The organism is Aquimarina litoralis, from assembly GCF_019295435.1.
Taxonomy (GTDB): domain Bacteria; phylum Bacteroidota; class Bacteroidia; order Flavobacteriales; family Flavobacteriaceae; genus Aquimarina; species Aquimarina litoralis_A.
The window spans coordinates 115,344-173,014 of the sequence record NZ_WEKL01000001.1 but is presented as its reverse complement, the minus strand read 5'-3'; the positions used below and the strand labels follow the sequence as shown (position 1 = coordinate 173,014).

The 57,671-nt window shown below is 32.9% G+C and carries 56 protein-coding genes (2 of these 56 cut by a window edge); 26 read left to right on the top strand and 30 right to left on the bottom strand.

Annotated features, from left to right (window positions below; all coding sequences use genetic code 11):
- Positions 1-873, bottom strand: the 5' portion of a protein-coding gene (locus GBO31_RS00790; protein WP_219006391.1) for an AAA family ATPase. Its footprint begins 129 nt before the window's first position; only the first 873 of its 1,002 coding nucleotides appear in the window; it begins with the start codon at positions 871-873; the stop codon falls past the left edge of the window.
- 267 nt (positions 874-1,140) lie between these two features.
- Here GBO31_RS00790 and GBO31_RS00785 point away from each other — a divergent pair, with 267 nt between their 5' ends.
- The 7 genes from GBO31_RS00785 (at position 1,141) to GBO31_RS00755 (ending at position 7,318) form a co-directional block, all read left to right on the top strand.
- On the top strand, positions 1,141-1,890 hold the full coding sequence (locus tag GBO31_RS00785; RefSeq protein WP_219006390.1) for an SDR family NAD(P)-dependent oxidoreductase: 750 nt from the start codon (positions 1,141-1,143) through the stop codon (positions 1,888-1,890).
- A gap of 88 nt (positions 1,891-1,978) precedes the next feature.
- Positions 1,979-3,115: an ATP-binding protein gene (locus GBO31_RS00780; RefSeq protein ID WP_219006389.1), complete on the top strand. Its 1,137-nt coding sequence runs from the start codon at positions 1,979-1,981 to the stop codon at positions 3,113-3,115.
- A gap of 153 nt (positions 3,116-3,268) precedes the next feature.
- Entirely contained in the window at positions 3,269-3,997 is a 729-nt protein-coding gene (locus tag GBO31_RS00775; RefSeq protein ID WP_219006388.1) for a metallophosphoesterase family protein, read from the top strand.
- 127 nt (positions 3,998-4,124) lie between these two features.
- The gene (locus tag GBO31_RS00770; RefSeq protein WP_219006387.1) at positions 4,125-4,811 is read left to right on the top strand and encodes a hypothetical protein; all 687 of its coding nucleotides are present in this window, start codon (positions 4,125-4,127) and stop codon (positions 4,809-4,811) included.
- A 152-nt stretch (positions 4,812-4,963) separates the two neighbouring features.
- Entirely contained in the window at positions 4,964-5,812 is an 849-nt protein-coding gene (locus GBO31_RS00765; protein WP_219006386.1) for a hypothetical protein, read from the top strand.
- Between the two features lie 117 nt (positions 5,813-5,929).
- The gene (locus tag GBO31_RS00760) at positions 5,930-6,616 is read left to right on the top strand and encodes a hypothetical protein (RefSeq protein ID WP_219006385.1); all 687 of its coding nucleotides are present in this window, start codon (positions 5,930-5,932) and stop codon (positions 6,614-6,616) included.
- Between the two features lie 12 nt (positions 6,617-6,628).
- Positions 6,629-7,318, top strand: a complete 690-nt coding sequence (locus tag GBO31_RS00755) for a TapB family protein (protein ID WP_219006384.1) — start codon at positions 6,629-6,631, stop codon at positions 7,316-7,318.
- 5 nt (positions 7,319-7,323) lie between these two features.
- Here GBO31_RS00755 and GBO31_RS00750 read toward each other — a convergent pair whose 3' ends face one another.
- The 10 genes from GBO31_RS00750 to hemB form a co-directional block, all read right to left on the bottom strand.
- On the bottom strand, positions 7,324-8,037 hold the full coding sequence (locus tag GBO31_RS00750) for a 3'-5' exonuclease (RefSeq protein ID WP_219006383.1): 714 nt from the start codon (positions 8,035-8,037) through the stop codon (positions 7,324-7,326).
- The gene (locus GBO31_RS00745) at positions 8,027-9,181 is read right to left on the bottom strand and encodes a serine hydrolase domain-containing protein (RefSeq protein WP_219006382.1); all 1,155 of its coding nucleotides are present in this window, start codon (positions 9,179-9,181) and stop codon (positions 8,027-8,029) included. Before GBO31_RS00745 ends, GBO31_RS00750 begins: the two co-directional genes overlap by 11 nt.
- 583 nt (positions 9,182-9,764) lie before the next feature.
- Complete coding sequence (locus GBO31_RS00740; RefSeq protein WP_219006381.1) at positions 9,765-10,523, bottom strand: LytR/AlgR family response regulator transcription factor; 759 nt, start codon at positions 10,521-10,523, stop codon at positions 9,765-9,767.
- A 3-nt stretch (positions 10,524-10,526) separates the two neighbouring features.
- Positions 10,527-12,482, bottom strand: a complete 1,956-nt coding sequence (locus GBO31_RS00735; RefSeq protein WP_219006380.1) for a histidine kinase — start codon at positions 12,480-12,482, stop codon at positions 10,527-10,529.
- Positions 12,482-12,961, bottom strand: a complete 480-nt coding sequence (locus tag GBO31_RS00730) for a methylated-DNA--[protein]-cysteine S-methyltransferase (RefSeq protein WP_246615733.1) — start codon at positions 12,959-12,961, stop codon at positions 12,482-12,484. Before GBO31_RS00730 ends, GBO31_RS00735 begins: the two co-directional genes overlap by 1 nt.
- Positions 12,958-14,076 carry a CNNM domain-containing protein gene (locus GBO31_RS00725; protein ID WP_219006379.1) on the bottom strand — a complete coding sequence of 373 codons (1,119 nt, stop codon included), beginning with the start codon at positions 14,074-14,076 and terminating at the stop codon, positions 12,958-12,960. The genes GBO31_RS00730 and GBO31_RS00725 overlap by 4 nt, the downstream gene beginning before the upstream one ends.
- A 76-nt stretch (positions 14,077-14,152) precedes the next feature.
- Positions 14,153-14,668, bottom strand: coding sequence for a DinB family protein (locus GBO31_RS00720; RefSeq protein ID WP_219006378.1), 516 nt, complete (start codon positions 14,666-14,668; stop codon positions 14,153-14,155).
- Positions 14,668-15,066, bottom strand: a complete 399-nt coding sequence (locus tag GBO31_RS00715; protein WP_219006377.1) for a c-type cytochrome — start codon at positions 15,064-15,066, stop codon at positions 14,668-14,670. Before GBO31_RS00715 ends, GBO31_RS00720 begins: the two co-directional genes overlap by 1 nt.
- Positions 15,067-15,076: 10 nt before the next feature.
- Positions 15,077-15,457, bottom strand: coding sequence for a TerB family tellurite resistance protein (locus GBO31_RS00710; protein WP_219006376.1), 381 nt, complete (start codon positions 15,455-15,457; stop codon positions 15,077-15,079).
- 19 nt (positions 15,458-15,476) lie between these two features.
- The gene (hemB, locus tag GBO31_RS00705) at positions 15,477-16,451 is read right to left on the bottom strand and encodes a porphobilinogen synthase (protein WP_219006375.1); all 975 of its coding nucleotides are present in this window, start codon (positions 16,449-16,451) and stop codon (positions 15,477-15,479) included.
- 149 nt (positions 16,452-16,600) lie between these two features.
- On the opposite strand from hemB, the gene GBO31_RS00700 reads away from it, so the two are divergent.
- The 4 genes from GBO31_RS00700 to GBO31_RS00685 all read left to right on the top strand — a co-directional run bounded on the left by GBO31_RS00700 (position 16,601) and on the right by GBO31_RS00685 (position 21,730).
- The gene (locus tag GBO31_RS00700) at positions 16,601-17,686 is read left to right on the top strand and encodes a serine hydrolase (protein WP_219006374.1); all 1,086 of its coding nucleotides are present in this window, start codon (positions 16,601-16,603) and stop codon (positions 17,684-17,686) included.
- Between the two features lie 275 nt (positions 17,687-17,961).
- The gene (locus GBO31_RS00695) at positions 17,962-19,470 is read left to right on the top strand and encodes a carboxypeptidase-like regulatory domain-containing protein (protein ID WP_219006373.1); all 1,509 of its coding nucleotides are present in this window, start codon (positions 17,962-17,964) and stop codon (positions 19,468-19,470) included.
- 208 nt (positions 19,471-19,678) lie between these two features.
- Positions 19,679-21,181, top strand: a complete 1,503-nt coding sequence (locus GBO31_RS00690; RefSeq protein WP_219006372.1) for a carboxypeptidase-like regulatory domain-containing protein — start codon at positions 19,679-19,681, stop codon at positions 21,179-21,181.
- Between the two features lie 30 nt (positions 21,182-21,211).
- On the top strand, positions 21,212-21,730 hold the full coding sequence (locus GBO31_RS00685) for a GNAT family N-acetyltransferase (protein ID WP_219006371.1): 519 nt from the start codon (positions 21,212-21,214) through the stop codon (positions 21,728-21,730).
- An 8-nt stretch (positions 21,731-21,738) separates the two neighbouring features.
- On the opposite strand, the gene GBO31_RS00680 is transcribed toward GBO31_RS00685, so the two are convergent.
- The 9 genes from GBO31_RS00680 to hemA form a co-directional block, all read right to left on the bottom strand.
- Entirely contained in the window at positions 21,739-22,134 is a 396-nt protein-coding gene (locus GBO31_RS00680; RefSeq protein WP_219006370.1) for a hypothetical protein, read from the bottom strand.
- Positions 22,135-22,269: 135 nt separating this feature from the next.
- Positions 22,270-22,884, bottom strand: coding sequence for a hypothetical protein (locus GBO31_RS00675; RefSeq protein WP_219006369.1), 615 nt, complete (start codon positions 22,882-22,884; stop codon positions 22,270-22,272).
- A gap of 161 nt (positions 22,885-23,045) precedes the next feature.
- On the bottom strand, positions 23,046-23,948 hold the full coding sequence (gene hemF / locus GBO31_RS00670; protein ID WP_219006368.1) for an oxygen-dependent coproporphyrinogen oxidase: 903 nt from the start codon (positions 23,946-23,948) through the stop codon (positions 23,046-23,048).
- A 7-nt stretch (positions 23,949-23,955) separates the two neighbouring features.
- The gene (locus GBO31_RS00665) at positions 23,956-24,747 is read right to left on the bottom strand and encodes an EI24 domain-containing protein (RefSeq protein WP_219006367.1); all 792 of its coding nucleotides are present in this window, start codon (positions 24,745-24,747) and stop codon (positions 23,956-23,958) included.
- 69 nt (positions 24,748-24,816) lie between these two features.
- Positions 24,817-25,317, bottom strand: a complete 501-nt coding sequence (locus tag GBO31_RS00660; protein WP_219006366.1) for a DUF6973 domain-containing protein — start codon at positions 25,315-25,317, stop codon at positions 24,817-24,819.
- A 2-nt stretch (positions 25,318-25,319) separates the two neighbouring features.
- Positions 25,320-26,345, bottom strand: coding sequence for a uroporphyrinogen decarboxylase (gene hemE, locus GBO31_RS00655; protein ID WP_219006365.1), 1,026 nt, complete (start codon positions 26,343-26,345; stop codon positions 25,320-25,322).
- Complete coding sequence (locus GBO31_RS00650) at positions 26,342-27,004, bottom strand: uroporphyrinogen-III synthase (RefSeq protein WP_219006364.1); 663 nt, start codon at positions 27,002-27,004, stop codon at positions 26,342-26,344. Before GBO31_RS00650 ends, hemE begins: the two co-directional genes overlap by 4 nt.
- 1 nt (position 27,005) lies before the next feature.
- Entirely contained in the window at positions 27,006-27,920 is a 915-nt protein-coding gene (gene hemC, locus GBO31_RS00645; protein WP_219006363.1) for a hydroxymethylbilane synthase, read from the bottom strand.
- Positions 27,920-29,170 (bottom strand): glutamyl-tRNA reductase, encoded by a 1,251-nt coding sequence (gene hemA / locus GBO31_RS00640; RefSeq protein WP_219006362.1) that lies wholly within the window; start codon positions 29,168-29,170, stop codon positions 27,920-27,922. Before hemA ends, hemC begins: the two co-directional genes overlap by 1 nt.
- A gap of 199 nt (positions 29,171-29,369) precedes the next feature.
- Here hemA and GBO31_RS00635 point away from each other — a divergent pair, with 199 nt between their 5' ends.
- The gene (locus GBO31_RS00635; RefSeq protein WP_219006361.1) at positions 29,370-30,260 is read left to right on the top strand and encodes a helix-turn-helix domain-containing protein; all 891 of its coding nucleotides are present in this window, start codon (positions 29,370-29,372) and stop codon (positions 30,258-30,260) included.
- Positions 30,261-30,268: 8 nt separating this feature from the next.
- Here the strand turns inward: GBO31_RS00635 and GBO31_RS00630 are convergent, their stop codons facing one another.
- On the bottom strand, positions 30,269-30,442 hold the full coding sequence (locus GBO31_RS00630; protein WP_219006360.1) for a hypothetical protein: 174 nt from the start codon (positions 30,440-30,442) through the stop codon (positions 30,269-30,271).
- A 227-nt stretch (positions 30,443-30,669) separates the two neighbouring features.
- Between GBO31_RS00630 and hemH the strand changes: the two genes are divergently transcribed.
- The 9 genes from hemH to nadD all read left to right on the top strand — a co-directional run bounded on the left by hemH (position 30,670) and on the right by nadD (position 41,071).
- Positions 30,670-31,707, top strand: a complete 1,038-nt coding sequence (gene hemH / locus GBO31_RS00625; protein WP_219006359.1) for a ferrochelatase — start codon at positions 30,670-30,672, stop codon at positions 31,705-31,707.
- Positions 31,707-33,095: an MATE family efflux transporter gene (locus GBO31_RS00620; protein ID WP_219006358.1), complete on the top strand. Its 1,389-nt coding sequence runs from the start codon at positions 31,707-31,709 to the stop codon at positions 33,093-33,095. Before hemH ends, GBO31_RS00620 begins: the two co-directional genes overlap by 1 nt.
- A gap of 161 nt (positions 33,096-33,256) precedes the next feature.
- Positions 33,257-36,364, top strand: coding sequence for a VPS10 domain-containing protein (locus tag GBO31_RS00615; protein ID WP_219006357.1), 3,108 nt, complete (start codon positions 33,257-33,259; stop codon positions 36,362-36,364).
- 3 nt (positions 36,365-36,367) lie between these two features.
- The gene (locus tag GBO31_RS00610) at positions 36,368-36,919 is read left to right on the top strand and encodes a CopD family protein (RefSeq protein WP_219006356.1); all 552 of its coding nucleotides are present in this window, start codon (positions 36,368-36,370) and stop codon (positions 36,917-36,919) included.
- A complete protein-coding gene (locus tag GBO31_RS00605) occupies positions 36,920-37,483 on the top strand; it encodes a GNAT family N-acetyltransferase (protein WP_219006355.1) in 564 nt (187 codons plus the stop codon).
- A 195-nt stretch (positions 37,484-37,678) separates the two neighbouring features.
- Positions 37,679-38,743, top strand: a complete 1,065-nt coding sequence (locus tag GBO31_RS00600) for a hypothetical protein (protein ID WP_219006354.1) — start codon at positions 37,679-37,681, stop codon at positions 38,741-38,743.
- A gap of 220 nt (positions 38,744-38,963) precedes the next feature.
- Positions 38,964-39,824 carry a YicC/YloC family endoribonuclease gene (locus GBO31_RS00595; RefSeq protein ID WP_219006353.1) on the top strand — a complete coding sequence of 287 codons (861 nt, stop codon included), beginning with the start codon at positions 38,964-38,966 and terminating at the stop codon, positions 39,822-39,824.
- Between the two features lie 74 nt (positions 39,825-39,898).
- Positions 39,899-40,471: a guanylate kinase gene (gene gmk / locus GBO31_RS00590; RefSeq protein ID WP_219006352.1), complete on the top strand. Its 573-nt coding sequence runs from the start codon at positions 39,899-39,901 to the stop codon at positions 40,469-40,471.
- A gap of 15 nt (positions 40,472-40,486) precedes the next feature.
- Positions 40,487-41,071, top strand: a complete 585-nt coding sequence (gene nadD / locus GBO31_RS00585; protein WP_219006351.1) for a nicotinate (nicotinamide) nucleotide adenylyltransferase — start codon at positions 40,487-40,489, stop codon at positions 41,069-41,071.
- A 71-nt stretch (positions 41,072-41,142) separates the two neighbouring features.
- On the opposite strand, the gene GBO31_RS00580 is transcribed toward nadD, so the two are convergent.
- The 4 genes from GBO31_RS00580 to GBO31_RS00565 all read right to left on the bottom strand — a co-directional run bounded on the left by GBO31_RS00580 (position 41,143) and on the right by GBO31_RS00565 (position 45,057).
- Complete coding sequence (locus tag GBO31_RS00580; RefSeq protein WP_219006350.1) at positions 41,143-42,345, bottom strand: outer membrane beta-barrel protein; 1,203 nt, start codon at positions 42,343-42,345, stop codon at positions 41,143-41,145.
- A gap of 222 nt (positions 42,346-42,567) precedes the next feature.
- Complete coding sequence (locus tag GBO31_RS00575) at positions 42,568-43,350, bottom strand: enoyl-CoA hydratase/isomerase family protein (protein ID WP_219006511.1); 783 nt, start codon at positions 43,348-43,350, stop codon at positions 42,568-42,570.
- 15 nt (positions 43,351-43,365) lie between these two features.
- On the bottom strand, positions 43,366-43,581 hold the full coding sequence (locus GBO31_RS00570) for a DUF4177 domain-containing protein (protein ID WP_246615731.1): 216 nt from the start codon (positions 43,579-43,581) through the stop codon (positions 43,366-43,368).
- A gap of 3 nt (positions 43,582-43,584) precedes the next feature.
- Positions 43,585-45,057 (bottom strand): sensor histidine kinase, encoded by a 1,473-nt coding sequence (locus tag GBO31_RS00565; protein WP_219006349.1) that lies wholly within the window; start codon positions 45,055-45,057, stop codon positions 43,585-43,587.
- A gap of 116 nt (positions 45,058-45,173) precedes the next feature.
- Between GBO31_RS00565 and GBO31_RS00560 the strand changes: the two genes are divergently transcribed.
- From GBO31_RS00560 to GBO31_RS00540, 5 genes are all read left to right on the top strand, one after another.
- Positions 45,174-46,862 carry an ABC transporter ATP-binding protein gene (locus GBO31_RS00560; RefSeq protein ID WP_219006348.1) on the top strand — a complete coding sequence of 563 codons (1,689 nt, stop codon included), beginning with the start codon at positions 45,174-45,176 and terminating at the stop codon, positions 46,860-46,862.
- Between the two features lie 116 nt (positions 46,863-46,978).
- A complete protein-coding gene (locus GBO31_RS00555) occupies positions 46,979-47,524 on the top strand; it encodes a hypothetical protein (RefSeq protein ID WP_219006347.1) in 546 nt (181 codons plus the stop codon).
- 90 nt (positions 47,525-47,614) lie between these two features.
- On the top strand, positions 47,615-48,247 hold the full coding sequence (locus GBO31_RS00550; RefSeq protein WP_219006346.1) for a collagen-like protein: 633 nt from the start codon (positions 47,615-47,617) through the stop codon (positions 48,245-48,247).
- Positions 48,248-48,389: 142 nt separating this feature from the next.
- Positions 48,390-49,526: an SPFH domain-containing protein gene (locus GBO31_RS00545; protein ID WP_219006345.1), complete on the top strand. Its 1,137-nt coding sequence runs from the start codon at positions 48,390-48,392 to the stop codon at positions 49,524-49,526.
- A gap of 90 nt (positions 49,527-49,616) precedes the next feature.
- Complete coding sequence (locus tag GBO31_RS00540; protein WP_219006344.1) at positions 49,617-50,735, top strand: DNA helicase PriA; 1,119 nt, start codon at positions 49,617-49,619, stop codon at positions 50,733-50,735.
- Positions 50,736-50,737: 2 nt separating this feature from the next.
- On the opposite strand, the gene GBO31_RS00535 is transcribed toward GBO31_RS00540, so the two are convergent.
- The 5 genes from GBO31_RS00535 to GBO31_RS00515 all read right to left on the bottom strand — a co-directional run.
- On the bottom strand, positions 50,738-51,229 hold the full coding sequence (locus GBO31_RS00535; protein ID WP_219006343.1) for a hypothetical protein: 492 nt from the start codon (positions 51,227-51,229) through the stop codon (positions 50,738-50,740).
- A gap of 76 nt (positions 51,230-51,305) precedes the next feature.
- Positions 51,306-54,992 (bottom strand): T9SS type A sorting domain-containing protein, encoded by a 3,687-nt coding sequence (locus GBO31_RS00530; protein ID WP_219006342.1) that lies wholly within the window; start codon positions 54,990-54,992, stop codon positions 51,306-51,308.
- Positions 54,993-55,079: 87 nt separating this feature from the next.
- Positions 55,080-55,454 carry a hypothetical protein gene (locus tag GBO31_RS00525; protein ID WP_219006341.1) on the bottom strand — a complete coding sequence of 125 codons (375 nt, stop codon included), beginning with the start codon at positions 55,452-55,454 and terminating at the stop codon, positions 55,080-55,082.
- A gap of 182 nt (positions 55,455-55,636) precedes the next feature.
- Complete coding sequence (amaB, locus tag GBO31_RS00520) at positions 55,637-57,190, bottom strand: L-piperidine-6-carboxylate dehydrogenase (RefSeq protein WP_219006340.1); 1,554 nt, start codon at positions 57,188-57,190, stop codon at positions 55,637-55,639.
- Positions 57,191-57,352: 162 nt separating this feature from the next.
- On the bottom strand, positions 57,353-57,671 hold the 3' portion of the coding sequence (locus GBO31_RS00515; RefSeq protein ID WP_219006339.1) for a 3-hydroxyanthranilate 3,4-dioxygenase. Its footprint extends 218 nt past the window's final position; only the last 319 of its 537 coding nucleotides appear in the window; its start codon lies off the right edge, out of view; the stop codon is at positions 57,353-57,355.

Sequence of the window (57,671 nt, the reverse complement as noted above, 5' to 3'; positions counted from 1 at the left end):
TGGAATTACATATCCTCTTCTTTTTATAAATGCGAAACATTTTGCTGCAGTTGCCAAATTGATACTTCCCCTTGGAGAAGCTCCAAAATTAATAAGTGGCTTTAAGTCTTCTAAACCATATTTTTCTGGATAACGAGTAGCAAAAATGATATCAAGAATATATTTTTCAATTTTTTCATCCATATATACCTCTCTTACCGCTTTTTGAGCACTAAGAATTTGATCGATGGATACCACTGGATTTACTTTTTCGAAACTACCTTTTAGATTTGCTCGTACTATTAATTGCTCCTCTTCTAACTTAGGATAATCGATTACCGTTTTTAGCATAAAACGGTCTACTTGTGCTTCAGGCAAAGGATACGTACCTTCTTGTTCAACAGGGTTTTGAGTTGCCATTACTAAGAAAGGTTTATCCAAAACAAACGTTTCATCGCCAATCGTAACCTGCTTCTCCTGCATTGCTTCTAATAAAGCACTTTGCACTTTGGCAGGAGCACGGTTAATCTCATCTGCAAGCACAAAATTTGCGAATATTGGACCTTTTTTAATGGAAAAATCATTTTCCTTCATATTATAAATCAGCGTACCCACTACATCTGCAGGAAGTAAATCTGGTGTAAACTGAATACGACTAAAACTTCCTCTTACTGCTTTAGATAATGTATTGATTGCTAAAGTTTTTGCTAATCCAGGTACCCCTTCTAACAATATATGACCTTGTCCAAGTAATCCAATAAGTAATCGTTCTACCATATGTTTTTGACCTACGATTACTTTATTCATTTCTAATGTAAGGAGGTCTACAAAGGCAGATTCTCTTTGTATTTTCTCATTGATTGAAGCAATATCAATAGAACTATTTTCTTCCATCTATTCTTTTTTTTAAAGGCGTGAATTTAACATTCATGTTTCAACATTGCAAATTGTTAAATTATTTTTCTTCTTCTTGTTAATTATAGGTTAAATGTATCCTCTTAAAATACGCTTACGCCCAAATTTTACAGTATCTTTAGATCTTTCACTGAAAAAACGGACGTAACAATTTTCATCGGCTTTCGCGATGATGTTCTCTAATGACGAAAGTATATGATTGATGTTGCAAAAAATCCATTCGAAAGAAATAAAACAATTTAATAGATGAAAACAGCATTAATAACAGGTGCCACCAGCGGGATTGGAAAATCTACTGCTTTTGAACTTGCTAAACATCAAATTAATCTAATAATATGTGGAAGAAGGCAAGAACGGCTGGATCAACTAAAAAAGGAATTGGAAAAAACGATAAAGGTCCATACGCTTTGTTTTGATGTTCGAGAAAAAGAAAATGTTTTTAAAAGTATTGAAGAACTCCCAGAGGAATTTAGTACCATAGATATTTTAATTAATAATGCTGGAAATGCGCACGGTTTGGATCCAGTACAAACAGGCGCTATTGAGGATTGGGATTCTATGATCGATATTAATGTAAAAGGATTGTTATATGTTTCTAAAGCAGTAATTCCAAAAATGATTTCTCAAAAATCAGGTCACATCATAAATATTGGTTCTATAGCAGGTAAAGAAGTGTACCCAAATGGTAATGTATATTGTGCTAGTAAACATGCTGTTGATGCAATCAATAAAGGAATGCTAATTGATCTTAATTCGCACGGAATACGTGTAGGAGCTGTACATCCTGGATTAGTGGAAACAGAATTTAGTAACGTAAGATTCAAAGGAGACGATGCGAGAGCTGATAATGTTTATAAAGGTTTTGACCCTTTAAGACCCGAAGATATTGCCGATATTATTGCTTTTGTAGTTACCAGGCCTTATCACGTGAATATTTCGGATCTTGTCGTTTTACCAACTGCTCAAGCGAACAGTGTGATTGTGAACAAAAATTGATAATTTCTTTATTATCATTGTATTGCAAACCCGATAAAATTAACTAAGTTTAACTTGGGAAATGTGCTGATTGCTATTTGTGAATGGAATGATTAATAAACGCCTTCTTATCAAAAACCTACTTGCTCATAATGACGAAAACAGTTTTTATGACAAAAAGCGCAAACTAAATATTGGGGAAAAAGAAGGAAAGGCCAAGTTTCTAAAGCATATTTGTGCACTGTCGAATTCAAACCCCAAAAACAATTCTTATATCGTTATTGGCGTAGAAGATGAGGATAATGAAATTGAAGGAGTAGATTTTTTTGACGATAGTAAAATTCAGAATCTTGTGAATGCCTATTTACAAAACCCTCCTATCGTATCCTATGAGAATATTCCTTTCCCGCATTTACCATCTGACAAAGTAGTAGGATTAGTAACTATTCGACCACAAGGAGGAAAACTCTGCGCATTGAGAAAAAATATATGGAAATACTATGGTGGCAGTGTTTTTTTTAGAGATGGAAGCATTAGTATGCCCAAAGTTTTTGATATCGAAATCAAAGATGTCAATTCTGAAATTGTAAGTGCCATAGAAAGTCATGCACAAAATAACATAGAGCTTACTCTCGATGGTGTTTTTGATTTTATGAATTCTCGCAAAGACTATAGTCCTTCGTATAAAGTGTTTAAAGAATATTTTGTAGTATGCTGGGCAGCAAAAGAGAAACGTAAAAATGGTAAAACCTATTATTCAAGAGTAGATATAGAGTTGATTAATGAACATGTAAAACTTTTCTATTCAGAATTAGACGAAGTAAATATCACCTTATCTGATGATCAGTTTAAGATTGTAGAATATGTATATATGGGGCTTCAGGATACCTATCAATATTATCCGCTAGAAGAAGTTGTCATTACCTTTAAAGATAATGGTAGTTATGATATTGATAATAAATTGCTTTTCGAGCCTCCTAAATTTGATAAAAAAACACTATATCATCTTTACAATAGTAATAATGCCCTAATTGAAAAATTAAGAAATAAGATTCCTTTAACTAAGAATGACAAATCTGATATAGTTAATCTTCCTGCTACCTATTTGATCTGTTATTTGAACGACTTCTCTGAAGCCAAAGACAAACTAGAAGAAGCAAAACCTTATCTTAAAGCATATAATTCAGAAGTGTATTCTTTGTATAAAGAAAGTATGAGAATTTTGAGAAAAGTGAGGTATAATTAAACTAAAAACACCTTACTGAGGTACTGATTATTGCGTATTTTCCAATTCATAAAGTAGTTTTCATTGATTTTCGTAAAAACATACTTTTAGATACATTCTGGTGATGTTTTGAACATCTTAAAATAGTATATTGAAAGCCAATAAATAAAATACATGAGTAGGACAATTGTTATTGGTGATATTCACGGTGCATTAAAAGCACTTAAACAATTAATTAACAAGGCTAAAATCACCACTGCTGATACTTTAATTTTTCTAGGAGACTACGTAGACGGATGGAGCGACAGTGCTCAGTTAATATCATTTCTCATTGATTTACAAGAAAGCCATAATTGTATTTTTATAAGAGGGAATCATGATGAGCTTTGCTATACCTGGTTAACCAAAAACACGTATAATCCAAAATGGATGGAACATGGAGGTCAAGCGACTATTGATTCTTACAGCAAACTACCCGAAGAAGAGAAAATCGCTCATCTTAGATTTTATGAAAGGTTATTGAATTATCATATTGATGATCATAATCGATTATTTCTACATGCTGGTTTCACAAATTTGCATGGTCCTCATCACGAGTATTTTGACAAACTATTCTATTGGGACAGAACATTATGGGAAACTGCTCTTTCAATAGATCCGAAATTAGAAAAAACAGACCTCTATTATCCAAAAAGACTTTTGTTATTTGATGAGATCTACATTGGACATACTCCTGTTACTAGAATTAATAAAACGACACCTGTAAACGCCACATGTGTTTGGAATATTGATACCGGAGCAGCTTTTAAAGGACCACTAACAGCTATGAACATAGATACAAAAGAATATTGGCAGAGCGATCCGGTTTATCTTTTATATCCGAATGAAATAGGAAGGAATTAAATACTCCAAAGTCCTTTTTACACTTAAAAGAAAAATAAAGCCATTTACTAGTAGAATACTTTCAAATTCTAAATTCATAGATCTTCTTTTGCTATATGTTCTTAATATAGATAGAAAAGAATATTTTATGAAGTTGAATAGTTTTAGTTGTATGTTAATTATTGGTTGTTTTTTCTTTTCTTCTTGTGAAGAAGATGAAATGTTAGCGGTAGATCCGAATGATTCCATTGCAAAGCTATTATCTACCTCTCTTGAAAATTATATAAATGCTTCTAATGATGAGTGGGTTATGATTACAGAACAAGAGTACCAAAATCTTTCCATAGGTATCTCTAATATAAGCATAGTTGGAACCTCCGATCAAAATTATGATACCACATCAGATATTATTACTACAAGTTCATCTCCTTCTACATTGACAAATGAAACGACAACAGCTATAATGCCGAGAAAAAGTTATCTTTTTGCTTTTAAATATCATGCAGTTTCTGCGGTAAATCAACCTGGTTGTAAAATAAAGCTTTCGGATACTAGCAATACTGAAGGTTATTCAGATATTGGTAACAACCTGCCCATACATTCTGCTTATAACAAAGATGTGTTCTTTGTATTAAAGGGAAATAATACACCAACTACAGACCTTGGCTATTTGGCCTTTTTTAAACCTGCTGGTTTAACTATAGGAAGAAAAACAAGTACAAATAATAACACCTATTTTTTCGAGCTTGGCGATACCAATGAAGTTACTGAACAAACTAGTACGCCTTTAAAAGTATTATATCAAGGACTTAGTACCACAAACAAACAGTGGTGATTAAAAAATCATTTTGAAATAGTGGATAATCCCTTCAAAAAATAACAAATTAAATCAATTTTGTGTATTTCATCGAAAAATTAAGCATTTAAACGTATTTTTGATTCTTTTAGTGTATTTTGCTTTTAGTTTTAACACTAACGCCCTAAAATATGATCAAAAACTACTCAACCTTTTTCTTTCTTTCTTTTTTTACATTAATTATATCTTGTTCAGAAGTTGAGCCTCTCGACGAAATATCAGAATTAGAGAATCTCACCAACGAACAAGAAGAAGAAGAAGAAATAGAAAATGATACTACTTCTGAAGAATCTACATCAGAAGATGAAAACACAGATGATACTACAGATACAACTTCAGATGATACGGATGACACCAATGATGATACTACCTCAGATGAAGGAAAAGACCGAATTGAAGCTATTCTAACTACATCAAGAGATAAATATACCAACGCTACCAATGGTCAGTGGATATTAATAACAGAATCTGAATACAATGCGTTGGCTAATGAAATGCTTGATGTGTCCAAAAGTGGAGTTCTAGAATCTGAATATAATGAATCTTCAAATATTATTACAACCACATCATCCCCTACTACACTAACAAACGAAACTGAAACGGCAGTAATGCCTGCTAACAGTTATTTATTTGCTTTTAAATACTACGCTATCCAAGCTTCAGATCAACCAGGATTAAAGGTAAAACAATCTAGTTCTGGCAATTTAGAAGGATATGCAGATGTCGGAGAACCACTTCCAAGACATACAGCAAGTAATCAAGAAGTATTTTTTGTGCTTAAAGGAAATGATCTTCCATCTATTAGCGGACACTTAGCAATTTTCAAACCAGCAGGCCTTACTATTGGGAGAAAAAGTACAACAGATAACAACACCTATTATTTTGAACTTGGAGATACTAGTAGCGTGTCAGATAAAACCTCTACTCCCTTAAAACTATTGTACCAAGGATTAAGTACAACCACCATACAATGGGAATAGAAAAAATCCCTAACCAAAAAATAAAAAAAAATCGCTCAATTGAGCGATTTTTTTTATGCGCAATGTTTACTTAATACCCTAATACAACACCAACTAATACACCAAAACAAAGAAATCATGCAAATAAATTTAAGTAAATCTTTCATCTATATATGCTTGACTTTCATCATACAATCATGTTCATCAGCATATGTTCCGAATGCTGTAAACACACCATTGTTTGGTAAAAAGGGAGAAACTAAAGTTGCAATTCATGCCGGTACCTCTGGGATCGATCCACAAGTCTCTTATGCAATTACTAATCATATTGGCATACAAATGAATGGAAGTTTTTTTAACAAGGCATCCCAAGTTACTGGAAAATTATATGATCATCAATACGCAGAACTTGCACCTGGATACTATACCAAAATAAGTGAAATCTTCAGGTTTGAAACATATGCAGGTTTTGGTTTAGGAAAATTACAACCAGAGCGAGAAAATGAACTATGGGATATCAACTCTAATATAAATATGAGTCGTGTTTTTATACAACCCTCTGTTGGATTAACTAACAATATTGTAGATGCTAGCTTTACCACCAGATTTGCTGCTGTCACCTTGGATCAAGACGATATCAACAGAACAGGAATGTTTATAGAACCTGTAATAACCGGTAAGGTTGGCTATAAATATGTTAAAGCTATTTTTCAACTGGGTTTATCAATTAATTTAAATAATGATGATATCTATTTTATGAATGGTCAACCTTTACTTCTATCAGTGGGATTGCAAATAAACGTTCACAAACTCTTTAATCTTTAGAACTTATTATATATGAAAACTCAATTTTTAATTTTTACTTTTTTTTGCATTAGCATTTCGTACGCTCAAAGTAATTGCAGTCCATATTACCCTTCTAAAATTGGAACTAAAATAAAAATGCATCATTTCAACAATAAAAATAAATTAGTGTCTGAAACTAATTATAAAGTAGTAGATGTGAATTCTTCAGAGAAGGAGTCCAAAATCGTAATAGCAATGGAAGTAGAAGATGCTAAAAAGAAAAAAAATATTACCCAATCTAAATTTACGATCATTTGCAAAGAAGGCATTACTTTTATAGATCCAGAAACTATCATCTCTCCTCAGTTATACAAACAATATCAAAACATGGATTATTCTATCAAAGGAGAAGGTATCGATATTCCAAATTCTTTAGTGGTTGGTCAACAATTAAAAGATGGACAGGTATCTATGTCAATTGATGCTGGAGTTATGAGTATTGAGATGACTGTAGACTTAAAAAACAGAGAAGTACAATCCAGAGAAACCATAACTACTTCTGCAGGATCTTTTGATTGCTTTCTCATTACATATACAAATGAAACTACAATGAGTATGGGAATGAAACAAACATTTTTGGTAAAACAATGGATTTCCAAAAATGTAGGTTTGGTACAACAGGAAACCACGAAACCAAACGGAAAACTATTGAGTAAATCTATTTTGGCTACCTTTCAATAGATTTTCTAAACAGAAACTATTTCACTATCGTCCAAAAGTTCCTCTTGTCTTAAACGAAGTAAAATCTGAGCTACTGCTACGGTATCTTTTTCACAGTAAACAATAATACGATCAATATCATTTTGTTCATAATATACTTCTCTTACTTGACTTCCATCAATATCATCTTTTGGAGAAGGGATTCCTAATATATTGGTAAGTAATTTAAGAGAGGTATAGTGTTTATAATCCCCAAATTTCCATAGTTCCAACGTATCTAAATGGGGAACTTCCCAAGGTTTCTTCCCAAATAAATTAAGTTTAAAAGGCAAACTTATATTATGAATGATCATTCTTCTCGCTATATAAGGAAAATCAAATTCTTTTCCATTATGTGCACAAAGTAAATGATGAGGGGTATTAAAATGCGTTTCTAGAAGATTTTTAAAATCTACCAGTAACTGTTTTTCATCTCCATAAAAAGAAGTAGTCCTAAAAGATCTTGTTTCCCCTTTAGAGGTAAAATAGCCAACAGATATACATATAATTTTACCAAACTCTGCCCATATTCCAGCACGATCGTAAAATTCTTCTGGAGAAAATTCTTCTTTTCGTTGATATTTTGTTTTATCAGCCCACAAGTATTTCATTTCATCTGTGAGACTCTCAAAATCTCTCTGTTCCGGAACAGTTTCTATATCCAAAAATAGAATATGTTCTAAATTAATCTTATGAAGCATTCTCTAACATTTTATATGCTTCTTCAACATAGATAAAAAAATCTTCACTAAAAGAGCCTTCTGGTAGTCCACGATGATGCCCTAATCGTACAATGATAACATCATCCTGAGGAATAGTAATTACATATTGCCCTAATATTCCTCTCATTACAAAAATATCTTTCCCTAAATGATCTGATAACCAAAATCCATAACCATACATTTCATCATTTTCAAAACGCTTTTTAGTGGCTAATTTCACAAAATCTTTAGGCAATATTTGCTTTCCCCCAAATTTCCCATCGTTTTTAAAAAGCACCCCAAAACGTGCAAAATCTCTGGCATTACTGGCAATACAACAATACGATTTTTCCATACCACTTTCTTCACTATCCACTTGCCAAAGTGCATCTTCTTCCATTCCCATTGGTTTCCAAAAACTCTCACTTAAATACTTAGACAATGTTTTGCCTGTCGCTTTCTCAATAACCATCCCTAACAATTGTGTATTTCCACTCAAATACACAAACTCTTTTCCTGGTTCGTCAACAATTTCTAATCCGTTCATTACTTCTCTTAATTCCGGGTCATAATAAGCTCTTGCCGTAATAGAAAAAGGACTTGTATAGTGTTCTGTCCAATTCAATCCAGATGACATCGAGGAAAGATCTCCAACAGTCACTTTAGCTGCCAACCCTTCAGAAAAACTTGGTAAAAAGTCTCCAATCGGTTGATCTAAGCTTTTAATATGTCCTTCCATAATAGCTTTTCCGAGCAAAGCCGTTGTTATACTCTTTGCCATTGAAAAAGAATTGGTTTTAGAAGTTGTTCCGTAGCCTTCGGCATAATTTTCATACCATATCTCATCATTTTTTATGATCATAAAGGCCACAGTTCCCATTTCTTCATGTACTCTATTTAGTGTTTCAGTGGGAGTTGCTTTATTATAGTTTGCATGTAATTTCCAAGGAATTGGTTTGCCCGCTTTTTCAATAGTATGATTGTCAAAATAGGTATAATCATCTATATATGCTGTCGTATGCCCAGTCATATAAACTACACGAACTCCTTTTAAAATATAATCATAATCGAAAATATAAAGTAGTAGTACACATAAAACAATAATTGCAACAAAACCTTTAAGCAATATTTTAATAATTTTCATTGATGAAAGATATAAGGATATTTTAATGCCTAAGGTAAGAAAATAAACTGCAGTCAAAAAAAATGCCTGAATCATATCCAGGCATTTTGTTTCAACGTTAGTTTAATTCGATTAAGCTATATTGCTGTTACACTTAACTTTGTTAGATACCAGCGTTGAGTTTGTGCAATATATGTAAGCAAAAAAGAAACATCAGTTTAATATTTCTCATTTATAACAAATATCAAGTTGTAACCTTACTAAAAACCAGAAATTGGGGTTCTGGTCGACGTAACCATAGTGTGTTTACAATATTATTCTAATCAAAGCTAAATACTGACGTTGCTCTTATTCAAAGTTATATCATAATTCTCGAATAAAAATCATTACTATTTTTTTGGTAGTTTTGAGTGTATAAAGTGTTCATTTGAATGTATAAACTGCATAAAGCAAAAGCAAAATATTATGCATTCATAGTATTTACAGAAAATTATTGTGGGAAAAAAGCTATAATTCTATCAATTAAGTTCATCATACTGATGGAATTATAAGTTGAAAAAAGGCAGGAAATTTTAAAACAATGGAATGTACTAAAACAATCTTATTAAATCACATTGAGTCTTTGATACAGCTCTTTTTTAGAATACCTTGCTATTGGTAAAGATTTCTCATCTGACATAACTACATAACCTCCTTGATCCTTGACCAAAGTATTCACCTGATCTAAATTAATCAAATAAGATCTGTGAATTCTAAAAAATCCGAAAGGTTCAAGCTTAGATTCTATATATTTTAGATTTTTGGAAATAACGATCTCTTTTTCATCCTTTCTTATTAAGGTAGTATAATTTCCATTACTAATACAATACAACACACTTGGGATTTTAATTACGTGAGTTCCTCTAGAATCCGTAATAGAAATTTTTGGAACTTCATGAATTTTGGAATATAAATCTTTGAAATTTGCAATAACTTCTTCTTTGCTTTCTACTTTTTCTTGTAACTGAACTGTTTTATTTATAATTTCTACCAAAAGCCTTGGTTCTATTGGCTTTAACAAATATCCAATAGCATTGTATTTATATCCTTCTACCGCATATTGATTATAAGCAGAAACAAAAATAATTTTAAAATCAATAGTTTCTAGTTCATCCAAAATATCGAATATCGTAATGGACCCTAATTGCACATCAAGAAAAACCAAATCCGGATTTTCGGTTGATAATCCTTTAATAATAGAATTTTTATCCCAAGCTTCTCCTATGATATCCACTTGCGGACAATAGTTCTTAAGAAGTAAGCTTATATTTTCTCTATCCTTCTTCTCATCATCGATTATAAAACATTTCAAAACGTTTTCCATCTGCTAACTTTCTTTAATAATTGGCAACGTAATAATCACTTCTGTCCCTTTCGACAGCCCTTCTGTATCAACCAGATCTTTTATAATTACATTGGCTTTAGCTTCTACTATTTCATTTAGAATTTCCAATCTTTCATTCGTATTTTCTGTTGCAATGGACAGATGAGAAGTCTCATTCTTTTTACTCTTCAACTTTTCTGACGCTTCTCTACCAATACCATTATCTATAACGTAACATACGACTGTATTGTTTTCTTTTTTAAGTTTTATGTGAAGTTTTCCTTTAAAAGGAGAATGCGAAAACCCATGAATAATCGCATTTTCTATATAAGGTTGAATTACCATAGAGGGGATTTTTGGGTTCTCATCTTCAAGAATAGGGTCTACATCAAATATTGCATCAAAACCTTCTTGATATCGACCTCGTTGCAAACTTACATAAGAACGTATTACATCTAATTCTGTATTGAAATCAATATAAACACTATCAGAACTGTTTAAAACATTCCGTATCAACCCAGAAAGTTCCGTCATATATTCATTAGCCTTCAGATTGTCTTTTTTCAAAATATAATTCTGCAAAGTGCTAAACGTATTGAACAAAAAGTGAGGATTCATTGACGCTCTAAGCGAGGTAAGTCTTGTTAATATCAGTTTTTCATTAATCTGATAGTACTTGATTTTACTTCGGTAGGCTCTAAGCATAAAAAATAGAATCGTAAAGAATAATAAGAATCCCAATAAATAACTTAACCATTTAGATTTGCTGACTTCTTTTTCGATTTCTGAATTCTTTTCCTMTAATCCAGATATAACTTCTTCTTTTTCTAACAATAAGTTCTTACTTTCATTTTTAGCGACCTCTTTGCTAACTTTTATTTTTAGTTGTAATGATTCTAAATCTCTGATTTCTCTAAGAGTTTTCAGGCTAGCTTTTATATTACCAGTTTTTTCATATAATTCAGACAAGTCTTCTTTTACTGTAATTAGATCAGAGACATCTTTTTTTCTTTCGAAGTATTTCTGTGATATTAAAAAGTATTCTAAAGCTTTTTCATAATTTCCCAAACCTGTCTGTATCGCTCCCATGGTATGCATTAATCCGGGATACAAATCATCTCCATCTTTGTAAGTTAAATTATCATTCTCCCAAGATATATTTGATCGAATGACCTGTAGTGCCTCTTTCGGCATATTTTTTAGATAGTAGGACCATGCAATATTATTGTACACCATAATACAATGCCTGGAATTTATTTTTTCTTCTTCACAACCTAAAGAAGCCATTCTAGAATAATATAGAATAGAATCAACCTGCTGATGAGGAAATGATGCAGATAAATTTAAGTATGTAGATGGTTTTCTTTTCTTAGTATCTGCAGAATCAATATAAGACAAAGCTTTTTTAAAATCCATCCTTGCTTGATCCTGATCTCCAATATCCAGAAATAATACACCTCTATTTAACGAAAGTTCCCATAAATATCTAGTGTTGTTTTCTTTATGCGACAACTCCAAACCTTCTCCAAAATACTCTAATGCCTTAATATATTCCCCTATACGGTTATGAATAGTTCCTAATCTACTTTTAATATGTATTAGACATTCTACATCATTACTTGCTTTGCAATTTTTTTCTAAAAACTCAAGAACTTGTAATGATCTAATATATTCTCTAGTGTTATTGGTAAAAAAGTATTCAATTCGTTTAATAGATCTTTGTAGGCTATCTATCTCATAACTATTTTGAATTAGAGCAAAGGCTCTATCATATATTTCCTTAGACTCGGCAATACGTTTCGCTTTAAAAAGACTGTCACCTTCTTTTATGAGTCTTTTCACAGATTTCTTTTCTAAATCATATGTTTTTTTCAGTTCTTTATCCAAGCCTTCTTGCCCCAAAATTGGAAGATGTACTAAAAAAAGAAAAAATAATAGAGAATTTCTAAAAAATAACATCAAAAAAGCGTTTGTTGTTTTATGGGACTTTCGTGCTCTAACAACCATTTTTTACGCCATAATCCACCAGCATAGCCAGTAAGTGATCCATCGCTACCCACAACACGGTGACAAGGGACTACAATCCAAAGTGGGTTTTTACCATTAGCTGAAGCGGCAGCTCGTATACATTTTGGGTCTCCAAGTCGTTTAGCAATATCCAGGTAACTAACTGTTTTGCCAAATGGAATTTTGGAAAGCTCATTCCATACTTTTTTCTGGAAATCTGTTCCTGATGGATTAAGTTTAATGTCAAAGTCATTCCTTTTTCCATCAAAATAATCTTGCAATTGTTTTACTGCTTCTTGAAGATTTTCAGGAATTGTTGTAGATTCTTTTTTCTGGGAATCATCTGTAATTGAAATTTCAGAAATACCTTCTTCATTCCCAGTAATAGATGCAATTCCTAACGGGGTTTCTATAAAAGCAGTAGTGATCATTCTTCCTGCTTTTCATTTAATATACCTAAACGTCTTGCTCGAGCTTCCCAATTTTTTCTAGCGAGTTCCTGCATATTCGAATCTTTATCACTTTCGTCCATAATCTCTAATCCCAAAAGTGTTTCGATAACATCTTCCATACTCACTAAACCACTAATAGAACCATATTCATCTACTACTAAGGCCATATGTTCTTTATGCTCTACTAACTTTTCGAATAAATCAGGAACCGGAACATTTCGATCTACCACAAATATTTTTCGCTTAAGACTTCCAAGGTTTTTTTCATGATTATCTTCAGCAACCTCTTTATACACCTCATCTTTTAGCACATATCCGGTTATGTTATCAGGATTATCAGCAAAAACTGGAACCCTGGAAAAACGAAGGTTTTTATTTGCTTCAAAGAACTCAGCTACGTTTTGCTCTTCAGGTGCTATTTTAAGCACACTTCGAGGAGTCATTATATCCTTTGCTAATATTGCTTTAAAATTTAAAAGGTTTCTAATCACTGTGGATTCTGATTCTTCAAAAACACCTTCTTCTTCTGCAATATCAGCCATTGCCGTAAAATCTTCTCTACTTAATACAGAACCATGATGTCCTTTTCCTCCAATTAATTTTGTGGTTAGTTGCAATATCCAAAGGATACCTGTCCACTTTAATGGCCAAATCAAAATGTTTAAAGCTTTCGCTGTAAAATTGGCAAGTTGTTTCCAATAGGTTGCTCCAATAGTTTTAGGGATAATCTCAGAAGCTACCAAAATTAAAACGGTCATAATGGATGATACAACACCAACCATTAGATCTTCGGTCATTTCCATACCTAAAATAGTGCGTGTTGTAGATCCATACATTTCTGCATAGGCTACTTTTGCCTGAACCCCAACCAAAATTGCTCCTACTGTATGAGCAATAGTATTAAGGGTAAGAATAGCTATTAATGGTCTGTCTACGTCCTTCTTTAATTTCTCTAAAGCTGTAGCATATGCTTTCCCTTCTTTTTTCTTAACATTGATAAAAGTTGGAGTAATACTCAATAATACCGCTTCCAGTATTGAACATAAAAAAGAAAAGAAAATAGATACAACTCCGTATACAAGTAGTAGTGCCATAATAATAAAATAGTTGGTTTTGCTAAAGTACGGATTTGGTATTCATTTGTAAAAATAAAAAGCAAGAATACTTACTTTACCAGCCTACATACTTTGGTGGTTTAATTCCGTTTAGATTAAGATACACTATTAGTTGTCCTCTATGATGGGTAACGTGATCTTGTAATAGATTTAAAATTTGAAGTTTTGACTTTGGTCCTGCAAAAAAATCTACTTTATCTGTTAAGGATTCTTCTGATGTACTTTCTACTCGATTGTAAGCCTTATCAAAAGATTCTTTGATAAATTTCACAATCTCATCTTTAGAACTTGGAGCACTTTCAGTAAACTTTTTCCTATCAAATTCTTCAGCAGAAAAATATGTTGTACTTAACCATGTCATATTACCACAAATATGAAGCAACTGATCCTTAAAATCCATTTCATTTTCTGTAGGTCTAAAACTGTATTTATCTTCTGGCATCGCCTCTGCCATTTCTAATAAATACGTTTTAGAGTTTTTCCATTTTTCTAAAAAAGCAGATTTTGGAGTTAATTGCTGCGCCATAGTGGGAAATGCAATAAGGAATAGTAAATAATAGACTGATTTCATTACTTAGAACTTACTTCATTCATATAGAATGCTATTGCCTGCAATTCTTCATCGGTAAATTTTTGTAATCGCGCAAAATTAGTTTTCATTACCGCATAATTCTCTGGATCTACAATTGGATCCTTCTTTTGTCTTAAAAATCCAACAACATCTCCATTTTGTTCTTTATAAATCTTCATAATATCAGCAACACTTGGCCCAACAGATTTTTTGTTCATTCTATGACAAGAGTAACAATTTCCTTTTCCTTTAAACAATTTTTCGCCTAATTCAAATTCAGGAGATACTGTTTTTTTCTTTCCTCCAATTACGATTTTTTCTTTTTCTTCTTTTTTTTCAGATTGGCAGCTTGTAGCCACAAATACAATACTCAGAAGTACAATAAAAATGTGTTTCATTTGTGTGATCTTATGAATTAAATAAATTATCGATATCCTTTTTAAATCTTTCTAAAAGGTCTTTAGAAAAGCTATTAATTAGTTTTTGTTCCTCAGCCTCTATACCATCCTTGGCCTCTGCAATTTTGGTCAAAGCATAGATCATAAAGTCATATTCTTCGTCTGGACCATGATCAGAAAAAACTTCAATTACCTTTTTATAAAGAGTTTCAATATCACCTTCGTTTTCATTTTCATAATCGAATGACCATTTAATTTCTTGTCCTTTAGGATGTGCTTTTAGTATTTCTTCCAATGCTTTTACTTCCTCTTTTTGAATAACGCCATCACTCATTGCAATCACATACAAAAGCTCTCCAAAAGTCTGATACAACCGATCTCTACTAACCATACATTAATCTTTAAAATTATTATCCTAAAAGCCGAACCACATCCTTTGCAAAATAACTTGCAATAATATTTGCCCCTGCTCTTTTGAACGCAAGTAATTGTTCCATCATAATGGCATCATGATCCAACCAACCCTTTTCTGCAGCCGCCTTGAGCATTGCATATTCTCCGCTAACCTGATATACAGCTACTGGAACATCCACTGCATCACTAACATCACGTAATATATCCAAATAAGACAATCCTGGTTTTACCATCACAATATCCGCTCCTTCTTCAATATCCATTAAGGTCTCTTTAATTGCTTCATCACGATTGGCAAAATCCATCTGATATGTTTTTTTATCTCCGAAACCTGGTGCCGAATCTAATGCATCTCTAAACGGTCCATAAAATGCAGAAGCATATTTGGCACTATAACTCATAATGCCTGTGTTTTTATAATTTTCAGATTCTAAAAGTTCTCGAATTGCCAAAATCCTTCCATCCATCATATCACTAGGCGCTACAAAATCTGCTCCAGCCTTTGCATGAGACAATGACATTCTCGCTAGTACTTCACAAGTGGGATCATTAACAATATATCCATCTTCAACAATACCATCGTGTCCATAAGATGAATAAGGATCCAAAGCTACATCGGTCATTACCAACATTTCTGGAGCTACCTCTTTTACGGTTTTAATTGCACGTTGCATCAAACCGTCAGGATTTAGAGCTTCAGTACCTTTATTATCTTTTAGATTGTCCGGTACTTTTACAAAAAGTAACACCGCTTTTAATCCCATTTCCCACAAATCCCTAACTTCTTTCTTTAACAAATCCAGACTGTATCGATAATATCCTGGCATCGAAGCTATTTCCTGTTGTACATTAGTCCCTTCCACTACAAAAAGTGGAACTAAAAAATCATTAGGTGTTATAATATATTCTCGAACAAGAGATCTGATGGCCTCTGAAGTTCGTAATCTTCTATTTCTGCGTAGTTGATGCATTAAAATGAGCTAGTAATTAATAAGAAACGTAAATATACCAACTTATCCCTTAATTTCTCAGTCAAGATTTTCATAAAATTAAACCAAATCAGTAACGATCTCTTCAAATGAACTACTAATTCCATTGAAGTCCATTTTAAAAACATAGAATGATAAAGAAATTCATGATTGTTATTGGTTTAATAATCGGTGTAATTGTTTTGATTGGTGCAGTTGGTATTTACTACACTAAACCAAATGAACAATTGATACTAGATTTTATTAAGAAAAATCCAGATAAAGCTGCGATAAAACTGATAAGAAACGACACGATAATTGCAGAAAAGAATTCTAATCGCATGATGCCTTTGGCAAGTACCGTAAAAATAATTATTGCCATTGAATATGCGATTCAATCTGCAAAAGGAGAAATAAATCCAAACGAAGAAGTTTCTATTGAACAACTAGCGAAATTCTATGTGCACAACACTGATGGTGGTGCTCATCCGAAATGGTTAGAATCTGTTAAAACCAAAATCAATAACAATAGTATATCCATTCGAGAAATTGCCAAAGGAATGATTCGGTATAGCTCTAATGCAAATACAGAATGGTTAAGTCAAAAACTTGGTTTGCAAAAAATTAATAAAAGAATTGAAAGCTTAGGAATAACTGACCATACAGAGATATATTATATCGTTTCTGCCTTATTTGTGGGAAAAGAAAAATTTCCAAATATCAAGGGTGAGGATTTAGAAAATAAACTTAGAGATCTAAGCATCGAAGAATATAAAGATATTACCAATAAGGTCCATTCAAAATTAGCCACAGATACTATTTATAAATCTGACAAGGGAGATCTAGGAATGAATATTCAAAGAATATGGTCCGATAACTTACCCGCTTCAACAGTACATGAATATGCAACCTTAATGCAAAAATTAAATTCAAAATCATACTTTGATTCAAAAACACATGAATATTTAGATGAAGTAATGGAAGGCCTAATGGAAAACCCAGCAAATCAAAAATGGCTTACCCATGCTGGAATGAAAGGAGGATCTACAGCTTTTGTATTAACAAAAGCATTTTATGCAACAGACAAAAAAGGTAATAAAACCGAATTAGCTTATTTTTTTAATGATTTGGGAATTATACAAAATACTAGGCTTCGAAACAGTATGAATCAATTTGAACTAACAATATTAACCAATAAAGAGTTCCGTGAAAAAATTGAAATCACATTAAGAAATTAAACCAAATCTGTAACAATATCTTTAAATGAGCTACTAATTAGTTAATAGATGAGATTGCTAGGTTCTAATTAGAAATATGCATCTTAAAAAGTTAGTTAGTTAAATGCTGAAAATCACGATATGAGACTTCTGTTTCTATCGTGATTTTCTTTTTATATCATCCTATTGTAACAATTAATTCTGCCATTCGTCTTCTTGATATATTATAAACCAAGCAACCATTGTAGCTATTTCTGCGTCTATATATAGAGATCAAAAAACGAAATCATCAAATCATGAATATCAAAAAACTTACAGTATTATCCATTGCCATTTTATCTGGTTTAATTGTATCTGCACAAACGATAACCTCTACTGTTGTTGACAAAAAAACGAATGAACCCATTCCTTATGCGACTATAGAATTAGCAAAAAACAGAGGTGTCATAACAAATGAAGAAGGAAAGTTTAGCATCACACTCGATGAAAAACTGGCGAAAATAGATTCTATTTATATCTCTTCTATGGGATATCAAAAGGTTGGAATTGCCTTAAATTCTATAACCGATAGTATTATCTATATAGAACCCAAGGCAATCGAACTCAGTGGTGTATTTATATCCAATAAAAACTTAAGTATCGATGAAATTATAGATAATGTAAAAGAAAATCTAACCCAAAACTATAGCGCCGATTTATCACATAAAAAACTGTTTTATCGACAATCTGACTTTAGTGATTTGCACAAGATAAATGTGAAATTTAAAAAATCTACTATTAAGGAATTCAACAAGAAATTTATCGATAGCGTGATCTCTATTATCCCAAGAAAATCTGCTTATTATACAGAAGCTTTGTGTGATTTATACGGAGATTATGATAAGCAAAAACTAAATATTATTAAAGGAGCAGAATTATATGATAAAAGTAATGATGGCTCGATGGAAGCTTTATCAGATAAACTCGAAGATATCCTAAAAAAGAATGTGAAACCAAATTCGTACTTAAAAATTAAATCAGGTTGGATTTTAGGTACTAAAGTTCAAATGGACTCTATTTTTGATGCTAATGAAGAAGCTGCAGAAGTGAAGGAAGAAATAGAAAAACCGAATAAAAATGAAAATAATTATTTTCTAAATTATAGAAAGTCGTCGTTAAAAAGTTTATTATCCAGCATGTTCTTTCAAGAGGACTCTAAGCTTAATTTTATTGATAAGTCAGGTAGATATAGGTTTGAATTAATCGACTATACTACCATCGATGATAGCAGTGTGTATATTATTAATTTTGAACCAAAAAGAGGTGCCGATTTCAAAGGGACTATGTATGTAAATACGGAAGATTTTGCTATTATGAGAGTTGATTATGAAAATGTAAAAAACCTGAGAAATTTTGGACTCTTGGGTATTAGTTTTCATGATACAATGTATAAGGGGAAAACAATTTTTGCAAAAGGTGCAGATGGAAAATATGGTGTACGTTATATAGAAAAAACAAGAGGAAATGTATTTGGAATTGATCGACCACTAAAGATCATTGAAAAAAATAAGTTTGTAAAAGGAAGACGTAAACAAAATGAGCTATCACTGGGACTTGATATTGGTGCTGGAGAAATTAGCAAGTATGAAGTGGTTGTTTTTGATTCAAAGCCTATTACCGAAAGTGAATATCAAAATAGCACAGAGAACAAGAGTATTAAACCACAGTATCTTTCTAAATATGACCCGGAATTCTGGAAAGGTTACAATATCATAGAACCTAATACTGCTATTAAACAATTTACGGCTATTGAAGGAGATTCATAATGACAAACAATTCCTTGCTTATCATTGATTAGTCGTTCACTATTACTATCAAAAGTTTTAAGTAATAGCCTTATCAATCAGTAAGTAACTTGTTTTATTTTAAGAATAAATTACCATATTGATATAGTTTTTAGTCGTAACTATGTAATGTATACAACAGAAGTTAGACTTTTATCTTAAAACAGGACGAATCTACTGATCTATGAAAATGAATAAGATAACATTATTGATTCTTGGTATAGGATTAGTTTTTTCTGCTGCACAAGCGCAAACCATACGCTCGAAAGTAGTTGACAAAAAAACAAATCAACCTATTCCTTATGCAACTATACAAATTGGAGAAAATGAAGGTGTAGTTACCAATGAAGAAGGAAGCTTCAATATTACCTTAGATGACATTCAAGCTAAAAAAATAGATTCTATATACATATCCTCTATGGGTTATGCAACCGTAGGTGTATCCGTGCAAAGCATTACCGACAGTATCATTTATATAGAACCTAAAGCCATAGAATTAAAAAGTGTATTTATCTCCAATAAAAATCTTGAAATTGATGATATTATCGATAATATAGATGATAATATGGAAGATAATTACCGATCTGATCTATCCCAAAAGCGACTTTTCTTTAGAGAAACTAATACCAATTTTATTAAAAAAATGGATATTAAGTTTAAGAAATCTACCATTGAAGAAATCGATAAAAAATTAGTGGATAGTATATCTAAAGTAATTCCGAAAAACTCCGTTTTTTATGCTGAAGCTTTGTGTGATTTTTACGGAAATGCAGATAAGCAGAAGCTAAGAGTTATTAAAGGGGCTCGCCTGTATGACAAGAATAATAACGGTTCTATAGAAGGTATTTTTAAGAAAATGGAGAAAATTTTCAAAGACAATGTAAAACCTAATTCTTACATCAAGTTTAGATCCGGCTTGTTTAGCCAAAAAGTACAGGTAGATTCTATTTTACAAAACAATCAAGATGCAAAAGATATTGCGGATGGAATTGAAAACCCAAAGGAAAATTTGTTTTTCAAATCCAGAAAAATGAATCTCAAAAACCTTTTTAATCAAACATTTAATCAATCTGACACAAAACTAAATGTGATCAAAAATTCAGGCAGATATACTTTTGAACGTGTGGATTATACAATATTGGATGATGTAGGAGTTTATGTGATTAAGTTTACACCAAAAAGAAGAGGTGATTTTGAAGGAACGATGTACGTAAATACCGAAGATTTTGCAATCATAAGAATTGATTATCAAAATGTAAAACGTTTAAGAAGCTTCAATTTATTAGGCATCAGTTTTCAAGAAAATGGATATAGGGGAACTACCATTTTTAAGAAAGGTGCTGATGGTAAGTATGGAGTTAAATTCATTGAAAAGGTAACTGATAACAAATTTGGGGTTGATCGACCTTTAAGTATTATAGAAAAGAACAAATTCGTAAAAGGAAGGAATAAACAAAACCAAGTATCTCTAAGCTTAGATGTAATTAGTTATGCAAAAAACAAGTACGAAGTCATCGTATTCGATACTAAAACCATTACTGAAGGTGTATACAAAAACAGCAAAGAGAACAAAAACGTACAATCTACCTATTTGTCAAAATACAATCCCGATTTCTGGAAAGGATACAATATCATTGAACCTAATAGTGCTATCAAGCAGTTTAAAACTATCAATGAAGAAATTGAAGAATAGTATCCACCCTTAACACCATCATATTCCTGTATGAAGTCTGAAATACTCTTCAGAAAAGCTCAAAAACAAGATGCATTACAACTGTCTATTCTTTATAAACAGGTGTACATGAAAACTTATGCTGTAGAAGGGATCACTCATGAATTTGCCAATTTTGCATCCCATAAATTCTCAATAGAAGCTATTAAAAATAAAATCGAAAAAGAAAACTCCATCATCATAGCTACTTATAAAGATAACCCAGTAGGAGTAGCTGAAATTGTATATAACAGTATATGCCCAATAAGAAATATCGTTTCTCCTGAATTAGGCAAGTTATATGTTTTGGATTGGTTTTTTGGAAAAGGAATTGGCTATGGTTTATTAAATCATGTGGAAATAGAGTTAAAAAATAAGAGTCATGAAGAATATTGGCTTTGGGTGTATATAAAGAACAATAGAGCTATTTCATTTTATGAAAAACAACATTTTACATGTATTGGTAATGCTTTCTTTGATATGGAAATGAATAGTTATGAAAATAAAGTAATGCGAAAAGCACTAGTGTGATATCTATTTTACTTAATTAACTTAAGTGTCTTTAATAGAGCTTCAAAATAATAATCTTCTTGTTTAGGAATAATTTTAGCTTTATACGCAGTATTTTTAATTACATAGTATGAAGGTGTCTCTTCCACATTGTTTTGATGTAGATTTACAATATTCTGAATAAAATCATTAATTAATAACACCTCATCATAGGTAATCTCTCTTCTAAAAGTAGGTTGATCACTTTTATAGACTAAGTAGTCATTGCGAAAACTGATCGATTTTTTTGATTCCCCAGATTTATGAAATTCAAATGTAAAATCCTGCGAGGCAAATATTTTATTAATATTTTCTACTGTTGGTTCTACCTGTTTAGCACAACTCATCAAACCAAAACATGTTATCAGCAGGATAAATCTTTTCATATAATATAGGGATAGTGTTTTTTTCAATTCCTCTTATAGTAAGGAATATATAACAAAAAAGGTATTGATTATGTTATCAATACCTTTCTCTTAAGTTTTATTAAAATCCAATTAACCTAATTGTACCTTTTTTTCTTACTTTGAAGCTAATCGCTTAATAGAATTTTCGAAATCTACATTTTCAAGATTACTGATTAGAAGTCCAATTCCTCCTGATCTTGAAGCTACGATATATTCTGCTTGATATTTCTTTTCCATTTTATACCCTTTCAAGTATTTTAACTTCACGATTTTTGAAGTAGGAGTAAAGAAAAATCTTCCATGAATTCTTTTGTAACGAACATCTTGGCTTTGCGCTTCGTCTTTAAGTTGTCTACTTAAAGCTTCCACTACAGTTGCAGCTCTATGCTCATCTAATTGATAATAATCACAAGCGTAGATAAAAACATAATTTTCAACGTTTTTTTCATCTACGAATAATTGAAAATCAACGTTTTTATTTTCGATTTTTTTCAATTCTTCTAAAGCGATTTTCTTGAATTTAGGACTGTCACTTAAAGAATCTAGTCGTGTCTTAAACTGTTCAGGGCTTGTTTTCTCGTACCCCTTTGTCAGCATAATAGTATTCTTACGAAACTTTATAGTGTTTTTTGAAAATTTGGCAAATTTGGGTTTCTGCACACCATCCGAGAAATAATCACATCCCGTCAGAATGACCGCAGTTAATAACAATAGTAGAATTTTTTTCATAGAAATCTGGGTGTTAATTGGTTAAAAATTATACAATAAGCCTCATAGGTTATCGCAAGGTAATAAAAAAAACCTTATAATCAACACTTTATCCTAATTTTTATGCACTTTAACGATTAAAATTTTTGAATTTACCGTTTTTTACATGCTTTTTCGTAAGATTACACCCACTCTATGGGTTGTTTTAACACAGAAAGCAAACGTGCCTCTTCACTTCCAACTACTGGATGATGATCGTACCTCCACTGTACTTGAGGTGGTAAACTCATCAAAATACTTTCAATTCTCCCATTAGTTTTTAAACCAAATAAAGTCCCTTTATCATGCACCAAGTTAAACTCTACATATCGTCCTCTTCGAATTTCTTGCCAGTCCTTTTGTGAATCCGTGTAACTCATGTCCTTTCTTCGTTCTACAATGGGTATATAAGCCTCCAAAAAACTATTCCCTACTTCAGTCACAAAATTATACCAGTCTGACATTTCTTTACGCTCAGTCTTTTTGCAATAGTCAAAAAATAAGCCACCTACTCCTCTACCTTCACCTCGATGTGCATTGTGGAAATATTCGTCGCATTTCTTTTTATAAAGTGGGTAGAAACTTGAGTCATGTTTATCGCAAGCTATTTTACAAACTTGATGAAAGTGTTTTGCATCTTCATCAAATAGGTAATATGGTGTCAGATCTTGTCCTCCACCAAACCAACTATCTACGATAGTTCCTTCGGCATCATACATCTCAAAATATCGCCAATTAGCATGAACAGTAGGGACCATTGGACTTTCAGGATGCAAAACTAATGATAAGCCACAAGCAAAAAAATCTACATCTCCTACATTAAAATAACTTTGCATTGTTTTTGGAAGTTTTCCATGAACTCCAGAGATATTGACTCCTCCTTTGGCAAAAACAGCTCCATTCTCTATAACTCTGGTTCTTCCACCTCCACCTTCTTCACGCTTCCAAAGATCTTCTTTAAACGTTGCCTTTCCATCTATTTTCTCAACTGCAGATGTTATCGTGTCTTGTAAATCTTGTATGTACTGATAGAACTTTTCCTTCATTTTTTTGCTATGCTTCAATTTTTGAAACTTCTTCAGAAGCTTCCTTAAGAATCAAACCTTTTTTRTCTAATATCGTTACGGTTTCTGTTGAGGCTGCAACGACAGAAATTGGTAATGTTATAATAAACCCTATAATAGGAATAAAGAGCATTAACATAAATACAATTCCATTTCCTATAGCAGTTCCTCTATTTTTACGAACAAATTCAATACTATCTTTATATTTAAAATGACGTTCCATGGTATAATCCATGTTACCAAAACCAATGTAATAGGCTTGGATCGCAAATATCAATATAGTAGCCACAATTCCGATTACTGGTATTAAACTAAGGATAAGCAATGGGATGATAAACAATAGTTCTCTAAATAGATTTCTAATGTTAATTCGTATACCACGGATTAATTGTTCTCTAAACGAGGTGTTACGATGGATATGCTTTGTATGTTGATCACCTAAAATATGTGCTTCTACTTTTTCTGAAACAGGACTCATAAAAGGTGCTGATAATGCCATTACAATATGTTTGTATAACACCAAGCCTAAAGCCAATATCAACAAAATACTAAAATACTTACTAATAATTGCGAAGGTTTCTGAACCCCAATCCCAAACCCAGGCTTTTGCAATAAATCCTCCTATAGGATCTGACAAAAACCAAGACAATACAAAGAATAAAATTCCTGTAAGAAAACTGATAAGAATCGGTATGGCAAAATATTTCCATAGCCCTAATTTAGAGATCAACCCAAAGCTCCCAAAATATGCTTTAATACCGTTTATTATATTTTTAATCATGATACTACAAATTGGTTAACTCCTTATAAGTAGGCTTTTGAGCTAATTTGTTTCAAAATTAAGGTAGATTTATGAACTTTTTGTTTCTGAAATATAAACCATATTATCTCCAAATATCTTTGTTTGTTCTTTACTAGTAATCAATTTAGCTTTATTTAATTGCTCTCGTAAAAATGTAATCAGCTCCTCTTCAGAAGCATTTGTCAACTTTTTAAAATAAATTCTTCCTAATTTATTATTATGCAAATCCATCGCTTCCTCTAAAGCCTCATTGGGAGCCAGTTTTTCATGTAAATCGGTCACTTTTTTCGTCCAAAGCGCTGATTTAGTTTCATCGCCTGAAATTTTAAATACTTTTTGACATATTAGTATATTCCATAATGCGTGTCTAAAAGCATTTGCTCTTCCACTTAGATGATGCTCTTTACCATATAACGTATCACAAACGACCATTGTTTTTTTGGTAGCTGAAAGTGTAGGAACTATATAAAGTGGCCTCTGAATACCCAAGCCTGCTATTTTAAACAATTGTCTAAAATTAAAACGCTTAATCAGGCTTCTGATGTTCATTTTTATACTTTATATTCTTTTACAGCATCCACAAACGCCTTTGCGTTTTCTACTGGAATATTTGGCAAAATTCCATGACCAAGATTCACTACGTATTTATCTTTTCCAAATTCATTGATCATTTGTTTCACCATCTTTTTAATATCAGATGGAGGAGATAACAATCTAGATGGATCAAAATTACCTTGTAACGTGATATTTCCACCTGTAAGATATCTTGCATTTCTAGCAGAACACGTCCAATCTACACCTATTGCTGATGCTCCTGAATTTGCCATCTCATTTAACGCAAACCAACAACCTTTTCCAAAAACGATAACTTCAGTTTCTTCTTTTAAAGCATCCACTATTTGCTGGATATACTTCCATGAAAATTCTTGATAATCAACAGGAGAAAGCATTCCTCCCCAACTATCAAATACTTGTACTGCGTTGACACCAGTAGCTACTTTTTTCTTTAAATAAGCAATAGTAGTATCTGTGATTTTCTGTAATAATTGATGTGCAGCTTCTGGTTGGGTAAAACAAAACTCTTTTGCTTTATCAAAGTTCTTAGAACCTTGTCCTTGCACAGCATAACATAATATCGTCCAAGGTGATCCTGCAAAACCGATAAGAGGGACTCTATTATCTAACTTTTCTTTGGTCAAAGTAATCGCGTCCATTACATACCCTAACTCTTCATCAATATCTGGAATAATCACCTGATCAACATCTTTCTGAGTTCGAATAGGATTTGGTAACCAAGGACCAATTCCATCTTTCATCTGCACCTCGATATTCATCGCCTGTGGAATCACCAAAATATCACTAAACAATATAGCAGCATCTGGACCTATGATATCTATCGGTTGCACAGTAATCTCAGAAGCCAATTCTGGAGTTCTACATCTAGTAAAGAAGTCATATTTTTTCTTTAAAGCCATAAATTCTGGTAGATATCTTCCTGCCTGACGCATCATCCAAACTGGTGGACGCTCAACAGTTTCTCCTTTTAAAGCTTTTAGAAATAAATCATTTTTTATCATATCCGTTTATCAAAATATTTAACCGCTTGAACAATGACGTTCTCTACTGTCGGTTTATTAGCAATAATAATATTATTTGTATGTTTTTTTGCTTCAGAAGCAGTTGTATTTCCAATACAAAAAACCATACTTTCCTTTATTGAATTGGTTGATGTATAACTTTCTACTCCAGATGGACTAAAAAACAGTATTCCATCAAAATTTCTATCTATTTTCTTASATGCTCTATAAGTATTATAAACGATGATCTCTTCTAAACTTATATTATTTTGGGAAAGAATAGATGGTAATTCATTTCTTCTCAGATTACCACAAAAAAATTGAAATTGCTCTTTCTGATAGTGCTTTACAATAATTTCAGCAAGGTCTTTTGCATTCTGTGCCGTTTCGTAGACTTCAAATCCCTCTTGTTCTAATAATTTCTTGGTATTATCTCCTACACAAAAACACCTTTTGATACTAACCTCAGAATTTACAATTGCCTTTACCGCATTCTTACTTGTAAATATCGCATTCTGTATAACATCTTTTATATCAAAACTTACAAATTCAATCTCAATCGCATTATACGCTACAAATCCAATTCCAGAATTTAAAAGCAATTCTTTTTGCGAATAAGAGAGTGTTTTAGTGGATAATATGGTAGAATTGGTTTCCAAATTATTTTAACTCTGCTTTGATGTTCTGCATTAATTCTTTACCTCCATTATTTAAAATCTCTTCAGCGCACAATACACCAAAATCCTTCTTATTCTTAATTGAGGTTGTTTTCTCTATTTCAATCTTTTCCTTTCCATCTAAACTAAACAGAGCTCCTACAAAATGAATTTGATCCTCATTGATTTTTGCCAAAGCACCAATAGGTGCAGTACAACCACCTTCTAACTTCCTCAAAAATTCTCGTTCTATGTGTACACAAATTTTGGACTCTAGATGATTTAGTTCTGAAAGTGCTTCTAGGCAATAGGAATCGTTTTCTTTAGCCACTACCAACATAGCTCCTTGAGCTGGAGCTGGAACCATCCAATCAAGATCTAAATATTCCTTTGGTTTTAAGTTAATTCTTTCTAATCCAGCGGCAGCAAAAATCGCTCCATTCCAATCACCATCTTTTAACTTTTGCATCCTGGTATTCACATTACCTCTAAGGTCCTCAACATCATGAGTTGGGTATTTATGTAGCCACTGAGCTTTCCTTCGTAAACTTCCAGTTGCAATTGTTCCTTTTTCTTCTAAAAATTCAAGTCCTTTATGCAAAAGAATGTCCTGAACATTTGCCCTTTCTAAAACTGCAGCTTCTACAATACCTTTTGGCAATGCTGTTGGAACATCCTTCATAGAATGCACAGCAATATCTATATCATCATTGATCATAGCAACATCCAGTGTTTTAGTAAAAATACCAGTGATTCCTAATTCGTACAAAGGCTTATCTAAAATAATATCACCAGTAGATTTAACAGGAACAAGGACGGTTTTATATCCAAGGTTTTCTAATTTTTCCTGTACTGTACGAGCTTGCCACAGTGCCAATTCGCTATCTCTTGTACCAATTCGGATTGTTTTGTTTGTCACTATTTGTCTTGTATTTGGAATACTTTCTGAATCAACTCAATACTTTCGTCAGAAGCTGTATTTTCATCCTTGAGATGACTAGCGAAATGATTGGTTATTTTTTGTATAATTCGATCACTAATAATAGTAGCCTGTTCTTCGTTAAAATCCGCTATCTTTTTGCGTTGCAAATTGATTTCTGCATCTTTAAAAGAAGTCAACTTATTTTTTAGTGCTTTAATCGTTGGAGCAAACTTTCTAGTTTCTAACCAACTATCAAATTCTGATTTTACTTCTTCAATTATAGCTTCTGCCTTTGGTATATGTACTTTTCTTCGCTGTAAAGTATCATCAGTAATTTTAGACAAATCATCCATATGCACCAAAGTAACGTTAGGTAAATCCTTTACATTAGAATCCACATTCTTTGGAACCGATAAATCTAAAATTAATAGTGGTTTATCTGTATTGATACTTTCTTTTGTAATTGTAGGGTTTTGTGCTCCGGTAGATACGATTAACACATCAGATTGATTTACCTCTTCTTTAAGATTTTCAAAGTCTTTCACAATAAGATTGAACTTTCCAGCAACCTTTTCAGCTTTGTCTCTAGTTCTATTGATTAGAACAATGTGATCATTCTTGGTGTGCTTTACCAAATTTTCGCACGTATTTCTACCGATTTTTCCAGTACCAAAAAGTAATATATTTTTATCCGAAACGTATGGTACTCTAGCCAAAATGTATTGGACAGCAGCAAAACTTACAGAAGTTGCTCCACTAGATATTTCAGTTTCATTCTTAATCCTTTTACTAGCTTGAATCACTGCATTCGTTAAGCGTTCCAGAAAAGGATTGATCATTTGTATTTTCTTCGAAACTCTGAATCCTGCCTTTATTTGACCAATAATTTCAAAATCTCCTAAAATCTGACTATCCAAACCAGTACCTACTCTAAAGAGATGATTTACTGCCTTACTATTTTTATGAACGTAGGCAACTTTTTCAAACTCTTCTACTGTTCCAACAGTATGTTTGCACAAAAGTTTTATTAATTGAAATGGATGCTGAGCAAAACCGTATAATTCAGTACGATTGCAAGTGGACATTACTAAAAGACCTTCTATTCCATCTTCTTTAGCTTCTTCTAGAACTAGGCTTTTAGCATCTTCGGTAAGACTAAAATGACCACGCACTTCAGCATCAGCCTTTTTGTAGCTGAGACCAATAGCATAAAAATGTGTTCCTTTCGTACGTAGGTGAGGTTCCATCGGGCTGTCTCAATTTTTCCGTAGCAAAAATATCCTACATCTAGTGTAAAAAATAACGCTTAAAGGTTTTTAAGTATCGAAATGGGTTGTTTATTTCCAGAAATAAGGCAAATCGGGTAAAAACACCTATTTTTGTATAGATCCCAAAGATTACAAAACAAATAATTTAGATTTATTCTAAATAAATATCATATGGAATATGGAAATACAGTTAAAAAATAACGCTCCAGGCATATTGGAAGAAACCATGATAGAGGATGGATTCTTTATTCTAAAGTTTCAAAACGAAACTAATGATATTCAACGAATTATAAGAGATATCAATAGCAGTTACATTCAATTTCATTTTTGTGTAAAAGGAAATACGAAGTTTAATTTTAACAATGGAAGCTATTCGATACCGTTACCGGCTAAAAAATCGCTTTTATTGTATAATCCACAAAGAGATCTTCCTATGAATTTAGAAATGGAAAAAGATTCGTGTCTGATTTCTTTGATTATTTCTATTAAAAAATTTCATTCTCTATTTTCTAAAGAAGCTGATTACATTCCATTTTTAGGAGAGGGTAACCGCGATAAAAAATATTACACGGATGCCGACATTTCTCCTTCTATGACTGTAGTTTTAAATCAAATTTTAAATTACAACTTACATAAGTCAATTAAACTTCTATATTTCAAAGGGAAGTCATACGAATTACTTAGTTTATATTTTAATAAACCTGAAGATGCAGATATAGATCAATGTCCATTTCTTGTAGATGAAGAAAATGTTCTTAAAATAAAACAGGCTAAAGAAATTATCATTTCTAGAATGGCTGAGCCTCCAACTCTTCAGGAGTTATCGAAAGAAATAGGATTACCTCTAGGAAAACTGAAAGATGGATTTAAGCAAATCTATGGAGAACCTGTATTTGCATTTCTTTTTGACTATAAAATGGAAGTAGCACGCCAATTATTAGCCTCTGGAAGTCACAATGTAAATGAAGTTGGCTTAAAGGTAGGATATAGCACCGCCAGCCATTTTATAGCAGCTTTTAAAAAGAAATTTGGCACCACTCCAAAAAAGTATGTGATGAACCTGAGTTAACATTGTCTCTACGATTCTTTTACAGGAATACCTTCTCCCTTTTGTAAAGAAACTATGGAATCATACATTCCTCTATCGTCAACATCTGGATCTGCCAAAACAGAAACAAACTCAAAATGTTCTAACAATTCTAAGATAAATGGTAGTTTATCTTTTTCTACGTCTACAATAATACGTTTCATGTCAATGCTTTTTTGATCTTATAAAAATAAGAAAATATTATCTGAGACTCTTCTGTTTATTACATTTTAACGTGTGCTCAATAATTTCAGTAATGATTGTTAAAATAAGATTTGTACGCCCCAATTAACAATTACAATTAGTAATTCCTAGATCATTAAGTCTTATTATAATTTTATGATCTATCCATAGAATAGTTTGTATTTTTACCTCTCGAAAAAGAAAAACTATGAGTAAAGGTGTACTTCTTGTTAACTTGGGATCTCCTGATAGTACGAATCCAAAGGACGTAAAGAAATATCTTGGTGAGTTTTTAATGGATCCAAGAGTCATAGATGTTCCTTTATGGGCCAGAACATTATTGGTAAAAGGAATAATTCTAAATACCCGTCCAAAAAAATCTGCAGCTGCCTATAAAAAAATATGGTGGGATGAAGGTTCTCCTTTAATTGTTCTTTCTGAAAGATTGCAAAAAAAAGTTGCTGAGCGTACTACAATTCCTGTCGGACTAGCGATGCGATACGGTTCTATGAGCATTCTAAAAGGATTACAAGAATTGCATGAAAAAGGGGTCGATGAAGTGCTGATTGTTCCTTTATATCCTCAATTCGCAATGGCTACTACTGAAACTATTTTAGTACTTGCTGAAGAATTGAGAAAAGAACATTTTCCTCATATGAAAATCTCCGATATTCCTGCATTTTATAACAAAAAGGAATATATCGACGTATTAGCTACTAGCATTTCCGAACACTTAGGAGGTGTTGAATATGATCATCTTTTATTTAGTTACCACGGTGTTCCTGAGAGACATATTAGAAAAAGTGATGTCAGCAATGGAAACTGTAAAATGGATGGAAAATGCTGTTTTAAGAAAGGTTCAGTACAACATGAATTCTGCTATCGTCATCAATGCGAAATGACCACAGTTCAGGTAGCTAAAAAATTAGGACTCAAAAATGGAACTTATTCTACTTCGTTCCAATCCAGATTAGGTTTTGATCCCTGGTTACAACCTTATACAGATAGAACTATAGAAAGAATGGGGAAAGAAGGTCTTCAAAAAATGGCCATCGTTACTCCAGCCTTTGTATCTGACTGCTTAGAAACCTTAGAAGAAATCGCTATGGAAGGTGAAGAAATTTTCCATGAAGTTGGTGGAAAAGAATTTACAACAATTCCTTGTTTGAATGATCGCGATGACTGGGCGGATGTACTTGGAAACTGGGTAAATGAATGGGTTGAAGAAAAAATTCCAGTGCAATAATGGCAAAAGCAAGCTCAGAAGCTTTAGGAACTAAACCCATCGGAAAACTACTTATTCAGCAGGCAGTACCAGCCTCTATTGGAATATTGGTCATGTCTCTAAATATGATTGTAGATACTGCCTTCCTAGGAAACTGGATAGGTGGTCTTGCAATTTCTGCAGTTCAAGTGGTCATTCCTTTTACTTTTTTTATTGGTGCGATTGGATTAGCTATAGGAATTGGAGGAAGTTCGGTATTATCCAGAGCCTTGGGTTCTGGAGATCAGGAAAAAGCATTACGAGTTTTTGGTAATCAAACCACCTTAACTTTTTTAATATCAGGATCTCTGGCTTTAATAGGACTGATTTTTCAAGATTTTTTTATAGGTTTTCTAGGAGCTGAAGAATCTTTTAAAGAGTATGCACTTATTTATTATAGAATAGTACTCTACGGCATTGTTATGCTTTCTATGTCTATGATGGGCAACAATGTAATCCGTGCAGAAGGAAAACCAACATTTGCAATGGTAGCAATGATATTACCTGCAATTGGTAATATTTTTCTAGATTATATCCTGATTAATGTACTAGGCTACGGAATGGAAGGTGCCGCATGGGCTACTTTTATAAGTTATGCGATTTGCTTTGGCTTTATATTGTGGTTTTTTATTGTTAAAAGCGAATTGCCTCTTAACGCTGAATCTATCAAACTAAAAAAGTCTATTGTAAATGAAATTAGCGGACTTAGTTTTGTTACTCTTGCCAGACAAGGCACAATTGCAGTATTAGGGATTTTACTAAATAACGTTCTAGGAAATTATGGTGATGAATTGGATATTGCTTCGTATGGTATTATAAGAACAGTCTTAATGTTCTCTCTTTTTCCTGTGATTGGAGTCAATCAAGGTTTTATGCCTATTGCAGGATATAATTATGGAGCCAAAAAATTTCAAAGAGTTAGAGAATCTATTAATACATCCATTACGTATGGAGGAATATTAGCAATTCTTATATTCCTGATAATAATGGTTTTTCCTCATCAGTTTATTTCTATTTTCGTAAGTACCAAAGAATCTCTTGATCCAGAAACTCTTGCCAACAATAAAGAAATTCTTCAAAGAACACCCTCAGCCCTTAGAATTGTGTTTTTAGCTACTCCAGTAATTATAGTACAGCTTATCGGTTCAGCTTATTTCCAATCCATTGGAAAGGTGATTCCTGCCTTACTTTTAAGCTTAACAAAACAAGGATTCTTTTTGATCCCTCTTATTATAATGCTCCCTCCTTTTCTTGGCGTTCTTGGTGTTTGGATAGCTTTTCCTATTGCTGATGTACTTTCTACAATAGTAACAGGCTATTATTTAAATAGAGAGGTTAGAAAAACATTAGCACTTCCAAAAGTTACTTAATCAAGATATTTCTTGTAACATGATCAAACCTTAACTGCAAGCTAAGGTTAAAATTACGTGAAAATCTTTTTCAATAAGCATTTATTCCAGATTTTAGTAGACCGTCAAATCTACACAAACATTAATCTATCTTATTAGGTATAAACTATAAACTCAACTAAATGTACTCAAGAATCATCAAACTTACGCTTATTGCATTTCTCGTAATAGGCAATTTTTCATCAGTAAATGCACAAACGTATAAGGAAGAACTTTATGACGCCTTAGAATATAGACTAGTAGGACCTTTTAGGGGTGGACGAAGTGCTGCCGTTACAGGTGTTCCAGGAAAACCAAATTTGTTTTATTTCGGTGCTACAGGTGGTGGTGTCTGGAAAACTACGGATGGAGGAAGAACTTGGGAAAACATATCAGATGGTTTTTTTGGGGGTTCCGTTGGTTCCATTTCAGTATCCAAAAGTGATCCTAATGTGATCTATGTTGGTGGTGGTGAAAAGACGCTTAGAGGAAACGTATCCTCCGGTTATGGTGTTTGGAAAAGTGTCGATGCTGGAAAAACATGGACACAATCAGGTTTACCTAAAAGTAGACATATTCCAAGAATAGCTATTCATCCAACCAATCCGGATATTGTATACGCAGGTGTTTTAGGAAACATCTATAAGCCAACTCAAAACAGAGGTGTTTATAAAAGTACTGATGGTGGAAAAACATGGAACAAAGTACTTTTCGCAAATCAAGATGCTGGTGCAGTCGATCTTACTTTAGATCCAAACAATCCTAGAATAATATACGCATCTACCTGGAATGCCAGAAGAACACCATATAGTTTAAGTTCTGGTGGAGATGGTTCCGCTTTATGGAAAAGTACTGATAGCGGAAAAACATGGAAGGAAATTTCAAAAAATAAAGGCTTTGCCAAGGATACGTTGGGGATCATAGGTGTTACCGTTTCACCAGTGAATAGTGAAAGAATTTGGGCTATCGTAGAAAATAAAGAAAAAGGTGGGGTTTATCGTAGTGAAGATGGTGGCGAAACTTGGAATCTTTTAAATAGTGATCGTAGTCTTCGCCAACGCGCTTGGTATTACACGAGAATTTATGCAGATCCTAAGGATAAAGATGTAGTATATGTTGTGAATGTTTCATACCATAAAAGTAAAGATGGTGGAAAAAACTTTAGTAGCTTCAGAGCTCCACATGGAGATCATCACGATCTTTGGATAGCTCCGGAGAACCCAAAAAGAATGGTAATAGGTGATGATGGTGGTGCACAAATTACTTATGATGGCGGTGAAACTTGGAGCACCTATCATAATCAACCAACATCGCAATTCTATAGAGTGACTACGGATAATAGTTTTCCATATAGAATTTATGCTGCTCAACAAGATAATTCTACTATAAGAATTAATCATAGAAGTACTGGATGGTCAATTTCTGAAGACGATTGGGAATCTACTGCAGGAGGAGAATCCGCACATATTGCTGTAGACCCAAAAAATAATGATATTGTATACGGAGGTAGTTATGATGGTTTTCTTACCAGAGTAAACCACAAAACTGAGACCGTTAGATCAATTAGTGTTTGGCCGGACAACCCGATGGGACATGGAGCTGAAGACATGAAGTATCGTTTTCAATGGAATTTCCCAATTATGTTTTCAAAACATAACCCTAATAGATTATATACATTCTCTAATCAAGTTCATGTAACAGAAAATGAAGGACAAAGCTGGGAAGTAATCAGCCCAGATCTTACAAGAAACGATCCTAGTAAACTAAAATCTTCTGGAGGTCCTATCACTCAGGATAATACATCCGTAGAATATTACTGTACCATTTTTGCAGCTGCAGAAAGTCCTCTCAAAGAAGGGCTTTTATGGACGGGTAGTGATGATGGATTAGTTCATGTAAGTAAAGATGGTGGAAAAAATTGGAGTAATGTAACTCCAAAGGGAATGCCAGAATGGATGATGATCAATAGTATAGAACCAAGTCCTTTTAATGAAGGTACTTGCTATATTGCCGGAACTCGATATAAATCTGGTGATTTCGCACCGTATCTATACAAGACTACTAATTATGGACAGTCTTGGACAAAAATAACCACAGGAATTCCAAGTGAACACTTTACCAGAGTACTTCGAGCAGATCCTAAACGAAAAGGGTTATTATACGCAGGCACAGAGACTGGAATGTACATTTCATTTGATGATGGCTCAAATTGGAAACCTTTCCAGTTAAATTTACCCATAGTTCCTATCACTGATTTAGCACTAAAAGACAATAATTTAGTGGTTGCTACGCAAGGAAGAAGCCTTTGGATCATTGATGATCTAACAGTTCTTCATCAATTAAACAATACAATAGCTACTCAAAACTATACTCTTTTTAAACCAAAAGACACATATAGAATGCGTGGTGGTAGTTTCAAAGATTCTAAAACTGCTGGAACAAATCATCCAAGTGGCGTAATTACATATTTTAATCTTAAAAAGTTTGATAAGAAAAAAGATACGGTTGCTCTGACATATTTTAATACCAAAGGAGACACTATTGCTTCTTTTAGCACTAGCGCAAAGGAGAAAAAACATCAATTAAAAGATCTAGAAGAAGGAGCAAATCAATTTAATTGGAATATGCGTGGTGAAGGAGCCGAAAAATTAAAAGGAATGATCTTGTGGTGGGCAAGTCTTGATGGACCAAAAGCGGTTCCAGGAACTTATAAAGTAAGCTTAAACGTTAATGGAAAAGAAGTTTCTCAACCCTTCACCATTTTAGCAGATCCAAGAGCAGAAGCTACGCCTCAGCAAATGCAACAGCAGTTTGATTTTATTACTGATGTAAATAAAACAGTGGATAAAGCACACCAGTCGATTAAAAAGATCAGAAAAATCAATACGCAACTAAAATCGTTCTCCAAACAATATAAAGATGATGAAAAAACAAAGGATTTAGTAACCAAAGCTAAAGATCTACAAAAACAATTTGGAGAAATTGAAAAAGCACTATATCAAACTAAAAATAGAAGCGGTCAAGATCCATTAAATTTCCCAATAAAACTAACCAATAAACTTGGTCATTTAAATTCTTTGGTAGGAATGGGTGATTTCGGTCCAACAGCTCAGGATATTGCCGTGAAGAACGAATTGACTAAGCAAATAGAGACACAATTAAATCTATTTGACAAATTAATTTCAGAAGAAATAAAAAGCTTTAATTCAGAATTCAATACCTTGCAGCTCAATTACCTTTTTGTAGAATAACGCATGCAAGAATATTATGATTACATAAAAGCCCTGCACCTGATCTTTGTGATCACCTGGTTTGCAGGGCTCTTTTATATCCCTAGATTATTTATTTATCAAATAGAAGCTTCCGAAAAACCTTCTCCAGATAAAGAAATATTAGGAAGTCAATTAAAATTAATGGCCAAACGTCTTTGGTTCATTATTACGTGGCCTTCAGCTATTTTAGCAACTATTTTTGCCATCTGGTTACTATTATTACGACCTGGAATTTTACATAATGGTTGGATGCACGTAAAACTAGGATTCGTTGTTTTACTTTGGTTATACCACCTAAAAAGTCATCAGATTTTTAATCAACTACAAAATGGAATCGTAAAATGGACTTCCAATCAAATGAGATTATGGAATGAAGGTGCTACTATTATTCTTTTTGCTGTGATATTTTTGGTTATTGTAAGAGATGCGGTTAATTGGATTTATGGTGTTATCGGAATCTTATTATTGGCTGTTCTTTTAATGCTAGGAATCAAATTTTACAAAAGAGTGAGAGATAAAAACCAGAATGCTTAATTGAGTTTCACTTCAAAGACATACAAGTCAAAAAACAATCAAATTATCACCATTAGACATGCCGTGCCCGATGATGCCCAAGAATTACGAGAACTAAAACTACAATACTTAAAAAATACTCAGACCATACCATTATTCGATTTTGAATATCCTAATGATACTGATCAGGAAAGAGAAATGATCGAACGATATCAATCTGAAAAGAACAGTATTATTCTCGTAGCATCAATCGAAAATATTATGGTTGGTAATATTGATCTTACAGGTAGCTGGAGAAAGAAAATGGAACACACGGCAATGATTGGTATGGGAGTTCATACAAAATGGCAAAATCAAGGTATAGGAACGCTACTACTTCAAAATACTTTGGATTGGGCAAAAGAAAACCCAATTGTACATATAGCCTGGCTAGAAGTATATGCTTCCAACACTTCTGGAATTGCTTTGTATCATAAAATGGGATTTCAACAAGTGGGACGAATTCCAAATTTTTTCCTTGAAAAAGGAAGATACATTGATAAAATTATAATGAATAAGGACGTTTCAAAAAACTCAACATCCTGAACTACATAACCTTTACCTTATATACTTACACAAATGTAAATTCATAACACCTCAACTTCTAACAAAGAAAATCACTATAGAAGTAAAATCACTACACAACAAAACTCATTTAAATTTACGGTTATTTAAATATGAATTTCCCCATTTTCAGGGATGACTACAGAATATTTAATTTCTAGTTTTATCAAAAAAAAGATGAAACTTAGGGTTTTTGTGATTCTGGGAGTGCTAGTTTTCTTTGTAGCACTCATCATTTTCTTACTGCAGTCATTTACTTTTTATAATATCACAACTGCAAAATTGTTTAAAAGTTCTGAATTTGAAGAATATCCATTCATGGAAGAAGGAACATCATCAAAAAATTATATTATGAAACGTATGTCTTTTAGCAATAATCGATTACCAACCATAGTATATAATACTGAAAAAAACTTTTTTCTTGTCTACAATTATCATGATAAAGTACTAAAAATTAATGCTGAGGGAGAAGAAATTTTCTCAACTCCGCTTCTACCTGGTATGGAGTTCCCAGAATATTCTTCTTTTCTATTTACTCAAAACGAAGTATATGATTTTACACAAGATATAGTAGAACCCGAATATTTCAAGGAAGTAATTAATAAAAATCAGGAATTGTCATTAGATAAGTGGCAACAGGTGTACACCAAACTTTATAAGGATTCATCCGAAGTACTTTACGGAGAGTCGCTACCTCATCCTCAATCCGGATTTCTTATATATTGTAAAATAAATGGAAGTTGGATCAAATTGTATTCTCCAAAAAATAAAAAACACTATATCAGAGGTGGTCATGTTCATAAAGATAGAGATATATTACCAGCAAAGTTCACACCTTTGGTGCTTCTAAAAGACATAAAAAACAACAAATATTCTAATGATTGGAGTATCGATGATTTTGATGAAGGCCGAAAAAATCTTAGTTATTACAATCAAAAATATCGAGAAAAAGACAACATTTCTGTTATGTCCTATTGGAAAACTGGACAATTAGAAACCGCGCCATTTGGCTTTGACGCCATTGAATATTATAATCTCACAATTGATGGAGAAACTCTCAAGTTTAAGGAATCTGCTATAAAAGGTATTCTTGGTAATTGGATACGATATATAGATCAATACGCATTACCGATAGATTATGAAAAAAAATCTAATGTATTATTTCTACGATATAGTTATTTAAGTAATATGAACTTCGATCGGAGTAAAGGAGTGTATATTATTAAGAAAAAAAAGAATTAAATTCCTTTCTTCCTTGTAGACTTACAGATTAGCACATAATATCGGGAGAACTGAACAAGAAAAGTATGCAAAAACTTTAATTATAGAATAATAACATCATAAACCTCCTTAAAGAACATGATTTATTGCATTTATCCTGATCTTTTTACATTCTTAATTCCGACTTCGTAATTACTTTGTATCTTCGTGTAATTTTTTAACCGAGTACTGATATACGCATATGATTAAATCCATGACAGGTTTTGGGAAGTCAATCCTTCAACTTCCAACAAAGAAAATCACAATAGAAGTAAAATCTCTGAATAGCAAAAACCTAGATTTAAACGCTAGGATTCCTTCTCAGTACCGAGAAAAAGAGTTAGAAATGCGTAAAACCATTGCCAAAACATTGGTAAGAGGAAAAGTAGATTTTAGCTTATATGTTGAAGTAACTGGTGAAGAAAACTCCACTAAAATCAATAAAGATATTTTAATGGATTACGTTAAGCAGTTAGAATCCATTCATAATCCAGGTGATAGACTAGAAATCATAAAGATGGCTGTTCGTATGCCTGATGCCCTAAAAACTGAACGTGCCGAAATTGATGAAAAAGAATTTGTTGCTATAACAAAAGGATTAAACGATGCTTTAGATGCTATTGAAAGCTATCGAAATGATGAAGGAAAAGCATTAGAAAAAGATTTCAATATTAGAATCGAAAATATTGGAGATCTATTGCAAAAAGTAATAAAAATTGATCCAGAACGGATGGAATCTGTTAGAGAACGATTACATAAAGCTGTGTCTGAATTAAAAGAACAAGTCGATGAAAATCGTTTTGAGCAAGAGCTGGTATATTATTTAGAAAAGTTTGATATTACTGAAGAAAAAGTTCGACTAGCAAATCATCTAGAATATTTTAATACTACTTTAAACACAAAAGACTCTAATGGTAAGAAACTAGGTTTCATTACGCAAGAAATCGGAAGAGAGATTAATACTATCGGTAGTAAATCCAATTATGCTCCAATGCAACAATTGGTGGTACAGATGAAAGATGAATTAGAAAAAATCAAAGAACAATTGCTTAATATCTTATAATAACACATTAGCTATTTCTAAAATGTTAGCGTATTAAAAAACAATCCTTTACCCTATTGGGAAAACTTATATAAATGAAACAAGGAAAACTTATCGTACTATCTGCTCCATCTGGTAGTGGTAAAACTACATTAGTTAAATATTTACTTCATAAAGAAGAATTAAATCTTGATTTTTCTATATCTGCTGCTTCCAGAGAACCACGTGGAGGCGAAATACATGGAAAAGATTATTATTTTCTGTCATTACGAGAATTTAAAGACAAAATTAAGGCTGATGAGTTTTTAGAGTGGGAAGAAGTATATCGAGATAATTTTTATGGTACACTAAAAACAGAAGTTCAACGAATCTGGGATAAAGGGAAACATGTCATTTTTGATATCGATGTTGTTGGAGGATTAGACATCAAAAGAATCTATCCAGATAGAACGCTTGCCATATTTGTAAAACCTCCAAGCATAGAAGAGTTGAAGATTCGGTTAAAAAAACGAAAAACGGAATCTGAAGATAAAATCAATATGCGAGTAGCTAAAGCTTCTACAGAATTAGCAACAGCGCCTCAATTTGACGCTATCGTAACCAATGATGATTTAGAAAAAGCTAAGGAGGAAGTATTACAATTAGTGAAGAAATTTATTTTAGAATAAGTAAATTCCTTTCGAATGAAGAAGCAAATAGGTTTATACTTTGGCACATTTAACCCAATTCATATTGGTCATTTAGCAATTGCTAATCACATGGCCGAATATTCGGATTTAGACGAAATATGGATGGTAGTAACTCCTCACAATCCATTTAAAAAGAAAAACTCTCTTTTGGATAACAATCATCGTCTGGAAATGGTATATCGAGCTACAGAATCTTATCCTAAACTGCGTCCTAGCGACATTGAATTTAAACTACCTCAACCTAACTATACTGTTCATACCTTAGCACATCTTCAAGAAAAATATCCTGATGCCGAATTCCACCTGATTATGGGAGAAGATAATCTTAAAAGTTTTCACAAATGGAAAAACTATGACATCATTTTAGAGAATCATAACCTATATGTATATCCTAGAATATCTAATGGTATAATTGAGCATCAATTTAAGGATCATCCAAGAATCAATAAGGTTGACGCTCCGATAATGGAAATATCCTCTACTTTTATACGTAAAGCAATTCCTGAAGGTAAAAACATAATACCTCTACTTCCTAAAGAAGTATGGGAATATATCGATGAAATGAATTTTTATAAGTAATGTAAAAACTCTAATTTATAGTTCGTAGTTCTGAAAAAGTATAAATCGCCATATACTTTATAACATCCAAATTATAAAATTTTATACCCTAGAATTAACGAAAATGTCTCAAAATCAGAATCAAACAAGGTTAGTTCGTTTAATAAATCTCTTTTTAAGACATATCTTGCTTCAATACTATAGGTGTTTTTAAACTTAAACCCAACCCCAAATGCGAGATTATTACTAGAATTAATTTCGATATCATCACTCAATTCAAAATCTATTGATGAACTAAGATCTGTTGCAAAAACATAAGATACATTTGCAAACAGTTTTGATGAAGGAGATAAAAAGGAATAATACCTTACTCCCAAAGGAAACTCTATAGAATTATACGTAACCTCGGTGGTTTGCGTATTTCCTGGTGAAAATGTAAAGGTTTTAGAAGATGAGTATGATTGATAAGATGGTTCCAAAAGTAAAGACCATTTTTCTTTATTAAATGGAAGAATAAACTCTGCTTCTATTCCTATTCTTGGTCCTATTTTTTGACCAAATTCAAAGTTTCTTTGTTGAGCAGCTAATTCCTCTATTTCAAACGAAGATGAGTTGATACCTACTCGTAAGTTAATATTAAAAATATCCTTTCTTTTTTGCTTGCTTTTAACTTCAGTATTCGTTACGCCATCCTTTGAATTATAATTTTCAAAAAAACGAACTAAATCTCTTCTTTTATAATCTATTGATCTAAAGTAATTGGCTTTATATTTTTCAGAATTAAAACTTTCCCAAAGTTGAGATCTAAATCTCATATTATATTTAATTACACCGCCTTTTCCTCTATATACTTTATAGACCAATTGTGTTATTGGCAGACTGGTAGTTTTATAAAAATATCTAGACAAACCAAATTTCTGATAACTATATAATGTAGCTTCTCCCTCAACTAATACCTTAAGAAATACTTTTTGTTCTTCAAATACTGGTTCTTCAAAGGCATCTAAATTATTCAAATTAGTGCTGGATTTATCAATATTTACAATCGCCCTTACAAACTTGGTAGTACCTACAGCAAATTCCTTAATTTGATTTAATCCACCTTGTTCAATATTAGAATTCTCAGTTAATTTATATTGAAATTCCGATGGATTATTGCCCCAATCAACGTTTTTAATCCAGCAAGTAATCTTTTCATTTGTATTATTGACAATATACCCTTTCTCGAATTTGATTTGTGAATACATTATAGAATTCAATAATAGTGCAATGGAACAAAAAATAAGGTTTCTCATTATTATTTTAAATAAGGTTTCTGTATTAATTTATATGTAAGTGTCATATAAAGTAGAAATGTTACTACATAATTCTTTATTTTAATCTACCTGTGGATGAATTTTTACTTTTAAAGGATAGTATTTATCAAAAGAAACTTATACAATTCTTTTATAAAACAAACAGAGCCGAAATGGCTCTGCTTAAATCTCGTATTAATAATGCCACACGACAAATATTGTTTATTTTCCTGGAAAATCAGCTTTTCTTTTTTCAAGGAAGGCGGTAGTTCCCTCTTTAAAATCTAAAGTTCCGAAGCAATTACCAAACTCCTTAATTTCCGCTTTGAATCCATTTACACCATCTTCATAAGCTGCATTTACTGCATTAATTGCTGATGCTATAGCTACAGAGGAATTTCGCATTATTTTACTCGCTAGTTTTTCGGCAAGTGGCAACAATTCTTCCTGCGACACTACATGATTTACCAAACCATAATTCAAAGCTTGATTCGCATCAATCATTCCTGCAGTCATGATCATTTCCATGGCTCTTCCTTTTCCTACTAATTGCGGTAATCGTTGTGTCCCTCCGTATCCTGGTATTACACCAAGGGATACTTCTGGTAATCCCATTTTAGCATTATCACTTGCAATTCTAAAATGAGCAGCCATTGCTAATTCTAGTCCACCACCTAAAGCGAATCCATTAACCGCTGCAATTACAGGTGTTCCAAGATTTGCTACAAAATCAAAAAGTAATTCTTGTCCTTTAGCAGCTAATTGGCCTCCTTGCTCTACAGAAAAATTTGCAAATTCACTAATATCCGCTCCTGCTACAAATGCCTTTTCTCCACTTCCGGTAACGATAATAACCTTAGTTTTAGCATCTTTATTTGCTGTGTCAAAAGCTTCGTGCAATTCCTGTATAGTTTCCTTATTTAAAGCATTTAGCTTTGATGGTCGATTAATTGTAATCGTTGTAATACCCTCATTATGAGATGTGAGAATGTTAGTATACATTATTATATATATTGTTTGTTAGTATTTGCGATCTCTTTCAAAGTATAAATAGAAATACATTCCTATACCGAAATCTTCTACATCCGTAGACACCAATCTCCAGCCGTCTTTAGAATACTCATCTAATTTCTCCTGAATATCTTTTGAAGATGCTTTTAAAATATGTTCCTTATCCAATGTTAGTTTAGAATAGTAAATCAAAGATTCTAGCTTGTACTCTTTCACAGATTTCATTTTTTATTGATCAGACTTCATTTTTGGAAATTTTACCTTAAAAACAGTTCCCTTTCCTTCCTGTGAGGTAAAGGTAATACTTCCTTTATAGGTTTCCACAATATTTTTCACCATTCCGAGTCCTAGTCCCATACCACTGGTTTTGGTGGTGAATTTTGGTTCAAAGATTTTCTTCTTATTTTCTTCAGAAATACCCACACCATTATCAGCTACAGTGATAACTACATCCTCTTTTTCTGTAAAAACATTCACTATAATCTTTGGGGTTTCATCCTCAGATATTGCTTGGATAGCATTTTTAACAAGATTCGTAACTACTCTAATTAATTGTGTTCTATCAAATTTTGCTATGATCTCTTCTTCCTTCTCTGAAGGAAAAACAATATATCCTTCATTAAATATATCCAATGCAAGTCCTACAATTTTCACAACATTCAATGTCTCACTTTTTTGCGCAGGCATTTGCGCAAAATTAGAGAATGCAGAAGCTATAGAACTCATTGTATCAATCTGTTGTATTAACGTATCACTATACTCCTTTACTTTTTGTTCTATATTAGGATCCTGTGGGTTAAATTTTCGTTCAAAACTCTGTACTGTTAAACGCATCGGAGTTAGCGGGTTTTTAATTTCATGAGCAACTTGCTTAGCCATCTCTCGCCACGCTGCTTCACGTTCACTTTTTGCTAACATTGCAGCACTTTCTTCCAATTCATCAATCATACTATTATAGGCATTTACGAGTGAATAGATCTCATCACTGGAATCGCCAATACGAATTCTTTTATTTCTCTTGTCCAAACGAGTTTGATCAATCGTATCAGAAATGGTCTTGAGTGAACGAGTTATATACTTTGAAAGGAAGTATGCTAAAATTATTGCGATCAAAAGCATCAATAAATATACTTGCCCAAGTCTTTTCAGAGATTCCCATAATTCTCGAGAGAAAAAGTTATCATCTTCTAAATAAGGTAAGTTAAGTATTGCAAGTGGTTTCGCTTTATCATCTTTTATATAGGTGTAAGATGATAGAAAATGTTCTCCATTCTTTTCAGAAACACCTAAATATCTCTTTTCATATCCACTTCCTAATGTATCGATAATATGGTTGTTCAAAATTCTATCGACAGTATCATTTACAAAGGTTTCTTCGGATTTTATCAATAATTTTCCCGATAAACTATAAATGTTTACTGGTAAAGTATGCTCTTGAGAAATCTGATGAATTCTATTTTTTTCTCTAAAGATTAATAATACATTTTCTTCTGTAACCGGATATGTTGTGCTGCGCAAAGCGTTATCTATGGCAATTTTAATTCGTTCTTCTTTTCTTTCTAAACGTTCTCGGTGATATTCTTCGGCCTCTTCTTTATATTGATAAACTGTAATGGCAGCAACCAAAACTGAAGCCAACAGAACTAATACTGTCATAGAAATAAAAATCCTTGTTCTAAGGGATAGTTTGGTAAGCTTCATAGTATTCTTTGAAACGTAAAGATAGCAAATATCACACCAAAATGGACTTTATCCAAGTCAAGAGGTATCACTGTTTTATTTCTAGGAATTAATTAAATTTACTTAGATTTGAATCTATGGATACTTCTCCTCTACTCTCTGTTAAAAATCTTAATGTTTCTTTTTCTTCTCAAAGAAAAGAAACACAAGTATTGTTTGACATTTCGTTCGACATAAATTCTAATGAGATTTTAGGGGTAGTAGGTGAATCTGGAAGTGGAAAATCAGTTACTTCTTTGGCAATTATGGGGTTACTTCCTTCAAAAAATGCAGAAGTTTCAGGCAAAATTTTTTACGATAATCAAGCATTACTTGATCTTGATAAGAAAAAATTACGTTCCATTCGTGGCAATGAGATCGCAATGATTTTTCAGGAACCTATGAGTTCTTTAAATCCTTCTATGAAATGTGGAAAACAGGTAATTGAAATTCTACTACAGCATACCAAAATTTCCAAATTAGATGCAAAAAAAGAGGTATTATCTTTATTCGAAAAGGTAAAACTTCCTGATGTTTCCAGAGCCTATAATTCTTATCCCCATGAACTAAGCGGAGGTCAGAAACAACGTATTATGATAGCGATGGCTATTGCTTGCAAACCCAAGTTATTGATTGCCGATGAACCTACAACAGCATTAGATGTAACAGTTCAAAAAGAAATTATCGCATTATTAAAAGAGTTACAGAAGGAATTTGAAATGAGCATTCTTTTTATTTCTCATGATCTCTCTTTAGTATCCGAAATAGCGGACAATGTATTAGTTGTTTATCAGGGAAAAATGGTCGAATACAATTCTACTCAAGAAATATTTACCAATCCCCAAAAAGAATATACCAAAGCACTGATTTCAGCCAGACCATCATTAGATGTGCGATTAAAGAAGTTACCTACCATATCGGATTTTCTAAATGCCCAAAATGACGAAATACAATTGATCAGTAAAGAAGATCGAAAGGAACATCATAAAGAAATATATAGCAAACCTCCCTTACTTGAAGTAAAAAATGTAGAAAAATCTTTTTTTACAAAAGCTGGATTATTTGGCAAAAAGGAATTCAAGGCAGTTGATAAAGTTAGTTTCCAATTGTTCGAAGGAGAAACTTTAGGACTTGTTGGGGAATCTGGTTGTGGTAAATCTACTTTAGGGAATACTATTTTACAATTAGACAAAGCCAATCAAGGAGAAATTTTATATCGAGGTCAGGATATTACTAAAATCTCATCTTCTCAAATACGAAGTCTCCGAAAAGAAATACAGTTGATATTTCAAGATCCATTTGCTTCGTTAAATCCAAGGTTGCCAATCGGCAAAGCTATTATGGAACCCATGAAAGCTCATAATTTATATGCTGATGATAAAGAACGAAAAGAAAAAGTAATTAGTCTTTTAGAACGTGTAGGGTTGGATCCTTCCTATTTTAACAGATACCCTCATGAATTTAGTGGAGGACAACGTCAGAGAATTGGAATTGCTAGAACTATTGCGCTTCAACCAAAATTAATTATCTGTGATGAATCAGTAAGCGCTTTGGACATTTCTGTACAGGCACAGGTATTAAATTTACTGAATGAGTTAAAAGAAAACTTTGGATTTACTTACATTTTTATTTCGCATGACCTTGCGGTTGTGAAATACATGTCAGATCAACTACTGGTTATGAATAAAGGAAAGATCGAAGAAAAAGGAGACGCTGATCTTATTTATGAAAACCCTCAAAAAGCATATACCAAAAAGCTTATCGATGCCATTCCTAAAGGAATTTAGTTTCTTACTATCATATCTCTTAATATTCTGAATTCATTAAAAATTGATTTTCTATAGGATATGTTTACCTAAATGCTTTCATCTATACTAAGTTTTAAACAACAAAACTTTAGACGATGAAAACAGAAATTTTTAAAAGCATCAGAAAAATAGCTCTAGCATCTGTTGTTATCCTTTTTATATCATGTGAAACTGACATCCCAGAAACAGATACAACGATTCCTAGTTTTTCATTTAATATTTCTGGAGATGGTTTTAATAGAACTTTTACTCAGGATGATGATTTTACAAGCTTACAGTTAAATTTACGTACAGACACCACATATGATTTTATCTTTTCTGGTGCAGACAGTGGCGGTGAAGAAAGAACTCCCCGGCTATATCCACATGATTACATAGAATTCTCTACAGAAATACTAGCACCTTGGGAAACTACATCTGTTACATTTCTTAGTAGTCTAGTTTATTGGGACGGAAACGAAGCGAACCCGACAACCGGAAATATATTAGCAGGGAAACTAGTAACCAATGGTGATTCTGTAAGCATATCATTTACTTTTTTAGTTAGAGATTTTGGAGGATTAGACGGTACATCTAATACTATTACCAAATCAATGAACATTTATATCGATGATCAAAACACAGAAGTAATCCTCCTATAGTTCTTGTTTAAGAATACTTAGATAGTTTTTATCTAAATGTTTACCTCTTTTTAAAAATCACACTAATACACAAACATTAAATCGTAAGAAATGAAAACTACACTAAAATTTTTAAGCTATTTTATGATAGCATTTATAACGATCGCCACTAGCATTTCATGTGATGGTGAAGATGGAATGGATGGAGCTGAAGGTCCACAAGGAGAACAAGGACCAGCTGGGCAAGATGGGGTTGACGGACAAGACGGAGTTGACGGACAAGATGGAGCTGATGGGCAAGATGGTGAGGATGGAGAAGATGGAAACGCAGAGGTTATGTATAGTGATTGGATCCCTTCAAATTTTACCGGAAGTTCTTCTTCAGTTAAATTTATGAATATAGATTTCCCTCCAGAATTACCTTCAGCCTTTAGTATCAAAAACACTCATATCATTTTAGTTTATTTTACTGGTTTTGGAGATGGAAACGTATATCTGTTACCTGTACTAAACTTTAGAGGAGCTCAATTCACAGCTGGATTTGGGAGTGGTAGTATTAATGTTGAAGATATCATTATCAGAGCACAAGCTCTAAGTGGAGATCTTAATGAATTTCAGATAAGTCCTGATCGAGGAAATAGATACAGATACGTAATCATACCTCCAAATGTTCCCGTAGGTAGATCATCCATCGATTATAATGATTACGAATCAGTTAAAAAAGCATATAACATTAAGGATTAATCTGTCTACCCTTATTTGTACTTCAAAACCTTAATATGTGAATCATATTGAGGTTTGTCCTTTTGTAATTAAATTAAAATTAATTTTTACACAACCATCGTATTTTGTAGCTTTAGAACACGAATTTTAAATCAACTTACCGATGGGAATTTTTGACGAAATAAAGAAAAAGCTTAGTAATGAATTTATAGATATCGTAGAATGGTTAGACAATACGCAAGACACTATTGTTCATAGATTCGAACGTTATCAAAACGAAATAAAAAATGGTGCTCAACTTATTGTAAGAGAAGGGCAGACAGCAGTATTTGTGAATGAAGGTCAACTGGCAGATGTATTTGAGCCAGGAACCTACACTTTAAACACCCAAAATCTTCCTATTCTAACTACTTTAAAAGGTTGGAAATATGGATTCAATAGTCCGTTTAAGGCTGAAGTGTATTTTGTAAATACACGACTTTTTACGAATGAAAAATGGGGAACTAAAAACCCTATTACTTTAAACGACGATCGTTTTGGATTGGTAGAAATACGAGCTTTTGGTACCTATGCTTTTAAAATAAATGATCCAGGGAAATTTATTGTTGATATTGTTGGTACCGACGCTAACTTTACCAGTTTTGAAATTAATGAACATCTTAAAAGTTTAATTTCTACACGTTTTACTGATACTGTTGGTGAAGCCAATTTTCCTATAGAATTATATGCGGCAAATACCACAGAATTATCTGAAACGTGTAAGGAAGTAATGCAACTTGAATTTAACTCTGTAGGTATTTCTTTGGAAAAATTCTATATCGAGAATGTTTCCATGCCTGAGGATCTTAAAAAGGAAATTTTTGAGTATAGCAGGATTGATAAACTAGATTTAGATAAACTAGCAAAATTCAAATCTGCTAAAGCTATTGAAGCAGCTGCTGCAAATGAAGGCGGAACAGCAGGTGCTGGAATGGGAATGGGAATGGGATTTGTTCTTGCCCAACAAATGGGAGGTATAATGAATCCAATGACAAATCAACAACAAGCACAACCTCAACAAACATCTCCGGTAGCACCTCCGCCAATGCCTGTTCAAGTACAATATTTCTATGCCATCAATGGACAGCAAGCGGGACCTGTATCTTTTGACCAACTTAAAGCATTATTTGCCAATAGAACGGTGAATAAGGACTCTCTAGTATGGAAGCAGGGAATGGCGAACTGGGCAGCCATAAAAGATGTTGAAGAATTAAAACCATTTTTAGGCGGAAGTACTCCTCCACCATTACCTGGCGCATAAACCAATTATAATATAGATTTTATCCTTCTTCTGTTTCTTTGGCAGAAGAAGGAAATTATTTTGTAAAACCTTTAGTAGTAAAACTTCTCAATGGAAGAAGAAAAAAAAGCATTTTCCGAACAAAAAAAGTCTTGTGTAAACTGTGGTGCAGAACTAACCTATAAACCAGGAACTACATCAATTAAATGTGATTATTGTGGTCATGAAGAAACTATTGTTCCAAATGAAGATGGTTTTAAAGAGTTAGAATTAAAACCATATTTAGAAGAAATGGGCTCGCTTTCCCATTCTGAAGAGATTTTAATGTTACAATGCAAAAATTGTGGTGCTAATCAACATGTAGAAGAGAATTACAAATCATTGCATTGTGTGTATTGCACAACACCACTAATCATTGAAGATGCTTATAAAGAGGACTGGATTCTTCCTGGTGCGGTTCTTCCTTTTCAATTTGATCAAAAAAAATCTCATCAAATATTTTCAAAATGGGTACAAGGATTGTGGTTTGCACCCAATAAACTAAAAAAAGCAGCTTTAGACCCTCAAAACACAAAAGGTCTATATTTACCATACTGGACATTTGATGCACAATTGTATGCTACATATACTGGTCAGAGAGGAGATTATTATTATGTTAGTGTACCTTATACAACAACTGTAAACGGTAAAACTGTTCAGAGAACACGACAAGAAAGAAGAACGCGATGGACGCCAGCTAGTGGAAGTGTAAGTGGTTTTGTTGATGACACTCTTATAAAAGCTTCACATCAACGTAATAATTCGATTCCTAATAAGATTGCCCATTGGAATCTTAAGGCTTTAGAACCTTTCAATACAGGTTATTTAGCCGGTTTTGTTACTGAAAAGTATACAATCCCATTAAAAGACGGTCATTTATCATCTACAAAAGAAGCTGAAAAGATTGCTCGTTCTTGGTCCCGACATGATATTGGTGGTGATACTCAACGTGTCCATTCGATAAACATGAGTTTGTCTGAAGAAACTTTTAAACATATTCTGCTGCCTGTATATATAAGTGCATATAAATACAATAACAAAAAATATAATTTTTTCGTAAATGGTCAAACAGGTCGTATATCAGGTCAAAGACCTTATTCATTTTGGAAAATATTTTTTACTGTACTATTCAGTATCGCTATCATAGCTTTGGTTATTTGGCTATTAGATACTTATGGCAATCAACAATAATATTAACTTGCACCTGAAATACTTACAATTTCGTACATGGTATGATTAAAGTCTGAACATGGTTTTTCTCGTACTACTATGGAAATTTCTTGATGTATTTTGCTTTTTAAATCACTTACATCTTTAGAAATTCCTTTTCGCAATGCTACCATGATTTCCTGATTTTGTGAAATCATATTCACAATTCCAGAACCAGAACCTTTAACACTTTTCACTTTTACTCTACCTACATTCGGATAGTTTTTAGTACAAATGTTTCTATTTTCTAAAACTTCCAAAACAATCACTGTAAGATATATTGTGTTTGGAGCCATTTGATTTTGAAGAATCGAATTTGATCGGATCACATCACTATTAAGATCTCCAAACTTTGGTGTTTCCACCTTTTCTTTCTTTATCTTATCACTAGTGTTTCCTCTTTTTTCTTGAGCTATACTATTTGATTTACAAGAAAACAAAACTGCCAATAATCCAATATATACTATCTTATTCATAACTTTTAAGATAAAAAAAGGAGCCGATGATATCAACTCCTTTAGTCATAATTAATTGTTATTAAATTCTAAAGATTTATTTCTTTAATAACTTAATAACTTTATTTGTTCCTGTTCCTGAAACCTTCGCATAATACAAACCTGATGATAAACGTGAAGCATCCCAGTTTACACTGGCATTAGAATTTACATCAGATATAGAATGTACCAGATTACCTGTACTGTTAAATATATTAATATCTACACTATTGCTTGATTTAGAAATAGTATCTCCTAAATTAAAGAAGAAAATATTATTAGAAGGGTTAGGATACACGGCAATCTCATTTACTAAATCCAACGTAGCTAATGGAGCTTCCGTTTCTGGCGCAACTGGTTCATCACCAGAAGTAATGATATCTCCGTAAATTTGGAAAATTTGATCTAACGGATTTCTTCCTAATGCATCGGTAGTTGCAGTCCAATCAATAGCTCCTGTTCCGAAAAGGTTTACAGGATCTCTAAACTGACTTACTTCACCTACAACATTATCTTGAGATGCCCAGAACCACTGATTTCCTCCATTAAATGCAAGATTCGTATATACTGAAATCCAGTACTCTCCACTTTCTAAAATCACAGGTTCTGGTAGACCGATATTCAGATTCGAAATATTAGGTTCTGAAATAGGAACTATCTCTCCACTATTATAAACCTCAGCACCAGGAATACCTCCTTCATTTTCATATATCACAATGCTAACATTATTTAAAGCAGGGCTTCCATTTACCGCTCCAAAAGCAACTATTCTGTCTATGCTCCAAGTGTTACCAGCAGGAACTGTAAAATCATCTGCAGATTGCGCTAAACCATTAAAATCTAAGAAATTTTGTGATGGTAATACCGATACTTGAGCATTTGTTTGCTCATAAATAGTTGGTTCAGCAACGGTAACTGTAAACCCTTCTGCTACTTGCTCTTCACCTGAAGTTGCAATCAAACCAATAGCTGCAGCACCAATACTATCTGGAGCATAAGATAGTGTCAAAGTATTTCCAGTTAATACTGCAGTTACTAATTCTGGATTAGAATTGGTTAATTCAATATCAATTGGCAATCCTTCAGATTGCACGAATAAACCTGTGATGTCAATTGTGCTATCTTCACTATTTTCACTAACACTAAAATCTTCTAATAAAAAGGCCGTAGTTAATGAAGCTTCTGGCAACGGATTTGCAGTAATAGGGAAACGAGCACTAAACAAACCACTTCCATGAGCAGCTACTGCAATAAACCCATCTTTTCTGGTAACTACTTCATCAGCAACTGAATTACCTATGGCAAAGTTTTCTTTTCTCCAAACCGTATTCTGACCATTTAATCTTCTTGTGGAATACAAACCTGTACTTGTCGCTGCAAAAACTCTTTGAAGACGTGCTCCAAATCTTCCTGTACTACTTCCTAAGAATGCGGTACTTCTTACTGAAGGTCCATTTCCTGTTCCATCTGCATTTTCTTCTAAATTACCACTAACATTTGTCCATGTATCTCCTCCATCTTCTGTAATAAATACACTTGGTATTCCGTAGTTCGAAAATGTCACAATTACACGATCAGCATTTGATGGATCGATATTTACATCGTTCACAAAACCTGCTGGAAGTCCTTTTCCTGTAGAAATGTCTACAACTTCTTGATTATCGATGTTTGCATTGTCCATTCTGAAAATTATTCCAGAACTAGTTCCATAATATAATCTGTTTGCTACAGGGAATCGCGAAGTTGCTAAAGCTGATATAGTTGATCCATCTGGTGTTGAAGTATTAGTTAAATTAACCCAGTTTTCCGTTGCATTTGTATTGGTAAATAATGGCAATCCATCAAGGTCATTATTTCTCCAAATTGTACTTCCTGCTGGCATGTACATGATATTATCATTGTTAGGGTCCAAAATAAAAGGGTTTACAAATGCGAAACCTGAAGCACCAGCTGGTTCAACTGCTGAGAACGATTCAAATTCTCCTTCTTCATCAAAATTAAATCGGAATACATTTCCTCTTTGAGAAGAAACGTATCGAGTTCTTCCATTATCTGCAATTGCACTATATGCACCATCTCCTCCAAAATCTGATTCCCAAATAGCATCAGAATCAGTAGAGTTAGTAAACCAAGTTCCATTATCCTGGAATCCTGCTACCAAATCATCGGTATTTGGTTCAGGATCAAAAGCAACATGATATGGTTGTGTAGTGATATATCCGTTATTCAAAGAAGTCCAAGCAACTGGTTCTATACCATCATTGGTAGCAGTAATATCCTCTGTTACATAAACTCCACCGTCATTTCCTGATAAGGCTTTATTAGGATTTGATGGAAAGAATGTTAATACATGCTGATCTGGATGTTGATTTGTGTATAAACTAACATTATTTAGTGGAGAATACCCAGCTATCCAACTTTCTTGCCCTGTTGGTGTTGTAAATCCGTCCATTGATCTATAGACATTTGTACCACCAACAAATACCATATTACTGTTTGTAGGGTGTACTTTAACTACCATATTATATTCTCCTTGCAAGTTTAGATTTCCTACTGGACCACCTATTCCAAAAGGCAAATTAGCACTCAAATCAGTCCAAGAGTTTGTTGTAACATCATATCTATTTAATAATGCAGGGATACCTCCACTATTATTCTGAGTAAAGAAGTATACAGTATTCTCGTTGGAAGGATCAATTCCCATTACAGTTCTACCGTAGGCAGGCACGAAACCTTCTGGTGTAATATTTGTCCATGTTTCACCATCCGTAGATGTAAAGAAACCTGCAGTAGGATCATTATCAGAATCTATAGTGGCATATATTTGACCAGTTGAAGATATTGCAACTTCTCCCTTAGAATCAAAACCACCAGATAATACTTCTGTAAAAGAATTTCCACCATCTTGAGATCTTTGGATTCCTGTAATTGTTCCTAAATAAATATCACCATTTCTAGGATCTATCGCTATGGAATTAATTAGATCAAAAGGTTCGTTAGTATTAAATATACCAACATTAGGATTTACCGTAGCTGTAAGTAATTCGAAAGTGCGTCCTCCATCTCTGGATTTATACACTCCACTACCTTGATAAAATGCTCCTCCAGCACTTGCAGAATTTCCCCAACGTTCTCCTGAAATGTAATACCATGTAAAGCTGTGTCGAGGTCTTGGATCTTGTATAATTCCTGTAATGCTAGGACTTTGGAAAGATCTTGTAATTTTTCTCCAGCTTTCTCCACCATTTTCAGTCCTCCATAGTCCACCAGAAACTCCACCGGCTAGAATTACATTTTCATTTCTTCTGTCGATAGCCAAGGCTCGTGTTCTTCCTCCTACGTTAAAAGGACCTCTATTTTTCCAAAAAGAAAACCTCCCTGATTTAGGAGCTGCTTGTAATGATTTCTGTGAATCATCACTAATACTAATTTTACCCGAGTATTTTAGCTCTGCTTTTCTAATACCTTGTGGTATTTTACGGGTAGACGGATCCTGCAATCTCAATAAATCAAACTTTGATCTTTCAATTGCATTATCTGCCTGTCTTTGAATTGGAGTTGTTGCATCAGTAGATCCTTTTTTGCTATCAAACATTTTAGTTTGCTTGTACAATTGATGACCTTTAGCGGGTTTTTGATCTGCTGTAGTTTTAAGCTTTTGTGTTTGCGCTGTTATCGTAAGTGTAGATAACATTACCCCACAAACGAAGAAGCCTCGTTTGAGGTTTTGTAGAGTTGAATTCATATTTAAGTTAATTTGTGTGAATTCCAAATCTAACTCATTGAAAACAAAACATTTGTTAAAATATTATCAAATTATGGTACTATCTTGTTAATTTGATTGAAGAATAATTTCTCTGCTTTCTGTAATTACATGACAAATATCCTTATCCACCATAATTGATTCTGTAGAAGAGAAGTTCTCATAAACTTCACTACCAATACTGATTGAATACGTACCTGTTCTCTCAAAAGCTCCGACAAAAGTGGTTGTACCTTCAAAATTTACAAGTGTTTCTGTATAATCACCATCTTTAGCGATTACCATAATTCCTGAAGTAATAACCGTATTATCTAAGGAATCCAAAACAGTAATCTCTAATCCTGGTCTAAGTTCATCTGTACAAAAAACAGGATCTTGGGTATCTTGTTCGTCAAGGTTACAAGCACAACAAATAGTTAAAAGTATAAGTGCTAATTTCTTCATAATCCTTTTCATATTTGTTATAAAGATGCATTTTTACATATTAGGTTGCGTCTTTAATTCTGCGAAGATATGTATTCTCTTGCACTCTTATCCATTTAATCTTTCGAAAAGGGTGAATATTCCCCGTTAAAACAAAAAAAGCACCTATCTTTCAATAGGTGCTTTCTAAAAATGTTTTATTATTATAAATCAAATTTAATTCCCTGAGCAAGAGGTAATTCAGTAGTGTAATTTATAGTATTAGTTTGCCTTCTCATATACACTTTCCAGGCATCAGAACCAGATTCTCTTCCTCCTCCTGTTTCTTTTTCACCACCAAAAGCTCCACCAATCTCTGCTCCAGAAGTTCCAATGTTTACATTTGCAATACCACAATCAGAACCAGCATGTGATAAAAACCTTTCAGCTTCTCTAAGGTTATTTGTCATTATTGCTGAAGATAATCCTTGAGCTACTCCATTTTGTACTTCAATAGCATTTTCAATATCTCCATCATACTTCAGTAAGTATAAAACAGGTGCAAATGTTTCATGTTGTACAATCTCAAAAGAGTTATTAGCTTCTGCAATTGCTGGTTTTACATAACATCCACTTTCATATCCTTCTCCAGAAAGTACACCTCCTTCTACCACGATATTACCTCCTTCTTCAACAACTTTTTCAAGTGCATTTTGATACCCTTTTACCGCATCAGTATCGATAAGAGGTCCGACATGATTATTTTCATCCAGTGGATTTCCAATTCTTAATTGTTTATACGCATCTACAACAGCATTCTTTACTTTATCATAGATTGATTCATGAATGATCAACCTTCTTGTAGAAGTACAACGTTGTCCTGCAGTTCCTACCGCTCCAAAAACAGCACCAATGACTGTCATTTTAATATCTGCATCTGGTGTTACAATAATTGCATTGTTACCTCCAAGTTCTAATAGTGATTTTCCTAAACGTTGTCCAACTGTTGCTCCCACAATTTTACCCATTCTGGTAGATCCTGTAGCAGAAATTAATGGAATACGTTTGTCGGTAGTCATTAACTCTCCGACCTGGTAATCTCCATTGATCAAACAAGAAATTCCTTCTGGAAGGTTATTATCTTTTAAAACCTTTGCGATAATATTCTGGCAAGCTACTCCACAAAGTGGTGTTTTTTCACTTGGCTTCCATACACATACATCTCCACAAATCCATGCCAAAGCGGTATTCCATGACCAAACAGCAACTGGAAAGTTAAACGCTGAAATTATTCCAACAATTCCTAGAGGATGATATTGTTCATACATTCTATGACCAGGTCTTTCAGAATGCATTGTAAGCCCATGTAATTGTCTAGATAACCCTACTGCAAAATCGCAAATATCTATCATCTCCTGAACCTCTCCTAAACCTTCTTGATATGATTTACCCATTTCGTAAGAAACCAATTTACCAAGTGGTTCTTTTAGTCTCCTTAACTCTTCTCCAAACTGCCTTACTATTTCACCTCGCTGTGGAGCAGGCATTAGTTTCCATGACTTAAAAGCAGATTGAGCCGCCGCTATTACTTTTTCGTAATCTTCTTTCGTTGTGGTGGTAACCTTTCCAATCAAATCACCATCTACCGGAGAGAAAGATGAGATTTCTTCACCATTTGAAAACCAATCGGTTCCAGTTGAAGTTCCTTTATTTAGATCAGAAACACCTAGTTGTCTTAGCGCTTCTTCTATTCCAAAATCTACTGCTATAGTTGCCATGTTTTTCGAATTAAATTTTTGAGTTGTAAAGATACTGTGTTTTGAAGATATATTAAATTTTGACCTGATATATTGTTGATTTTAAACAAATGGTCCAAAAAAAGCTTTCAAAAAAACCAAAATCACATTTTTATTGATTTTTTCAAATTAAATTGGTCTTTTCTATTCCGATACAAATCGTTTATCGACTGCCATCTCTGTTCCACATCTATTGCAGGTTCTTAATGATTTATCTCCATAAAAATCTTTGAAGTGCTTTAAGAAATCTTTTTCAATATCATTTAATTTAAAATATACTTCGTGTAACTTATTGTTACAGTTATCACAAAACCATAATAATCCATCTTCTGCTTCTAAATCTACTCTTTTCCTTTCAATCACAAGTCCAATTGAGTCTTTATGTCTAACAGGAGAGTGCGGAACCTTGGCAGGATGCAAATACATATCGCCTGGTCCTAATTTCATTGTCTTTTTTTCTCCT

What these genes read in the sequence shown, in the direction of transcription:
- GBO31_RS00570 (WP_246615731.1), bottom strand. Translation starts at nt 43,581, where the DNA reads ATGAAATCTGTGAAAGAGTACAAGCTAGAATCTTTGATTTACTATTCT.
- GBO31_RS00600 (WP_219006354.1), top strand. Translation starts at nt 37,679, where the DNA reads ATGAAACTTAGGGTTTTTGTGATTCTGGGAGTGCTAGTTTTCTTTGTA.
- hemH (WP_219006359.1), top strand. Translation starts at nt 30,670, where the DNA reads ATGAGTAAAGGTGTACTTCTTGTTAACTTGGGATCTCCTGATAGTACG.
- GBO31_RS00535 (WP_219006343.1), bottom strand. Translation starts at nt 51,229, where the DNA reads ATGAATAAGATAGTATATATTGGATTATTGGCAGTTTTGTTTTCTTGT.
- hemF (WP_219006368.1), bottom strand. Translation starts at nt 23,948, where the DNA reads ATGAAGGAAAAGTTCTATCAGTACATACAAGATTTACAAGACACGATA.
- GBO31_RS00555 (WP_219006347.1), top strand. Translation starts at nt 46,979, where the DNA reads ATGAAAACAGAAATTTTTAAAAGCATCAGAAAAATAGCTCTAGCATCT.
- GBO31_RS00710 (WP_219006376.1), bottom strand. Translation starts at nt 15,457, where the DNA reads ATGGTTAGTAGAGATCGGTTGTATCAGACTTTTGGAGAGCTTTTGTAT.
- gmk (WP_219006352.1), top strand. Translation starts at nt 39,899, where the DNA reads ATGAAACAAGGAAAACTTATCGTACTATCTGCTCCATCTGGTAGTGGT.
- GBO31_RS00750 (WP_219006383.1), bottom strand. Translation starts at nt 8,037, where the DNA reads ATGCTTCATAAGATTAATTTAGAACATATTCTATTTTTGGATATAGAA.
- GBO31_RS00580 (WP_219006350.1), bottom strand. Translation starts at nt 42,345, where the DNA reads ATGAGAAACCTTATTTTTTGTTCCATTGCACTATTATTGAATTCTATA.
- GBO31_RS00755 (WP_219006384.1), top strand. Translation starts at nt 6,629, where the DNA reads ATGAAAACTCAATTTTTAATTTTTACTTTTTTTTGCATTAGCATTTCG.
- GBO31_RS00550 (WP_219006346.1), top strand. Translation starts at nt 47,615, where the DNA reads ATGAAAACTACACTAAAATTTTTAAGCTATTTTATGATAGCATTTATA.
- GBO31_RS00700 (WP_219006374.1), top strand. Translation starts at nt 16,601, where the DNA reads ATGATAAAGAAATTCATGATTGTTATTGGTTTAATAATCGGTGTAATT.
- GBO31_RS00765 (WP_219006386.1), top strand. Translation starts at nt 4,964, where the DNA reads ATGATCAAAAACTACTCAACCTTTTTCTTTCTTTCTTTTTTTACATTA.
- hemA (WP_219006362.1), bottom strand. Translation starts at nt 29,170, where the DNA reads ATGGAACCTCACCTACGTACGAAAGGAACACATTTTTATGCTATTGGT.
- GBO31_RS00720 (WP_219006378.1), bottom strand. Translation starts at nt 14,668, where the DNA reads ATGAAATCAGTCTATTATTTACTATTCCTTATTGCATTTCCCACTATG.
- nadD (WP_219006351.1), top strand. Translation starts at nt 40,487, where the DNA reads ATGAAGAAGCAAATAGGTTTATACTTTGGCACATTTAACCCAATTCAT.
- GBO31_RS00780 (WP_219006389.1), top strand. Translation starts at nt 1,979, where the DNA reads ATGATTAATAAACGCCTTCTTATCAAAAACCTACTTGCTCATAATGAC.
- GBO31_RS00770 (WP_219006387.1), top strand. Translation starts at nt 4,125, where the DNA reads ATGAAGTTGAATAGTTTTAGTTGTATGTTAATTATTGGTTGTTTTTTC.
- GBO31_RS00685 (WP_219006371.1), top strand. Translation starts at nt 21,212, where the DNA reads ATGAAGTCTGAAATACTCTTCAGAAAAGCTCAAAAACAAGATGCATTA.
- GBO31_RS00530 (WP_219006342.1), bottom strand. Translation starts at nt 54,992, where the DNA reads ATGAATTCAACTCTACAAAACCTCAAACGAGGCTTCTTCGTTTGTGGG.
- GBO31_RS00715 (WP_219006377.1), bottom strand. Translation starts at nt 15,066, where the DNA reads ATGAAACACATTTTTATTGTACTTCTGAGTATTGTATTTGTGGCTACA.
- GBO31_RS00595 (WP_219006353.1), top strand. Translation starts at nt 38,964, where the DNA reads ATGATTAAATCCATGACAGGTTTTGGGAAGTCAATCCTTCAACTTCCA.
- GBO31_RS00635 (WP_219006361.1), top strand. Translation starts at nt 29,370, where the DNA reads ATGGAAATACAGTTAAAAAATAACGCTCCAGGCATATTGGAAGAAACC.
- amaB (WP_219006340.1), bottom strand. Translation starts at nt 57,190, where the DNA reads ATGGCAACTATAGCAGTAGATTTTGGAATAGAAGAAGCGCTAAGACAA.
- hemE (WP_219006365.1), bottom strand. Translation starts at nt 26,345, where the DNA reads ATGATAAAAAATGATTTATTTCTAAAAGCTTTAAAAGGAGAAACTGTT.
- GBO31_RS00560 (WP_219006348.1), top strand. Translation starts at nt 45,174, where the DNA reads ATGGATACTTCTCCTCTACTCTCTGTTAAAAATCTTAATGTTTCTTTT.
- GBO31_RS00745 (WP_219006382.1), bottom strand. Translation starts at nt 9,181, where the DNA reads ATGAAAATTATTAAAATATTGCTTAAAGGTTTTGTTGCAATTATTGTT.
- GBO31_RS00775 (WP_219006388.1), top strand. Translation starts at nt 3,269, where the DNA reads ATGAGTAGGACAATTGTTATTGGTGATATTCACGGTGCATTAAAAGCA.
- GBO31_RS00695 (WP_219006373.1), top strand. Translation starts at nt 17,962, where the DNA reads ATGAATATCAAAAAACTTACAGTATTATCCATTGCCATTTTATCTGGT.
- GBO31_RS00760 (WP_219006385.1), top strand. Translation starts at nt 5,930, where the DNA reads ATGCAAATAAATTTAAGTAAATCTTTCATCTATATATGCTTGACTTTC.
- GBO31_RS00545 (WP_219006345.1), top strand. Translation starts at nt 48,390, where the DNA reads ATGGGAATTTTTGACGAAATAAAGAAAAAGCTTAGTAATGAATTTATA.
- GBO31_RS00525 (WP_219006341.1), bottom strand. Translation starts at nt 55,454, where the DNA reads ATGAAGAAATTAGCACTTATACTTTTAACTATTTGTTGTGCTTGTAAC.
- GBO31_RS00675 (WP_219006369.1), bottom strand. Translation starts at nt 22,884, where the DNA reads ATGAAAAAAATTCTACTATTGTTATTAACTGCGGTCATTCTGACGGGA.
- GBO31_RS00785 (WP_219006390.1), top strand. Translation starts at nt 1,141, where the DNA reads ATGAAAACAGCATTAATAACAGGTGCCACCAGCGGGATTGGAAAATCT.
- GBO31_RS00680 (WP_219006370.1), bottom strand. Translation starts at nt 22,134, where the DNA reads ATGAAAAGATTTATCCTGCTGATAACATGTTTTGGTTTGATGAGTTGT.
- GBO31_RS00630 (WP_219006360.1), bottom strand. Translation starts at nt 30,442, where the DNA reads ATGAAACGTATTATTGTAGACGTAGAAAAAGATAAACTACCATTTATC.
- GBO31_RS00660 (WP_219006366.1), bottom strand. Translation starts at nt 25,317, where the DNA reads ATGAACATCAGAAGCCTGATTAAGCGTTTTAATTTTAGACAATTGTTT.
- GBO31_RS00540 (WP_219006344.1), top strand. Translation starts at nt 49,617, where the DNA reads ATGGAAGAAGAAAAAAAAGCATTTTCCGAACAAAAAAAGTCTTGTGTA.
- GBO31_RS00690 (WP_219006372.1), top strand. Translation starts at nt 19,679, where the DNA reads ATGAATAAGATAACATTATTGATTCTTGGTATAGGATTAGTTTTTTCT.
- GBO31_RS00620 (WP_219006358.1), top strand. Translation starts at nt 31,707, where the DNA reads ATGGCAAAAGCAAGCTCAGAAGCTTTAGGAACTAAACCCATCGGAAAA.
- GBO31_RS00725 (WP_219006379.1), bottom strand. Translation starts at nt 14,076, where the DNA reads ATGGCACTACTACTTGTATACGGAGTTGTATCTATTTTCTTTTCTTTT.
- GBO31_RS00615 (WP_219006357.1), top strand. Translation starts at nt 33,257, where the DNA reads ATGTACTCAAGAATCATCAAACTTACGCTTATTGCATTTCTCGTAATA.
- GBO31_RS00565 (WP_219006349.1), bottom strand. Translation starts at nt 45,057, where the DNA reads ATGAAGCTTACCAAACTATCCCTTAGAACAAGGATTTTTATTTCTATG.
- GBO31_RS00730 (WP_246615733.1), bottom strand. Translation starts at nt 12,961, where the DNA reads ATGATCACTACTGCTTTTATAGAAACCCCGTTAGGAATTGCATCTATT.
- GBO31_RS00740 (WP_219006381.1), bottom strand. Translation starts at nt 10,523, where the DNA reads ATGGAAAACGTTTTGAAATGTTTTATAATCGATGATGAGAAGAAGGAT.
- GBO31_RS00610 (WP_219006356.1), top strand. Translation starts at nt 36,368, where the DNA reads ATGCAAGAATATTATGATTACATAAAAGCCCTGCACCTGATCTTTGTG.
- hemB (WP_219006375.1), bottom strand. Translation starts at nt 16,451, where the DNA reads ATGCATCAACTACGCAGAAATAGAAGATTACGAACTTCAGAGGCCATC.